Genomic DNA, 57,671 nt, shown 5'->3' with positions numbered 1-57,671 from the left:
CACGATCGTAAATACGACGCCACCAATCACCATTGCCCAGCCAACGATAATCATTACGTCATAGCGTTTTAATAAATTCACTGGTAGCATCGTCTGTAGTGCGCCAGCTAGCGCTAATAATAGTCCTAATGCTAGGGCATGCCCGCTAATCGCCAGGTGCAACAATTCACCTTTTGTCACCAATAACCAGGTTCCTAACAATGCTAGGGCCACCGCAATCGATTCGTTTTTAGATGGCAAGTGATGGTAGATCACGGCCGTTAAGATCACAATAATGATGGTCCCTAAACTCTGCAAGATCGTCGCAGTTCCTGCATTACTCGCCCCCACCGTTACCAAGTAAAAATATTGCACGGCTGCCAGCCCGAACAATGCATATACGACTAGCAAAGCAGCATCATGTGGCCTTTTCCACACCTGTAAAAGCGGTTGTTTTTTAATTACTCGTCCAAATAGCAAAATTAAGATTCCAGCAATTGACATTTTAATGCCCATTAACCACTCTGGTGAATAGCTAGCATCTTGAAATAAAAATTGTGAAACTGGTCCTTGAATCCCCCAGCAAACGGCCCCGATAATTGCTAGGATGGCACCAATCCCCTCGCGTTTCACTTGCAACAAAATCGCTCCTTAAATGTTAATAATCTTTATTCGAACATCCCACAAAAAAACGGGAAATAAATTCCCGTTTTTTTGGTTTAGTTAGGTTCACCCTAACTCATTCTATCGTTCATTAAAATTGACTCTTTCACAATCCGATTAATATCAGCACTGGTTTCATTCGTAATATCGGTGATCCGTTCAACGGTTCTGGCATCATCAATATTCTTATAGGCCTTTGCTAATAATTCATCAATCGTTTCCTTCGCCGTATCGATAATCACATCATTAATGCCGGTTAATTTAGCTAACGCGTTTTGTGAATTTCCACTCAGCACTTGCTTAGAAGCACTTTGTGAAAGTTGCAATTCACGTGAGCTAACCGTCTTGATCTGTGATTCAAATTTAGCCCTGGAAGAATCTACGACCCGTTGAATTTCAACGGCTGAGTAGGCTTTATTGACCTTATTGTTCAACAGGTCAACTTCATTTTGAATTGCCTTAGTGATCGTTTGCCGCGAAATTGCACTAACTGAACCCAAGGTGTTAATTACCGCCTCGGCGTTGGCACTAATTTGTGACTTCGCATCAGCCCGATTGGTATCCAGTTGACTATAGTTGTTCTCGCTGATCAAGCGGTTCAAATTGCTAATCGTTAAGTCGATCAACTCATTGGCCCGATGCTCATCGTTAGTCCCCTTCAACTCGAACTTAGTTCCGTCAGCAATTTGTGCAATCGACTTGTTCATCGAATAACGCGTTGCTTCATTAAACGCATCGGTCAGCATAAATGCTGAATTAGCGGCTGAATCAACCATTGATTCGGCACTGCTCCGGAGTGAAGAAACGTAAATTCCAGCAGCGGAGTTCGTCGCACTTTGTAGTGCTGCCACTCCAGAACGGGCAATTTCGTTTACTTCATCTTCATCTTCTGCAGCAGCAATCTGCCGATCGGCGATACTAGCGGTCCGACTGACGTATTCATTCACAGCACTAGCTGCACTACTGTCCAGACTAGCGGTGGATGCATATGCAGCATCGGCGGCACTCTTAATTTGGAGCTTGAATGAATCGCGTTCATTTTGGGCAGCCAAATTATTTGCCATTGCCATTGCACTACTAATTACACTCGTAATCGTAGAATCAATGGCTGAACTAATCGCGCTCGTCCCAGTCGTAATCGCAGCGGAAGCTTCTTCTACGTTTCCAGCAATGTTCAATTCAGTATTAGCAGAGTTGGCCAATGAATTGATCACGCTATTAGCAGCTGACTTATCACCAGGGGCCAACGTTGCCGTCCGCCCAGTGGCTGAATTAGCAGCACTTACGATCAACGAGTTTCCACTTGCCTTCACATTGCTTACGGCCACACTCGAAGCTTCATTAATGGAAGCAATTCCAGCGCTGGTCAACATTTGAATTTCAGCTAATTGGTTCGTTTGATCGATATTTGCATTCGCATCACTGGCAGCCATACTAATGGCAGCATTGGTCAACGATTGTGCATTCGAGCTAAGCCCATTCACATCTTGATATGCTGCCGTAGCGGCATTCATGATCTGAGTCTTGTAGCTATCCTTAATGTTGAGCAAGTTAGCAGACAATGCTGAAGTGACCATCTTTTGGATCCGTTCAATCGAATGCTTAGTATCGTTGATAATATCAACCGTGTTCGTAGCGATCGTAATGCGACCACGAATCCCTGACATTAAGGTATCAATGGAGGCAATTACGGCCTGCTTAGCATTTGGTTCCATCGAGTTCAACGCTTGATCGGCATTATTAGCGGCATTCGCTAATTCAGCCCGTGCAGTTTCACGCGCAAAATCAATCGCAACCGTTGCAACGCTACCAATCAACGCATTCGCACTGTGGAAGGTTGAAGCAACATTACTAATCGTGATTGCATCGCTAACGTTGGCACTTGCAGAATTAGCAACTGATCCCGTCAAACTATTGATTTGACCACGATTATTGATACTCAAGACCCGTGCTTGACTGTAAACATCACCGGTCAAGCTTTCCATATCAGCAGCAAATGATTGTTTAGCATCAACTACGGCACTACTATTCTTAGCGGTGTAATTAGCAACTAAGAACTTCATGTTATCAGCAGCACTGTGCACGTTATCGAAGATTGCCCGTGGGTTATCCTCGTTCACAGCAAATGCCTTCTTCGCATTATCAACTTCGAAGGCCACTGCCTTGTTAGCCAATTGCTTGAACTCATCATCCATCACATCAATTTGTGCGTATGCAGAAGCAGCGTAGCTAGTCGTTGCTTCATTGGCAGCTGCGGCTTCGAACATGTTAACGAAGCTGTTCATTGAACTAGCAGCATCGCTGGCTAATTGTGAATCCAGCAACGAGTTGGCCGGATTCATTGCGATCAAGGTATTTGCCTGGGTCGCTGCACTGGAGATCGAAGTGCCTAGCTCAGCAATGTAGCTGGAATTCAAGTTCGCAGCCTTATTATTAGCGGATGAAGCAGCACTGGCAACTACTGAGTGGGCAGATGCAACTGGATCTTTAACAACGTATTCATTAATCAAGCTATCCATTGCACTTGCTGCGGAGTTAACGTCCGATAGGGTCGCCTCAGCTTGACCAAAGTGCAAGTTCACTGCACTATGGGCAGCACTGGCATGCAAGCTGATTCCGTTGACTGCGACTGGTCTTAACGTATCGTTCAAGACGTTCGCAAGCGAAGTCGCAAAGCTAGCTTGTGAATCGATCGATGAGTGGGCATAACTGTTTTCGTTATTCTTCACTAATTGATCGATGGCACTAGAAGCATTATAAGCATCCAACGATACCGTCGCAAAGTTACTACTGTCACTATTGACCGCAGTAATGGCTTCATTGACCACGCTCGCAACTGAACTGTAAATCGTGGCGGATGAGTCATCAAACATTGAGTCTAACAAGTGGGTCGCAGCACTCGCAGCACCATTTACGACCGCCTTGGCAGAGGTAACCACGAATTCACGGGCCACACTCCCCAATTGCGTCATCGTCTGATCAGTAATTGAAGAGATTACATTCGCATCTTCAGCGGCACTGGCGAACTGAACGTTGGCATCAGCAACAACCGAGAGGACTGCAGAACTGAACGCTGCTTGGTCTTCGCGATCCATCCCCGCTAAAGTATCAGCAGTGGATGCAATTTGATCGGAAATCGTGGCGTTCGCAGACGTACTTGGATCGGCTGCAATCGCACTAGCGGTCACGCTGTTGATCGTAGAAGCGGCGTTGTCAGCATCCAAGGAAGCGTATGCAATCTCGTTAGCATCACTAGCGATTGCGGAGCTAGCGGAGTCAACTAACATGTTGATCAATTGGCTAACTTCGTTTCTAGTCGCGGTGTTATCCAACCCTTCGATCTGGATCGCAGCAGAATCCCCCGCACTCACTACGATTGCGTTTGCGGATTCAGCAACGTAACTACTTGCGATCGAATTAAAGGCGTGTTCAGCGGTGCTAGCTTGTGAACGAACGTTGCTCCAGTTGCCCGCAGCGGAATTAATCGCACGGTTAGTTGTATCAACGATGTTCAACAAGCGGTTGTTCAATCTAAACTCTTCATTGGAATCGATCAATGGTCTTAGCTTATTAACAACTTGATCCGCTGCCCGAGCGATTTCTAAGATTGCGTTGGCAACTGGGTCAGATTCGACCGCTTGCTTAGTAATCTCAGCAATTCGCACGGCAGCATTTTGGGCATCCAAGTAGGCAAAGAACGGATTATTCGCATTTTGCTGAATCAACTTCCGTGCATCACTGACCTGCGTCCCAATCGCAGAAATGGTTTGGTTCCGCTTATGAATGTCGTCAATTTCAACCGCACGGTTATTGGCAACGTCCAACGCCTTGTTAACGATTTCAGTCGCGGTCTCAATGATAAAGTGCTTTGCAGCAGCCTTTAAGAGCTTCTTAGCTTCATTGATCGTCGCTCTTGGATCACTTTGGCCAACTAGGTTGTAGCTAGCAGAACTAGCGGTACTAGCGGTGATCGATGCAAATGACGCCTTTGCGTGCCCACTAAATTCTGCATCGCTCATCAATGAATCAGCCAGCTTGTAGATCGTGTTCATTGCAGAAGCATTGTGATCAGCAGCAATTGCAGCATCCACTAGTGAATCGGCCTGTGATTGAAGGTCGGTTACCCGTAATGACACGACTGCTGAATCGTTATTATCAGCAACCAATGCAGCACTCGTAGTTGCGGCCACACTATTGATGGCATTTTCAACTAACGTGTAGTTATCGACCGTTGCGATCTTAAAGTTAGCAGAATCAACGATCGAATTCATTGAACTACGGGCCGATGCTAGAACGTACCCATTGACCAAGCTATTCATCGCACTAGCGGCAATTTCAATTGCGGCTGCCGAATTACCGAACGTATTGGCCTGGTTCTTCGCATTGTTTGCGATCCGACTAACGGCACTACTAAAGTTGGCCGTACTATGGGAGTCCATAACCCCGACCTTATCACTAGCAGAACTAGCCTGACTCGCTAATTTTTGATCAAATGCGAGGCGTTGGTTCGTAGCCACCGCGGCGCTGAATTGACCATCCAATGAATTGATCGCATTAACGGCATCTAAAGTTGCCAACTGGAAGTCGTAAGCGTCAGATTGAATCGTTTGTTTAGCAATCATCTGCAAGTAATCCAGTTGTTGTACAAAGCCTTCATCAAAATTAAACTGTTGTTTAACATCGGCAACCTTTGCTGCCACCATTCCAATTGCAGATTGTGCAACGTAGGTGGAAGCAATGTTTGCAAATATTTCTGAAGCAGAGTCCAATACCCCATCGTTAACGGAACTTAACGACTGGTTCGTAGCCCGAATTGAAGTATTAGCACTGTTGATTGCACTACTAAAGTTAGCAGCTAAGCTCCCAGATAGCATCGTGGCTTGATCAGTCGCGCTACTAAAGGCTTCACCGATAAACTGATCGAACGTAAGGTTCGCATCGCTTTCGGCTGCATTGTTAGTAACTGAATTAATGGCCAAGATGGCGTTATCAATATCTAATGCAACCAGTGAATCATTCCCTGCATCCTTTGCGATCACAGCATTCGCATCGCTGACTTGATTATTGATCCAATTAGTGGCCTGCGAACGTTCAACGTTGTTAGCAACCGCATTGACCAGAGTCATTGCAGAACTAGTTGCCGAATCTAATACCACTTGTGCAGATTCAGCTACGTAGCGATCAGCAACTGAGGCAATCGCACTTTGGGCTTGACTCGCCAATTCTGAAAGTGACTGTGGATTAGAAGCAGCCTTACGGAATGCATCGGTAGCCTGCTTACTTTGCTTAGCAACGGCACTTAAGAAGTTCATGTCAGCCAAGCTGTCGCTCATCAATACCCCGTGGGTAGCTGAGTCAACTAGTTGATTGACCCGATCGATTTCAGTCGCTAATGGTTGGTCTGCAATCAAGCTGTTCGCCAATGAATGCGCAGCGACCTTCCCATCATGGGCATAGAGCGAAGTCGCAAGTGGGTTAGCAGAATTAGCAATTACCGCACTGTTTGCGCTCACGGCAGCATTACTGATCACCGCTTCGGCAGCATCATTATGCAAAATAGCGACCCGATGGGCAGCGCTGCTTACCGCAACGTCTAGATCAGCCAACGCAGTCTTAGCAATGAAGCGGTTGGCAACAGAATGCATCTGTTGATCAGCACTGGCAATAACTTGTTTTTGGTGCCGATCATCAACGACTGAGATCCCAGTAGCGGCACTAACGACGCTGGCCACTGCACTGCTGAACCAAATTTGATCCGCACTGGCAAAGCTCGTAGCAGCCTGATTGATCTTAGCCGCAACGGAATGAACTTGATAGCTGAGTGCTGCTTGTGGAGCGGCATTAACCGCACTCTTTGCAAACTGATCCATTGCAATCGAACCATTATCAGCATCCAGCGAAGCAAACGCACTATTATCGCCATCGCGTTTTACCATTTCAGAATAAGAACTAGCGATCGTAGCGAGTGAATCGGCTAGGCTAAATTGACTGATCAACTGGCTAGCACTGGAATGGGCACTTTGCAATTCCGCATTGGCAGAATCAACCACGTAACGGTGTGCCAAACTCCCTAACTGATCAGATGCAGCAGCTATCTTTTGATTAACTAGGTTTTCATCGTATGGCGTCCGATCAATCTCATCGTTCGCAACGTCTACTGCAGAGGCAACCGCGCTACTAAAGTTAGCAGAAGCACTTGCGTTTTGAATTGCACCGATGCTATCAGTAACCGAGTCAACGGTTTGTTGAACCGCCCACTTAGCATAGGAAACTAAGTCATCGGAAACTACGTCAGCGATAAAGTCGTTCATTTCATCCTTAGCGTTGCGACAATCCAGGCTAACCGTTGGTTGAACCCCTGCATCGCTATCGACCATACTGTTATACTCACGAATGAATTCTTGAAGCGGTTCAACAACTTGTTCTGCCCCCACCCCGTATTGTTGGAAACGTTCGGTCGCAGAGGTAGCAAGCGCGTCTAATGAATCGTAACCATCGTTTGCAATGTACTTTCTGGTCATCTGCGTGAAGGCATCGGCAACTGAATCAGTCAATTGATCTGCAGTCGCGTTATCCAAAACGATCTTTTGGTTCATTGCATTCGCATTGCTAGTCATCGTTGCAACTTCACTATCGAAGTTAGCCCGCACCGAACCGCTAATCGAGGCTACCGCACTCGTGGCTGAAGTAGCAAAACTAGCTACGGCAGCACTCGTGGCGGCTTGTGGATCAGCTGCAACGAGGCTGGCAACGTAAGTCGTCAATTGCTTCTTGCCACGTTGTAACATCAATTGACGAGCATTGTGGTCGGCTGCATAGTAGTCGATCTGATTGTTCATCAACGAAGTGAGTTTGGATACGCCACTAGCAAATGAAGCGTCGTTATGCGTTGCAAACCAACTTAAGGCAGCCTTCGCACTATTGGCAAAGCTAGCCACTTGACTTTGGGCATCATGAACAGTGAATTGCTGTGCAATGCTGTTCATTAAAGAAGCTGTCGAATCAACGGTCACGTTAATTAAGTCGTTATTCATCCCCGCACCAGTGATATCAGCACTGGCCCGACTCGCCGCACTGGACATTTGTAATTGCATCCGTGTTGATTCAACGGCATTTTGCAATCCGTTAGTCGCAGTCAATGAGGCAGCGACCGATTGAACATGGTGGTTGGCAGAAGCATAGATATCACTAGCAATCGTCTTGTTCAATGCATTCGAGACGCTGCGTTGCATATTCCGCACATCCAATGCTAAGAGGTCATCATTAAATGCATCCTCAAGAATCGTTTGGTTGGCAGCGATGCGGAATTGTTCGATCTGGGTCCGCACTTGTTGACGGACATCAACGTTCGCAAATAACTGCAAGGTCTTTTCTGCATCCGCAACGATTTGACTAACCGCGGATTCGGCAGAGGTCGCCATGTAGCTATCCGCAATACTTTCAAAAGTAGCCACGGTCGAACTCGTTGCTGCTGATACTAGGTTCGTATCACTAGCAGCATATGAGACCATCCCGTTGGTCTGTGAATTGATCTTAGCAGCAGCACTACTGAAGTTAGCTTGAACGCTATCACTCAGCGTTGCCAAGCGATTTGCCGCAGCACTAGCCACTGAATCCAATAAGAAGCGTGTCTTAACGGCTGGATCCTTAGCAGCAGCACTGGTAAGCATGCGGTTCAACTCGCTGATTCCATTTTCCAGGTCTAAATCAACGTAGTCGGCACTAGAGGCATCGGCGCTGATTAAGGAACTAAAGTGTTCCCGTACAGAATCCATCCCACTGGCAATGCTAGATTGTAACTGCGCATCACTAAAGTAACTTACCGTCGCATTAGCTGAATCGAATTTGCTACTCAATTTCGATTGGGCCAGTGAATTGCGGTAGTTAGTGGCTAACTTGTTCATCTTGTTGGAAGACGAATGGGCAGCCTTGTTAACTAGGACTAAGTTCTTGCTTACTAAGCTCACGGATAGGCTGGCTTGATTAGCCACACTATCGATGGCACTAGTAAAGTTGGCCTCATCCAGTGGACTTCCTGCTGCCATGCTATTCATTGCGGAACTAGCAGCACTGGCAATTAGGTATTGCCCCGCAGCAGCTGGGCCTTCACGAACCATTGAATCAGCGATGCTATTAATGGTGTTGATTCCATTTTGCACATCAATGTCAACTAATGATTGATCGGCGTTATCGCTGGCCACGTTTTGCTTGATATCGCTAACAACGTTGTCAATTACTCCAGTAAAGTTACTCCGCAGCTTGGCGTCACCAATCTTGCTCAAGTTAATAATCGCAACGCTAGCGGTCGATTCGATCGCAGAGTTAGCGTAACTGGCAACGTAACGGTTAGCAGCAGCGTTAATGAAACTAGCCGTTGAAGCAGCAATCGACGCATTATTAGCGTCCGCCCCAAATGAAGCCTGAGCGGATTGCGCTGCCAGCGTCATGCTGAATTCAACTGAATCGCTCCAGTTCAAGCCAGTCGCAAAACTAGCTGCAGAGGAGTAGATCGATTCAACGCTACGCTTACCAGCGGCAACTGAATCATTAGTGATCGCATTATCTAAGATGGCGTTCGCAGAACTGATCGCATTGTCAGTATCCAATGAGACCGCCCCAAAGTCAGCGTTATCACTTTGAATATTGATCACGGCTTGGCTAGCAATGGCATGGACCGCACTGTAGGCCGAAGATTGGGTTACGAAGTTACTCAATTCTTTGACCTGGGCATCTAACTTCACGGTTGCTTTTTCAACCGATGAAATTGCCTGGCTTGCCACATATGATTGTGCCAAACTATCAATTTGGCTAAAGGCTTGTTCGCTATTGGCCAAAACGTTGTTGGCATCAAATGAACGAACCACCGCATTAACGGCACTACTGAAGTTCAAGTAGTAATCATCAGCGACTTGTTGATAACCATTTTGCACCGCTGCACTCGCCTTATCAGCCACCGCGCTCAATGCCACGGCATCGCTTTGGTCGGCCACTAGTGAATCGGCAAGGCTGGTCAAGTGGTTTTCAATATTGAGCAAGTCGAGTTGAATTAATTCCCCGCTGTGGGCATCCTTGTGCAGAACGTTTTTAGCGCTGGCTTCGTAGTTAGCTAATTCAGTCTGGGCGTTCAAGTACCCATCACTGTTCAAGAAGCGTTTCAATCGCGCATCGGTGGTGCTCAAGAAACTAGCTAGCTTGGCTTCCGCTACGATCGTAACGAAGTTATTAACAACTTTTTCAATTTTATCGGTCGCATCATTTAATACGTTATCGACATCTTCGTCATTAGCAAAACGACTGTTGGTATCGGCAATGATGTCTTTGATCTGCTTGTCCAACTGGGTCGTTTTCCCTAAACCAGCAGTTGCTGAATATGCTGAATCAGCAGTATTGCTGAGGTAGATGTTACCAGAAGCGACTTCATCGGTCGTGGTGATGAATTGGGCTGCAGAATGAATCGAATCAATCGCATTTGCAGCATCTAAGGCCATCAAAGAAGCGTTATTGCGATCCTTAGCAAATTCATTCGCAACGTTGGTCAACGTATCGTTAATCGTCTCATTGGCAGTTGCGGATGCCTCTTCATTATTAAATTGATTGATGACACTGTATGCCGAATTAGTAGCCGCAGTTACCAATTCAGAAGCTGAACTGGCAACGTAACTATTCGCCACGTCGTTGATCGAAGTCACCGTATTGGATTCGATCGTCTTGATCGATTGATCATCAGCACCCAATGCTGCTAAGCTAGCCCGCGCTTCGTTATTAAAGCGGTTCATCGCACTACTTAGGTTCGCAAATGCAAATGAATCGAGACTACCGACGCGTTGCATTGCAGCTTCCGCAGTCGAAGCGATCACTGAATAAGCACTCGCAAATGGTTGGCTAGCAACTACCGAACTAGTGACTGAAGCAATCGCGCTAGTCCCTTCCTTTACGTCGAGGCTGATCAATTGATCGTCAAAGGCGTCGTTACTAATTAATTGGGCAGCTGAGTTCGCACCAGAGTTAAGCAACTTATTGGCATCTGCTCTGACCTGTCCCTTGATTTCTCTCAGTGCTGCATTCGCAGAGCTAGTCGCATTCGCTAATGCAGAATGGGCAGAGGTTACCAGATAGTTGCTAACCGTTGAGTTAACTTCCTTATCGGTTGCGGTAATGATCGTATCTAACGTCCGATAATCAGTTACCCCATGCGCAGCTTGGCTGGCTTGCCGCGCCACACTCTTGATCGCACTACTGAAGTTATCGGCAGCACTCCCGACTAAGTGTTGAGCCCGACTATTGGCAACCGTTACAAAATCATTAATTTGATAGGCGGCACTAGCCGAAACGTTAGCAACAACCGCACTATTCGCAGCGCTGTTCATCAATTGACGAGCGTTATTTAAGTCTAATTGAACAAATGGTTGTGAATGGGCATCCTGCGTTACTAGATTTGCAATACTACCTTGAATGCCGTCCAACGCATTTTTAATCGGAGCGGCAACGGAGGTCGTTTGGACACTTGCGATTCGTTCGTCAATGGCGCTACGAATTGAAGCCAGGTGGTCCATCGCAGAATTAGTAACGTAGCTGTCCAAGAGTGAATCCATTTGCACCGCAGCTGCTTGACGCACCGTCTTGAGCGTTTCGGGTTGGTTCCAAACCGTCTGCATGTTATTAACGGCCTTACTGGTGATGTCAGAAACGGCACTACTTAGGTTTGCACTCGCTAGGGAGTTCAGATTTTGGGCCTGGTCGGTCACGGAACTAGCGTAACTATCTAAGACCGCAACGGCACTGGCCACGTCATCGTCTTGAATGGCTGCACTTGCTAGTCTAGCCATTTCATTTTGACCGTTGATCACGTCTAAATTGATCAACGCTAGGTTATCGGTATCATTTTGAATTCTTAAGCGGTATTCATCGATCGTATTGGCAACTTCGGTAAAGGCCTTACTACGCTTGTAGTTATCGGCCAATCGGTCAATTTGTTTTTCAGCTTCGTTGGCAGCATCGATCACTTGATTGATTGCCCCTTGGGCAGCATGGAAGTTAGAGATGTTACGCATTAATTGAGCTGCATTTTGTAATGCTTGTTGGTTGGTTGTCGCATCATCAGGGGTAAAGCTATCCACCGCCTGTTGTGCCACGCTTGCGATCGCACTGCTAAAGTTAGCGGCATTCCGCCCACTAAGCGACGATGCAATCACGGTCGCACTACTGCGTACGGATGCCAAACTATGCTTTGCAGCAGCCATTGGTGAATTATTGACCGCATCGCTTGCAAGGTGTTCAACGGTGTTAGCAGCATCATAAACTGCATCGGCCACTAACGAAGCAAAATCACTGTGCAGGCTGATTTGTGAGTCAGCAGAACTCAATGCACTATCGATGTAGGTCTTTACGCTCAACGAATCGTTCGCAGCTAAATCAGCTGTCTGAGCGCTCGCCGAAGAAGCTAGGTCCCCGACGGCACTATAGGCGGAACTAATCATGTACGCATTGGCGAGGCTCGCAATTTGGCTGCTGGCCTGGCTAATCACGTTATTCTTATCGGCGAACGGCCCGATCAATGACATGTTCGCATTGCTGGTCAAACTAGCGACCTGCTTATTAAACCGAATTTGTTGGTCAGCAGCGAGTGAACTCATCCCGTCGGTTACTGAACTAACCGCCTTTTGAATCATTACGCTAGCTGAGGCAACGGGGTCTTTTTCAATCGCATCGTTCACCATTGAAGCAATGGCACTAGCCGCATTGTTCGCATCTAACGAAGCAAACTTAGCATTATGGGCATCAATCGACACTGCTAAACTAGCCTGTTGACGGTGTTGGTTAATCGCATGCAACAAACTATTTTGATTATTCGTATCGCTGATCACATTAGCACTGTGGTTAGCACTCGCTAACGTCCTATCCAAGACCGCATTGGCGGAATTTTCAATGAACCGATTGGCAATCGAATCTAACCCGAGGCGATATTCAGCGATATCATTTGGACTTAGTGCTGCGATCTGACTATCAAAGGTTACCACCTGAGTCGCATTCAAGCTGCCGACCTTCACGTGGGCAGAAGATAGCGCCTCACTATTAGCAATTGATTGCATTGCTCCTGAGTCGGTCGCAAATGCAGAGGCTGCGATCGCACTAACGGATTTTACGTTATTGTAGGCATCCAAGCGTGCCAGTTGGTAATCAAAGGCATCGCTCTTGATCATCAAGTCGGCCTTCTTCAACTGGTATGCAATCTGGCTATCAACTTGGCTACGCAAATCAGCATCCGCAATCGTTGCTAACTGATCAGTAACGTTTTTGGCCTGACTGTGAACGTATCCATTAGCAGACTTAGCGATTGCTTCGCTGATCAAGCTTTGGATCGTTTCGCCAGCGTATTTGATTTCTGAATCGATACGCTTGGGACTATTCAATTGGTCGGCTAGGTATGCGTTGGTCCGACTATTGATACTACCAACGGCACTACTGAAGTTAGCACTGGCAAATGAATCTAAATCCCCAACTTGTTGAGCGGCGGATGAGGCCAAGGACTGTAATGCAATTTCAGCACTGGCCGCCCGATTTTCTTTAAAACTTTCTACTAGACCTGCAACCATTGATTGAATCCCATTAACAGCAGCCATTGAGACTGAGACTGGGTAATTGGTATTAGCATCGATATTGTTATCAAGGTGTTCAACGCTTTGCTTAACCGTACTGATCAGATCGGATTGGGTATTCCCCTCTGCCAATTGACCGGCCTTGACCATCAATGAATCAGCGGCACTAGCAACGGCCGTATGGGCAGAACTGGCCACTACTAAATTGGCGATCTCACGCATTGCACCAGAGGCAGAGCTGATCACCATCATTACGGCGTTTAGGTTACTGTAAACAGAACCCAGCTTTTCATTCGCCTGGTTCGCCACACTATCCATTTGCATATCAGCGGTACTATCGGTGTGGCCAGTTAATTCGGTCAACACGGAATTGGCACTACTGATCTGTTCGCTGATCGCTGAATTGGCAAACGCGATCGAATCATTGGCAGCGGCTTCAGAAGCAGTCGAATTAATCGCACTGACTGCATTTTGAGCGTCCAATACGATTAAATCAGCCGTACTGCCGTCCTTTGCAACCTGGCTAGTGAATTGTGCTTGATAGCTGCTAGTGAGCGTTACGGCACTGTTAGCAACCGCGCCATTGTATTGATTAGCAGCACTAAATAGATCAAAAGCCGCCTTACTAACGGCACTGGTAGCCCACGCCCCGTAATAGCTATTGGCAACCGAGGCGATATTGTTTTGAATCGAACTTACGGTCAGGGTCAGATCTTGACTATCTGGATCCCTGAGCTTACTAAGTGGTTCAACCACCTTTGCCATCGCACTTTCGTAGTTATCGCTTTGGCTTTGCGTCATTAAATATGCATTACTAAAAGCATCACTAACCGCACTGTTAATGACGTAATTAGCAGAAGCTAATGGATTGTTCAAAATTGCTTGGGCGTTAATTTGATCGATTTCAAGAACCGCGTTATCAGCATCGAGAGCTGCTAAACTCGCATTGATCGCATCGTTTGCAACCACCTGCTTGAAACTTTCGGCAACGCCACTGAACTGGTCGTTGATCCGCGCTGCATTTGATGAATCGGCAATCGCTTCGGTATTGACCTGCGCACTACTGATCGCACTTTGGATGACTGAATTAGCGGAATTCGCAAAGTAAGATTTACGCAACTCGGTAAATTGTGCATTAGCGGAGGCGGTAAACGCAGATACGGCGTTCGAATCCGCTGAAACGGTCGCGATATTTTGAATTGCGATCCGTGCCACACTGGCGGCTGCACTACTAACGTTACTTTGTTCGATTCCATCCCCATGCGCAATTCCAGTCAACTGTTGAGCGGCCGAATTGATATTAGCATTGATTATCGCAATTTGGTTATCTTGATACTTATCCAAAATCCGATCGAGGGCAATCATTGCGTTGTCGATATCTAAAGCCAAGTAGGCAGGGTTTGTGATATCCGATTCGATCTTACCCATCGCATCAACGATGGTCTCCTTAATCGCTGCTTTTCCAGCGGCCAAATTAGAGCTGTCCTGCAATTGGGTCCGAACAGCATCGGCCTTAGCATTGATTCTTTGACTTGCGGAACGTTCTAGGTAGTGATTAGTAACCGTCCCGATTTCTTCAAACATGCGTTCCTTGGCACGATGGTTACCAACGAACCGATCTACGATTTGTTGAATTTCATTTGCGGCCACTAAGGAATCGTGGGTCGTCATCGACCCCATGCGTTCAAACGCTACGCTCGTTGCGCTGGCGGCGAGACTTCTAGTCGCAGCCACCGAGTCGTTAGCGATTGCAGAATCCAATAGTGAGTTAATGGCTGCAATCCCGTCCTTAGCGTCTAGACTGGTGTATCTAGCGTCAACAACGTCAGCCATGATCTCAGTATTAGCAGAATCGACCGCCTTATTGATGGCAGCAGACGTACTGATCTTAGTAACGTTGCTTAATTGCAACACCGCTTTATGTGCAGTACTAGCAGCAACGCTCACTTCAGCCTTGGCATTGGAAGCGTGATAGGCATTTACAATCCCCGCCATTGCTTCGCTCGCCACTGCTGATTGGCCACTAGCGGCACTTGCAGCACTATTGAGGGCACTGTGCATGTTGGCAATCGCAAAGCTATCCATGCTGCCAGCATAGTCAAAAGCGGATTGTTTCAAGTGATCCAGCGTGTGTTGGTACTTAGCTTCGCCACTTGCGTTCACGATTTGATTAAATTTTTGGTTTAAGGCAGCAATGATGTTATTGGCATCCAAAAGCGCCAAATCAATGTCATGGCTATCGTTTTGGACATTTTCCAGCCCGTTTTCAATGATCGCATTAAACTGCCCTTCTAAGTTATCGATCGGCACGCCTGAATAAGCCCGCGCAGCAGCCAAGAGGTGTTCGCGTGTATTTGCGATCATGTCAGCCGCATAGGCAGTGACATAGTTATTAGTGGTCGTCTGAATGGCAGTCACCGCTTGGTCAGCAACGCTTGATACTGCATCATCAGCGACTTCGGCAAGTTGGTGGGCGTATTGACTATCCGCACTGGCAATTTCACTACTGAGGTTCGCAGCAATGCTCCCCGAGATCGTAGCAGCCGTACTGTTAGCCTGCGTTACTACTGAGCGGAGGGCTTGATCAGCCACCGCATAGGAATTAGCAGCGACTTGGCTGGTCACTAGGTTATCTAATGCAAGCAAGACATTGTTAATATCGGTGTTCAAGGCCTGGGAGTGGTTCAAATCAGCCTTGAGATGCGCATTGATCTGATCGGTGATCGAATCGACTTGGCCTGCCAATGCCGATTGGTCTTGACCCCGTAGGTGTGCCAATTGGTGTTTAGCATCAACGGCCGCTGCACTCACTTGTGCATGCACGGAGGATAACTTAAATTGGTCGGCTAATTGATCTAAATTAGTCGCAAGCGATGCCAGTCGTGGTTCAACGACGACTTCATTATCAGCATCGGCAACGGCTGAGTGGGTCGCAGAAACCAGCTTAGCAACTTGGCTATCAAAGTTTAAAGCCGCACTGCTGTTTTCAAAGCGCCCCCCTGCACTGGCACTCGCGGTCAAGGAGTTGATCTTAGCCACCGTATCGGCAGCCAAATCATCGCTAACCGCAGCACTGGTCATTGAGTCTAACTTGCTCAAGGTGTTTCTTACATCGGTATTAACAACCCTTGGTAGGTAGGAGTCCGCCTTGATTAAAGTGACCCCGTCTTGGGCCATCGAATGAATTTCGTTTTTGGCATCGAGTAATTTCCCAGTGTCTTTGATGTTTGATACCCGCGCATTCGCACTACTAGTGGCGGATTGCACAGTTTCAAGCGCACTGGATGCGATGTGTGAGTTAGCAATCGAATCAACCGTTGCGCTGAGGTCTGCAGCGGCATTGGAAACTTCAAATTCGTTGTCAGCACTATTGACCCGACTGGTAGCCGAACTAGCTGCACGGTATAAATCACGGTCTAGGGCGACTGAATCAGCTAGGTATTGCCCAGCCATCGAGCTGGCGGAGGCCACCTGTGAATCGATCGCGTAGTTTTGGGCAACTTTTGGTTGGTCGCTGAGCGTATCAAAGAAGAATTCCTTCAACGCCTTGATCCCATTTTGGCTATCTAATTCAGCGAATTGAGGCGTTAAAGCGTCCTTTTCGATCAATTGCGTGTATCTAGCAACGATTTGGTCAACGGTCGCACCAGCGGTCAAATTAGCGGCCACTAAGCGATTTCGCACATCATCGGCAACTAGTGTTAATTCATTGGTAGCTGAACCAATGACGTTGTGTTTAAAATTCCGTTCGTTTTCATCATGGGCAACGCTGATCAATTGGTTGACAGTCGTGCCATCTTTGATCTGGCTGATCGTTTCACAATTAGTATCAGCAGCCTTGGCAACCGCACTGCTAAAGTTAGCAAAGTCAAAATCAGCAGCGGAGCGTGCTGAAAGGACCGCCGAAGCATTGCTTTGGACCTTTCTGATCGCAGAAGCCTGTAAATCACCAGTAACGGTGGCATCCACGAACGAATCGATCGTAGCAAAGCCATTTCTTAAGTCAAGCAGCACCATTTCAGAGTACTTGGCATCCTTATTTACGTTAGAATGCGCAATATCAACGTAGTGGTTGATATGCATCGAAGCTTCTGTCCCTAAGAGACCAAACGAGTCCAAGTAGCGACTGGCAGAATCAGCCGCACTGCTTAGCGCCACGTTAGTGTATGACAAAGTATAACGATTTAAGATCGAATTAACGGTCTGGCTAGCTTGTGAAGCGACTTCATTATGGTCATGGGTCGAAGCGAGGTTGCTCAACGCCCGTGAAATTTGCTTGTCGACTTCACTGTCAGCATTGGCGTGATTATAGTCATCGAATTGAGCGGTCGCCTGCGCAGCGGAACTAGCGAGTGCGTTGACGTTGGAATAAGCAGCGGCAACGATGTCGGCTCCGACATAACGCGCGGTGATGCTATCAATGGAAGAATAAGCGGAACTCATGGCAAGCGAGATCGTGGAAAGGCGGTCCGCTGCCCGATTCAAGGTCGCAGTCAACGAATCTTGGATCGAAGTAACTGCACTGGAAGCCTGACCCGCAATTTCAGCATCCCCAATGTGTTCCATGTAATGATTAGCACTACTTGCTAGGCTCCCCATTTCTGATTGGGCGGAATTGACGTTATAGCGGTTGACGATTTCATCAGCAGCTAAGGATGCGCGTTCAACGTCTTTGCCCAGGGCATTGGCGTTTCCGATATCTTCGTTCATTGCCGAACTAGCCGCACTCGTTACCCCTGCAATTTCACTATCTGCATTATCACGACTAAGCGAGTCTAAGTAAACTCCCTTTGAAGCGGTGGAGCTAAGTACGTCTTGCACTGCGTAATAAGCAGAAACGGTCGGATCGTTATCCACTAGCGCTGAAGCAACTGAATTGATCGTGTCAACGCCTGAGTTCGTTGCTAAATAAACGTTCTGTGATTCAGTCACCGCCCGTTTTGCGTCCGTATGCAACTGGCTGACCTGACTGGCAGCAGCCGTTTGATCAGCAACGTTACTGAGTTGTTCGATCATTGAATGAGCAGCATTTGAAGCCGCATCTAGGCGCTCGAATGCAGCTGAGGTCGCATAACTTCTGATAACTTGGGTAATCGTACTATCGATCTTTTCACCGATCTGTGTCAAGTCGATGGCGGCATCCCGATGGGCTAATGCATCGCCATAGGCTTGTTGAGCAGCCACGTTGACAGCACTAGAAGCATTCAATGCCGCATCACCGTGCATCTGGCTCAACTGGTCGTTAGCTAATGCGACTGCACTGGCGATCGAATGAAGCGTCGCAGCATATGGATCACCAGCCACTGCTGAAGAAGCCATCGAGGCAATCTCATGGCCAGCAGAACGGATGGTCGTTTGTAAAGCGTCTGGTTGACTTAATAGTCCGGCTACTTGTTGGTGTACTTGAGCTATATAATTATTGATCGTATTAGTAGCAGCGGCCTTTAGATCAGCCGATAGGTGGTCAATGACTGCAGCGGCAGAAGCGTCCGCAGCACTCAATTGGCGAGTAACGTAGCGATCATTGACGGATTCACCGATCTTCTTGATCGCATCGGAAGCAGCAGGAATCAAGCCGTAGAAACGATCGACCGCATCGGCGGCATTGGAATTGATGGCCTTAGCACTGGCTAAAACAACTGCAGAAGCACTGGCGATCATACTATTGGCATTCGATAAATCATCGCCACTTAAATAAGCAACTGCACTAGCAGCAGCACTGGCGTATTCGGAAGTCCCAGCAGCAACTAGGTCGTTCCCATAACTATTAAAAATAGAGCCCATTGAAGCGATTGCTTCATCAACATTGCTGCTGACACTTTCTGGTTCTGCTACGTTAGATTCAACGAGGTCATAAGTGGGTGCGACCACGTCTTCCATTGCAGCCAGGGCATCTTGGGCCACGGCATCGGAAACCTTTACTAAGTCGCTCTTAAAGCGGTGGTAAGTCGCTTCGATCGCTTCGTTCGCCGATGAAATGACCGCAGAACTTGCGATCGATTCCAAATCTCCAACCCCACTTTGGGCCAGTGATTCAGCTCCATCAATGTCGGCAGCTTGGGTCTTGATGGTATTAATAATCTGATCCACAGCGCTCGCAATGGCGGAATGCGCAGCATCGGCAGAAGGCGTGCCGAGGATTTCCGTCTTGGTCACTAAGGAATCAGCAGCGCTGGTCAAGACCACGTTCGCTGATGAAAAATTAGCATTATTGATTGCACTATTAAGAGCCGCAGTGAATTCATTCACTCCGGAAACGGCTTCTGATGGCGTCGCATAATTAGATGCTTCTCCATAGGCAGAACCCGCAAAATATGAAATGGCGACATTGGCACTACTTTTGGCAGTATCTTCTAAGCCTTGTGCGCGAGCATTGGCATCAGCAAAGGCATTTGAAATTGCTTGGTTCGCATATTCAAAGACCACTTTTTTAGCTGCTGAATTAATTAATGATACCGATTTAGATGTAAGTGATTGGATAATGTCGGTTTGGGCCACATCGGTAGCTTGGATGTCTGAAGCCATTGATTGCACAATGGCGTCAATTGATTCTTTAGCAGCCGCTCCGTACTTACTATCAACACAACTAAATGCTGCCACCGCTGCGCTAGAAGCGTATGATAGTGTGTCGCTAGCTGATGAATTTATTTGATTAGCTTCTGATCCCATCAGTATTGCACCTTCCTGTTAACGTTATTAATAATGAGTTCGATAGTAATAAATATGACTTCTACTTGAATTGTTTTTCAAACTTTTCGTAAAGTTGATCGGCTTCTTGAATGGACTTAACTTTTTCAATTTGCGATTTCATGAGGTTACTCTGCTTGGCTAAATCTGCTTGCATCACTTTACGACTTCTAGCATCTGGAGAAATTCGGTCGATGAGCGCTTGTAACTGAATATCAGAAAGCGACACGAACTTGCGAAGTTCTGCTTGCTTATCAGCCAAAGTCATTGGTTGTGAAGAATCATTTTCAGTAGATTTTTCAGTCATAATTACCACTTCCCTTAATGATATAGATTATTTTTTAGGTAGAAATCCCATTAAACATTTTAATAAATACTCCCTTATATCATAACACTAATGAAAGGGTGTTTGAAAGATTATATTTAGACCAAAATTAAGAAAACACTAATAAAAGGACTCCCCGAATTGAGGAGTCCTTTTGTATAATTTAATCGATTTCAAATAATTTCTGAATCTCAGCAGCCGCTTTATCTGGATCGTCTTGATAAAGATGATTAATCCTTTCAATATCGGCCTTGATCAACTCCAACGAGTTTAAAACATCAGCATTTTTTCCATCATTTGAATTATCCATCGAAGCACCCCCCTTACCCCTTAAATACGCAAAAAAAGTGGCCTCCGTTTTGGAGAACCACTTTTCGTTCGTTTTAATAAATTAAGCTTTGTAATCAGCAGGTGAGTCAGGCCACTTGTCAACATCATCGGGTGCACCAGCTGGGTTGTGCCACTTGAACATGTTGTAAGTCAATGAACGCTTGTCTTGGTCCAACTTATTGATCGTAGCAACATCTTCATCGGAAAGTTCAAAATCAAAGATATCGCTGTTTTGAACGATTCGTTCTTCATGCGATGACTTTGGAATCGTAATGATCCCGCGTTGCCAGTCCCAACGTAAAATGACTTGGGCTGCGGACTTGCCATACTTTTCAGCGAGTTTGTTAATTTCAGGGTTGCTCAATGATTCACCCCCGCCAAGTGGTGACCATGCTTCGACTTGAATGCCGAGGTGGTTATCGTGTTCGATAATTTCCTTATCTTGGCAGACGGGATTAAATTCCATTTGGTTAACGGCGGGCGTCACGTTGGCGTGAGCTAATAGATCATCCATGCGTTCGTTATTGAAATTAGAAACCCCGATTGCACGAACCTTACCATCATGGTAAAGCTTTTCCATCGCCTTCCAAGTATCGATGTACTTGCCGTCAACTGGCCAGTGAATCAATAAGAGATCCACATAGCTCAATTGGAGCCGCTTTAATTGCCCCTTAAAGGCGTGTAAAACGGAGTCATAGCCTTGATCTCCATTAAAAACCTTCGTCGTTACGAATAGGTCCTTACGGTTCATGCCGAGTTCCTTTAAGCCTTCTTTGATTCCTTCACCAGTTCCGGCTTCGTTACCGTATTGCTTGGCAACGTCGATCATCCGATAACCGTGCTTTAGGGCTGCGATCACTGAATTTTTAGCAGTTTCGTTATCACTTTTCCAAACCCCCATGCCGAGCCGAGGCATTTCAACCCCGTTGTTCAACTTGGTGGTGGTCGTTAATCCTTCCATGATGGTACCTCCCTGTAATTATTTATCTACGCCACTATCGTAAAATAATCCGGGCCAAACTGCAATTATCTTGTTTACCGTTTTGCAAATCCATGTGGGTGCTTTTGGGCAAACCGCCATGCGTCTTCGATGATCACTTCGATGTCGTCAAATTGGGGGTGCCAACCTAATTCAGTCCGCGCCCGTGTTGAATCGGCAACTAGTTCATCAGGGTCTCCTGGCCGACGGGGCGCCTTTTCGGTTTCAATCGGATCACCCGTTACCTTACGCGCTGCTTCTAGAATCTGCAGGTTCGAAAAGCCGTGCGACGACCCGATGTTATAAGCAGTCGAATCTCCACCAGCCATCAGGTGCTTCATGGCGAGCACATGGGCATTGGCTAAATCGACAACGTGCACGTAGTCACGAATATTAGTCCCATCGGGGGTGTTGTAATCGGTCCCAAACATCTTAAAGACGTTGCGCTTGCCACTGGCAACTTGAAGGATGATCGGAATCAAGTGCGTCTCTGGGTTATGATCTTCACCGATCGAGCCGTCCTTGCTAGCACCACCGACATTAAAGTAGCGCAACGCAATGAATTTGATGCCATAAGCACGGTCAGCCCACTGCGCCATTTGTTCCATGATCCACTTGCTTTGTCCGTAAGCATTCGTGGGGTGCTTAGGCGTTGATTCTGTGATTGGCATCTTTTCTGGCTGCCCATACACCGCTGCAGTTGACGAAAAGACCAGCCGCTTGACTTCATGGTCCCGCATTGCTTCAAGCAACGAAATCGTCCCGCCATCATTATTATCAAAGTATTTTAAGGGATCCTTCATCGAATCCGCCACGATCGAGTCAGAAGCAAAATGAATCACCGCGTCGATTGATTCGTGGGCGAAAACATAGTCCAAAAATTCACGATCACGAACATCCCCCTCGTAAAATTCTACGTCGGGGTTAACAGCCTCGCGATGCCCATTTGATAAATTGTCAATAACGACTACTTCATAGCCGTCATGCACCAAGTTATCAACGGTGTGTGAACCAATGTATCCCGCACCACCTGTAACCAAAATTGCCATAATCTCCATCTCGCTTTCTTCTGTTTAGTGAATGAATCAATTATCTTATATTCGGTTCGTGCTTGCAATTAGGCTTAAGCAATCCTAAACAAAATAAAGAAAATCTTGACTTTTTAGATTAAAATTGTATGATATTAATGACTAATATATTAAGGAGTTTTTAATAATGCAGACAACAACCGAAATTCAGTTAAATATTAGTTATCGATTTTGGCAATTCGCACGCTTTATTTAGTAACTGTGTGTTGTCAAAATCCTTTTTCAAGTGATTTTAAAACCACCCACGCAGTTACTTTTCCGTAGCGAGCGTGGGGCGGCATAATAGTTAAAGCCACCCATTAATAGTATGGGTGGCTTTTTATTTTTAGGAGGAATTCATAATGAAGATTTTAATGTTAGGTACTAGACCAGATGAACAACCAGCAGCAAAGGAATGGGCTCAGGCAAACGACGTCACGGTCGACACGACCCCAAAGGAACTCTCGTTGGATAACGTCGACATCGTCGATGGCTACGACGGCATCTCAGTTCTCCAATTAGAACCACTGGAAGATCCCAAGGTCTACGCTGCACTGGCCGAACACGGCATTAAGAACTTAGCGGTCCGCAGTACGGGGTTTGAAAGCTACAACCTTAAGGCAGCGCGCGAAAACGGCATCACGGTAACCAACGTGCCAGCCTACTCGCCCCGCTCCGTTGCAGAACATACTTTGACGCTGACGATGGCGATGCTCAGACATATCCACATGATCCAAGTCAACGAACACCATAACGACTTCAGCTGGGGTGGTGTCGAAGCCCCTGAGATCCACAACCTGACCGTTGGGATCATCGGAGCAGGAAAGATCGGTAGCACCGTTGCCCGCATCTTCAAGGCGCTCGGTGCCACGGTGATCGCGACCGATCCGATCCACCGTCCCGAACTCGCCGATACGCTCGACTACGTTGATTACGACACGCTGTTAGAAAACGCAGACATCGTGACCATGCACACCCCATTGACCGACGACATGTTCCACTTCATGGATGCCAAGCGCTTTGCACAAATGAAGAACAGCGCCATTTTCATCAACGCCTCACGGGGAAAGGTCGTCAACACCCCTGATCTGATCAACGCCCTAAAGAATGGTGAAATCCAATCCGCAGGTCTCGATACGGTCGAAAACGAAGACGCCTACTTCTCCCACAAGCTCCCAGGCGATAAGACTGGCAACCCGTTCATCGACGAACTATTGCAAATGAAGAACGTCATTTTAACGCCCCACATCGCCTTTTACACCGATGCGGCCGTTAAGAACATGGTCCAAATCTCACTCAACAACACCAAGCAGATCCTCGATGGCGACCAACCATTCAGTCCCGTTAACTAAGCCTTATTGCTTGACTCTTAAGTAGATAGTGCTACATTAGTGGTATATTGTTTCAAATTTATCTTAAAGGGGTACTTAATATGAGTGATAAACAAAACAAACATGCAGGGACCAAAGAAGTTGAACACCGTTTAAACGACGTTAAGAAGAGCGCAAAGGAAGATACCATCACCCCTACTGATGGTTGGAACACCCTTTTGAACCTTGTTGACACGATCGACCACAGCGATTCCAAAGCTGAAGATTACCGCAAGACATTAGCTGACTTACTATTCAAAAAGGATAGCCGCGGGTTCTTATTATACGGAACTGGCAAGGAAGTTAAAAAAGCGGTCAACGACAGCAAGGACTACAAGGACATTGACGTGGACGGCTTAAACGATGTCGAAGCATACGAATTAGATGCTAAGAAAAATGAATACAAGCCATTGGCGAAGGATTCCGTTGAAGGGGTCGTCGACAAAGTGCTTAAATAATTAATTGCAATTAAAGACCCGTTAATTGTTTGAGAATTAACAATTAACGGGCTTTTTGCACCATTTAGGAGGGAATTACAATGAAATTCAAACCACTATTGAGTGCGACGGTCGCTTCATTAGCACTCTTGACGTTCACTGGGGTCACGAATGTAAACGCCGCTAAGACCAAGTGGCACACTGGACTCCCTAAGATCGTGACGCGGGCTAGCATGTGGGTGACCGATAAGAAAGAACACGGTGGCTACAGCGAAAAGCATGCCTACCGCAGATACTTCATCTACACCCCCGAAAAGAGCATCCATTACGTTTCAATGGGCTTTCATAAAAGCGGGAAAGCTTTTTCGACGAGTGATACGAAGGGAATCATCTTAACGCCACAGTATAAAAAGGTCGCTAAAAACACCTACTTGATCACCCCTAAGAAGGTCGTGCTCGGCGAAAACATTTCCTATCGGGTCACCAAGGAAGGCAAAAAGATCAAGGTAACGATCAAGGACAACTTAGTTTCCAGTCAAAAGAAGGGCCAAAACCTTGGCAAGTTGACCGCTAAAAAGAGTACCAATGCACCAAAACATGATCCATTGAAATAACGTAAAAAGTCTGACGCGCACGAACGCATCAGACTTTTTTTAATTCATTGGAGCTTGTGATTTCATAATTTCTGGGTCCCAGAGGGTCAACAAGTACCCGTACCCCTGCGCATCGAATGTCAAATCTTCGAACTCCCGATTGATGTTAAACGACATGTAATTAACGTCACTCGGTTGCACGGTGCCAGCCGCGAGCTTATCAGCGGGCACGGAGGTGATGATATTGTCAGAAACGATGTATAAGCGGTTATTAAACGCATCGTAGGAGAGGTTCTGGTTACTATAGCCACCCCAGTTAATATTTTGCGGAACGGGGGCAAAATTAGCCGCCCCGCTCGTTTCATCCAACGTCCCCTTGTAGATCTGGTAGGTCGAATAACTCTTTTGGTTATCTTCAACGAATGATTCCTTACGCCCGAAGTAGGCGTTACCAGCCGTATCAAAGGTCAACGTGTTGATACTGTAATTATCGTTGCCGTGCTGGAGTGGAAAATTGAACTGCTTTATTGGCTGCAGCGTCGTCGGACTTAATTCAGTGATTGTGTTCTCACCGCCAGCGGGCAGGTTCTGCAACGTATCGTCTTGGACGAGGTATAGATTCTGCGTTACGGGGTTATACGACAACGTCTGCCCGTGGCCAACGTTCAACAATGGACTGACCTGGGCGGCCGATACGATCGATTCGTACTTTTGATACAACGCGTGTTCATCGTTGACGATCTGCGTATTATTAGTCACGTTCTGCTTGGCCGTGGTGACATCTTGTTGGTCTTGATTCACTAAGTCGTTTGCATCACTGACGTTTTGCACGGCGGCGGTGTAGCGTTTGCCGACCCCCGTATTAAAGCGCTGAAGGGCCTTTTGGTTTTCTTTCAACTGTGCAGTCACACCGCGCTGTTTTTTAACCAAGCGTTGCAACTGCGCATTTAGTCGCCCGCGTTCCGCCTTGCCAGCCTTCTTGACCTGCTGGACCAAACGCTTGCGTTGCACATCGATCTGATTAGCCGCCTTGCTGCTCGTCGCAACCACCTGCTTAAAGTAGGTCACGTAGTTACTGGCGGTCAACTGTTTGACGACCTTATCATTGAACTGGCGTTGCTTGACCAACGCTGCTTGTTGCTTAGCCGCAAACTGGTTGGCTTCCTTCGTCGTCTTCGCCAACATCTGGTTGTACTGATCGACTTCTTGCTGGTCGCTTAGCAACTGGGCATTCGCATTGGTCACCGCATTTTGGGAGTCTTGGTCGCTATACTTAGCATCCTGGAGCCGCGATTCATAATTCGCCTCATCCTTTAGGTTCTGCTTGCCATAATTGGTGTATGGCGAAGTATAGGTATAGGCCTTCCAGATCAGGTCGCGCCCGTCGCCATTGCCACCGAGCACCCCTAAATTGGTCAAATCGTTCGTATTGTACTTAGCGATCACACCCTGCTTGACCGAATCGCCCAGGGATTCAACAAAGTAGAAATTATCGCCAACCTTGACCGTACTCTGATAGTTCCCATACTCCCTTGAATCGGCGTGAAAGCCCTTCGGCAGATAGTAATCAGTATTAAAGGTGGTCGTCCCCTGCTGATCAGTATAGCTGTGACTCGGGTTTTGCTGGTCCATTTGATACTGGGTGTGCGTAAACTTCCCATTATAAATAACCGTCGGTGGAATACTGCCAACGGTGGTCAACGATTTCTTATCATAGTTAGCTAAACCATTGCCCGACTGGAGCTGTTGCGGATTACTAAGCGCATTTTGGTTTAAATTCGCATAGTAGGATTCGGCCGCTTGTGCCCGCATCTGATGGGCGCTCAATACTACCAAGCCGAGCGTGGCTGTTGAAAGTGTCATAAAGCGCAGCCATTGCTTCATTTAATTCACCATCATTTCTAATCGGCAACGTAATTACCGATGTATTTTACTCATTGTATTATATGCTTTAACCACTTTAAATGCCACCATCGGCGAATACTCACAATAAAATGATGAACCATTCGTACAAACAAAAAAATAACCCTACCGATCAATGATCAACGGGGTTATCAGAATGAGAGATATGTTTGAAATATGTGAATGATAGAAAAATGTAATTGTGCGTCTTTCTATGTTACAACAGAACGAGTGTCGATCACCATGTGCTGATTTAAAGGTCTTACTAATGGTCAGTTAGCAATTAATTGTTTAAGATATCGATTTAAAAGCAATCATCAGGGGCCCATGGCTAGGCTCTGCTGCTTAATATGTACCCTTATCTTAACCAATTATTTATTTCTTAACAAGTTTTTAAAGATTAGACTTACGTTCTAAATGCTGGCAACAAGTAAAATCAAAAGCCGTTAACTGCCCTGCCCATTATACCCGTGGTCAAAGTTTTGTAACGTTTTTGTAACATAACTGCAATTTTAACGTAAATAAAATGCCGCTTTGAGCGATTCTAGCATCGATTCGACTTGATCAACTCGATTTAAATGAACACCATCGCCGTTAGTGTTTCACTGCCAAAGATTGAAACGCCTTATATTTTGCACCCGAGGTCAAATTAATGTTATAATTTTGTAATATTAATGTTAAACAAATGTAATAAGGATGGGATGATAGTGAACAAAACGAAGCTTAAAATTGCCAACGCCTTCTTAATTCTCCTTGATCAAAATGATGATAGCGAGGAGATCACCAATAACGACATTATTGCGCAGGCGGGGATCTCCAAGGGGACCTTCTATAACAATTTCTGCGGTCAAAAGGCCATCGCCAAATTCATTTTTCATGATATCGATAGTCGGATCATCCATTCCATTACTGACCATGGTGAATACTTACGCCATGCGAATTCACTCGATACGTTACTACGGTGCGTGGCGGACACGACGATTCCTGCGATCTATGCGCAACGCGAAAAGATTCGGATCCTGTATCGCTCGGACCTCAACGGCGCATGGCAAAAATATTTAGAATACAAATACTTACGGACGGTCAGCCGCTTTTCAGATGACGTGAAGGCCAACGACTTTTACCTCCACCTGCTCGTCAAATTTACCCTCGACATAATTGAACTTTGGATCACCAGCCCGATTCCGATCCCACCAGAAGAGTTTAAGGATGAATACTACCAATTGTTTAACGTCAAATTGAATACGTTGTTATAAACACAAATAAGCACACCAGCGCAAAACTGGTGTGCTTATTTTATTAAACCGATTGTGAGTTAGAACCAGTCTGAACTGGCGTTAGGACCCCACTATGATCAGCGCTGTATTCAACGCCGTTAATCACCTTGGTCGCATCCTGCAATAGGTACCCATCGGCTTGGGCGTAGTATTGCTTGCCGCCCTCTTCGAACAAGAAGTTCTTATAGATATTCCCGTGGGCCTCTGCGAACTTGATCCGACCATCCTTAAAGTACAGAAACGAGTTCATTACCAAGACCCCCTTGGGGTTAAAGTATTGATCGATTCCATTGACGGTGTAGCTGCCGCTGACCGCCTTGCCGTTCTTATCAAAGAAGTAGTATTCATCCTTGTCGAACGCCTTTGCGTATTCCAACTTAATCACGGAACCGTATTGGTCGTAAAAGCCCGCCACTTGATTATGGGCATTCAACACAAAGACCCCATTGATTGACTTACCATTCTTCCCGAAATCATACAGGAAGTGGCCGACCCGCTTGATGCCGTGGTAAGCAGAGCCGTTGTGATCCAAGTAGTAAGTACTTAATTGATGCGTAATTGGGTCGCGCACTGTTAACAATTGGTTGCGGTTTAAAATCTGGCCATTGCGATTAATCGTCAACTTGTGCCCGTTAACAGTTCTCGACTTGGTCACCAAAACGCCCTTGGAATCGTAGTAATAGAACTTACCCGACTTACTTTTCACGAATTGATCACGGACCTGAATCCCATTGCCATCAAACAAGTAGTGCTTGTGACCAATGACTTGATGGCCAGTCAGCGCTTGGCCCTTTTGATTGAAGTAGTAATAATAATTGGTATTCGCAGCGGCTTGCACGAACCGATTCTTAACCAGATTACCCGCTCGATCAAAGTAGTAGTACTTGCCATTCTTAAAGTAGAACGTGTTCGTCAGCTGATAGCCCGTCAGCGAATCGTAATAGTGCGTATTCCCCGCTTTGTCGGTCACCATTTTACCACTGACTTGTTTTTGATCAACGAACTGAACGCGATTACCCTTAATGGTCGTCTGATTCTTAAAATCAGCGGGGGCATCGGCCGCCATCGTATTATTGGCGGCCATGATTGCCTGAGTCGCATAGGTTTCAGCAGTCGAGGCGCTATTATACGCCGCACTGGCAAGCGTTAGGTATAGGCTGCCCCGCGCATCATTAGCTAACGCGTTGGCACGTGCGACATAACTATTGGCCACTGATATTGATGACTGGGCGGCGCTGAGCTGAGCAGTCGCCGTCGTCGCCTGTGAATTCGCAAAGTAATAGTCATTGCCCTTAATGTTGGTTTGATAATAACGCTTCATCACACTTTGCAGGTGCTGCAAGGAGTCGTTGTCATCAGCAATGTAGCCATTCAAATGCTGGACCGTCGCATTGAGCTCACCGACCGTCAAAGCGGGATAATTGGCATTAAATTCGTAGTTATCAATCGTCGCGCCAGTATTGCTAGTCAGCTTATACGGGTCATTTTGGTTACTGGTGAAATTGACAACGTTATATAGCATGTTCGATTCGGGCAGGTAAATTTCCAACGTCGAATTATCCAAATACAGGCTCATTTTAGCCGTCGTGGCATTCGGCAGTGGGATTTGGACCTGCTTGGCCAACAGGCTATTAATCACGTTCTTTCTGCTCAATACCAAGCGCCCCTTCCCGACTTTAATCGAGATATCAGACTCACCACGCTTTAAATTGATCGTGTGACTGCTGTTCGGATTATCAAAGGTAAAGTCCAGCTTATTATTTGTCCCAATGATAAAACTCTTCTTCGAGGCGTTCTTAGCGACCTTAATGGTCGATACCAATTGATTGTTCGGTTCGATCGGCGTCGACCACAGCGTGCCGTTCACATTTTGCAACAGGCGCGGTAACGTAAAGCTCCCACTGTGTTTAGAATAAGTGTAGGTATAAAGACTAGAAAGCAATGAGTATTGCCAACTACCCGACCAGTTAATATTGACGAGCGTGTCAGAATCAACATTGGTAAAGTTCCCAGCGTATGTATCGCCCTTATATGCAGATTGATCTAAAGTCGTGATTTTACTGCTGCTGTTGGTCTTAAAGAGGCCGTCGCTGTCGATATAACCATTGATGTAGGCGATCGCCTTGTCGCTAGCAGCATCACCATTGGACCAGCTATAAAACATGAACGCCTGTCCGTTCACCGTCTTAACGATCGGCGTTTCGACCTCCATCGCAGTCCCCTGGTCTAAATTAATGTCATTGGCAGGGTTATAGTCCCAATTGATGCCGTCGGTACTGGTAAACGTATACATTTTTTTGGACCAACCCCCAGAAACGTAGGCGACCAACTTATTATTGACCCGTTCAACGTAGGGATCGCGAAAATCCTGGGCCGTGATGCCGAACTGCTGCCGCGTCATTACGGGCGTCGAGCGGTAAGAATGAAATTGCTGGTCATCGTTACTGTAGGCGAGGAAGGTCTGTTGATCACCCGTACTGGTAAACGAGGTAAAGTAAGCGAGCTTGGCATTTGCATCGATCGGATTGTTCCACTGGTCAGTCTTCAATAGGCCGTCATTATAAAGGACCGAACCGGTCGCAGCGTATTCCCACGGAATTCCATCGGTCGTATTGTTAGCAGCGATTTGGCCTCCCACCTTGCCGTTCGCATCTTGATAGTCAGGATCAGGAATGGCAACGTTATTTAACCCCGTTGGGTCAGCACTGTCGTAGGCCTGAAACGTTTTAAAGTCGGTCGTCGTCGCATGGTACCATTCATCAGCAAATTGAATCTGACTCGGGTATGGATTATAGAGGTAGTAAACGTCATAGTAATTAACGTTCCCGCTCCCATCGGTATGGGGGAGGATCGTCTGGAGATCATTTGAATAACCGCGAGGCGTATTGTAGTGGAAGTTTTGATTCAAAATCGTATTCGTCATCAAGGCTTCTGAATTATTAATCTTAGCAGAAACGGAAGCGCTATTACTCAAGACTGCTCCAGAGGCAGCATTCAACTTGGTACTGTCATAAGCAGCAACGCTCACCGCACTCGAAACAGCACTGCTAGCACTAACAGCCGAAATCGAACTAACGGATGCTGAGCTAGCCACCACCACGGCAGCAGAATCACTAGCAGAACTAGTTTGGGTAACTTGATCAGCATTTGAATCCGCCCTAGCAACTGGAGCAGTAAACAAAGCCGTAGCCCCAAGCGTCGCAAACGTAATTCCACTAATTAACCATAACTTTCCTGATTTATACATTTTATATCTAACTTTATTTGCATTTGATTTTTTGGCCATTCCAATCCCTCTTTTGCAAAACATATTTATATTAATTCATTATACAATTTTTTATCCCAAAATAAAATTTTAGATAAAAAAAAGCCCTGACCGAAGTCAGAGCCTTACAAAAAAGTTTTATTAAACTAATTTAAACGTCGTAATAAGATTAATTCTTATTATTTGTTGTTTGAGTTGTTAAGATCTTTAGAATAGAAGCTTACACCGTATGGGTTAAATACATCGGTAGCAACTGATTCAGCTGAAGTTACGCTAGAAATCTGGTTGTTCAATTGTGAAGAAGCAGATGCAATAGCTGAGTTAGCAACTGAAGTAGGAGCAGCAAAGAAGTCAGTAGCAGCCTTAACCTTAGCAGCTGAAGCTGAACTCATAGCAACCTTAGCATTTGATGCAGCGTTTGATGCAGCAGCTGAAGCAGCTGAGTTGGATGCATTTGCTGCAGCAGATGAACTGTATTTTACGTAGTCGCTAAATGCTGAGTTGTATGCACCATCAGCAACATTAAATGCAACAGTAGCAGAATATTGAGCTGAGTTAATTGCAGATGATAAAGTTGGGGTGTAAACATTAGAATTCGAAGCAGCAGAAGCGATAGCAGATCCAAGTGAGTTAGTAGCACTAGGAGCAGCTTTCAAACCAGCAGCAGTTGAAGTAGAATTAGCTTTATTAACAGGAGATACTGCAGCAAATACACTAGCAGCTGATGCGTATGCTACACTTGCACTACTTGCAGCAACTGAAGCTGATGACTTAGCATAAGCAGTTGATGCACTTGCTGAAGCAGCAAACGTAAATACAAGTGAAGATGCTGAAGAATCGCTAAAGTTACCAAATGATGAAGCAACACTGCCATTAGAACTTACAGACAATGCAGGATTTGATGCAAATAAGGAAGCGTATACACTCTTAACATTGTAAGATTGTGATGAACCCTTTGAATCATTGTATGATGCAGGAGGATTACTTACATAAGAGTTAACTGCACTTACAAATGATGAATAACTACCGTTATTAGCAGATACTGAAGCAGCAATTGAGTAAACAGAAGCTGCAACGCTAGCATATTTATCAGCAGTTACTGAAGCCTGTGATGCACCGCCAAGGCTAGCCAATGAGAATGCAACTGCAGCTGATGAGGCAGCTGAAGAAGCAACACTCTTGTAAACACTAGCATTTGTTGCAGTGACACCATTAGCAAAGTCGTATGGTGTGCTTGAAAATACAGAGTTAATTAATTCCTTATAAATTGAACTACCAGCAAAACTCTTAACAGAAGAAACAGGATCAGTAGCATTTGAAAATTCACTGTAAAGACTACTAAATGCAGATACAGCAGATGAAGCACTGTTATAAACGTCACTACTTGCTCCATTGTAAGCAGCTGAAGTAGATGATGCAATATTTGAAGCATTAGTAAATGCAACTAAAGCAACATATGCATTATTTGAAATACCAGCAGATGCTGGAGTATAATTAGAACCATTTGCTACTAGAGTACCATCAGCAGCTAATGAATAGGTACTATTACCATAAGAAATAACTGCACTACCATTACTATCTAATCCAACATTTGTATTATCAAAACCGATAAATGCGGATCCAGTTAATGATTGTGCAAATGAAACAGCACTTGAAACAGCAGCACTGGAACCAGCAACTACGTTAGAATCATTAGCAACACCACTGTATACATTCCGATCGTAAGTTAAAGTAGCGAAACGGTTGTAAACGTTTGAAGTTGCTGAGTAAACAACAGCAGCACTAGCAGTGTTTGAAACACCAACTGTAGAAGCTAATGAACTACCAGCCTTAACGAATACACTAGCAACAGCTGAACCTAAGTTGTATACACCGTCACCAAAGTTTACAGCTGATGAGTTAGTAGTTGAAGTAGCATCACTAGGAGTAGCTGAGAAGTTACCAAGTTGGTAAGCAAAGATTTGGCTTGCGTATGCAGAAGCACTTGACCAACTAGCAGCACTAACGGCAGCTGAAAGGTTAACAGCAGCAGTAGAGTATAAGTTAGCAGCGTTGCTCAATAAGTTTGGTAGGTATTGAGCATCGTTACCTGAACTAGCACCAAGGTAAACAACTTCTGAAGTACCGTTAACAGTAACAGCAGCAGATGAACCAGTAGCTGAAGCGTAGTTACTGATTGCGTTAGCAACAGATGACTTAGTAGCAGCATCTGATGAGCTTACTAAACCAGCACTAGCAGCATTAGCAATTTCAGCAGCTTGTGAAGCAAATGTTGAAGCAACAACTGAATCAGCGTTTGAACTAGTTGCTGAATCAGTGTTAGCTAATGCATCAAGAAGACGAGCGTACTTAATAGCAGCTGGAGTGTTGTAGTAAACAGCGGAGTCACTAGTTACTTGGCTGTTTTGAGCATTGAAAGTATTACCGTAAAGGTTCTTGTTAACTTCTGAAGCTAATGAATTAGCAGCAGCACTGAAGCTGTAACCACTTTGTGCTAACTTGTATGCGTTAACGAAAGCATTTGATAATGCTTGAGTATCAGTTAATGCAGTGGATGAAGCTGATGAGTTAGCTGAAGCAGCTGATGAAACAACAGCACTTGATGAGCTAGTAGGTACAACTGGCACGTCAAAAGTAACGTTCAAGTCGTATGAACCAGCCTTGTTAAATGCCTTCCGTAACTTATCAACCTTAGCGTAGTTAGCCTTGAAAGTCTTTAAGTTAGCCTTAGCAGCAGCTAAAGCCTTCTTAGCTGACTTCTTAGCAGCAGCAGTCTTAGCGTCTGAAAGCTTAACGTCAGCTTGGGCAACCTTGTAGTTACCAGCAGCTAAGATCCGATTGTAGTTATAAGTTAAAACGTTAGCACCATCGTACTTTTGTGCGTAAAGGTACTTAACGTTATCAACGGCAGCACGAGCCTTTAAGTAAGCAGCCTTGTTTGCCTTAGTAGCGCTAGTAGTGTAAACACTCTTAGCGGAATCGTAGTTAGCACGGAATGCGCTTAACTTAGCATCGTCGTATGCCTTCTTTTGTGCAGGAGAGTCAGATGCAACTGAACTAGCAGCTGATGAACTGGATGCACTTGAACTTGCTGAGCTAGTAGCACTTGCGTCTGAGCTAGCTGAGCTTGAAGTAGCTGAACTACTTGAAGTAGCTGAGCTTGAGCTTGCTGAACTAGTAGCACTTGAATCAGCACTAGTAGCTGAACTAGTAGCACTGGAAGTAGCTGAGCTATTAGCACTACTATCAGTAGAATTTGTAGTAGTTGCAGAAACGTTATCAGCATGTGCTGAAGTAGCTTCTACAGCTGAAAAAGTTAATAAGGAGAACGCAACAGTGGATAATACAACCCATTGTTTGTGTCTCTTATGCATAACCTTTTTATCGTTTGCAACACGATATTGGTTCTTATTGAACTTCATAAAAGATCACCTCATAAATAATTTTTGCAAGGCAGGATTGCCTTACTTTCTAATATGCTAATACAGGACAAAACAAAATGCCGAAATGGCATTATGTAACCGCCATGCAACAATTACATAACAACTGGTATTATAGCATAAAAATACGTGATTTGTACAATATCGAACATACTTTAATATTGCTGTAATTTTCGTAACCAGCGTGTAAGAAAATAAAATATAATAACGGTTACTGCAATGTTTATCCTTAAACATTGTGATTGTATTATAACACAATCATTCTTCAATTTAGAGTGAAAAGTTAAAAAAATCACATGTTTTTGAAATTAAAAAGCCAAATTGGCTGGTCAGCACAACTTAGCTTTTTAATTATTTTACTAATTAGCGCGCTTAAATGCAAGCACTGCGTTATGACCACCAAAGCCTAACGAGTTACTCAATGCAAAATTAAGCGGTGCGTTTTTGTTTTCATCAGTCACAATGGTCGTCTTGACTTCTGGATCCAAGTCAAACATCCCCACGTTCACCGGTAAGACACCCCGTTGCATTGCTCCGATCATAATGACCGCTTCCAATGCGCCGGCCGCCCCGAGTGCGTGTCCAGTTTGACCCTTGGTACTACTTACCATCACGTGATCGTTGACCCCATCAAAGAGTTTGGCGATTCCTTCTGATTCAGCAGAGTCGTTCGCAGGCGTTGCCGTCCCATGTGCATTGATATAATCAACATCGGATGCGGTCATGTCACTTTCCTTGATGGCTTCTTGCATTGCCTTGATGGCGCCGCTCCCGTCAGGACGAGGGGCCGTCAAGTGGTAGGCATCCCCAGTTGACCCATAACCAGTGATCTCAGCTAGGATGTTGGCACCCCGTGCTACCGCATGGTCGTAATCTTCAAGGACCAATGTCCCAGCTCCTTCACCCATTACGAAACCAGAACGGTTCTTATCGAATGGCATTGAAGCGCGCAGTGGGTCGGTCGAATCAGAGAGGGCTGTCAATGCGGCGAATCCTGAAATTCCCAGTTCATTGATCGAAGCTTCAGAACCTCCGGTAATCATATAGGTAGCTTTTCCGGATTTAATCCGTTCGAAGGCATCCCCGATTGCATTGGTACCAGAAGCACAGGCGGTAACAACGGCTTCATTAATGTTTCTAGTATCCAAGTTGATTGAGATGTTCCCAGCGGCCATGTTAATGATCGAGTTTGGCACGAAGAATGGTGAAACCCGCTTTGGTCCCTTGTCGTGCATCTTGATGGCTTGTTCTTGGATCGTCGTCAATCCCCCGATTCCAGAACCATAAATCACCCCGATGTCATCTGGGTCGTAGCTGCCCTTTTCTAGGCCAGCCATTTCCATGGCTTCAAAAGCTGAATAAACGGCGTAGCGAGAAAAGTCGTCCATCCGCTTGGAGATCTTCTTTGGAATCCGCTTTAATGGATCGAAGTCCTTTACTTCGGCTGCGACCGTAATCCCAGTATCACTAGCATCGAAATGCGTGATGGGTGCGACCCCAGTCTTGTTTGCAAAGATATTGTCTAAGAAGGTCTTGGAGTCGTTACCTAGTGGCGTAACGGCACCAATCCCGACTACAGCGACACGATGTTCCATAATGGTCCCTCCTATTCTGCTTCTGGGCGCTTCTTATCAGGCACGATGAATGATAATTCGGCTTGACAAGCCTTCTTATCACCAACGAATGCGATACAATCAACGGTTCCCATGTTACTGTGTTGCTTCTTCATCGTGATTTCAAATCTGATCACGTCGCCTGGGCGGACCATCTTTCTGAACTTCGCGTTCTTGATCGAACCCATGTAAGCGGTCTTGTCCTTGTATTTTTCACTCTTTAAGATCAAGATCGATGCAGCTTGAGCCATTGATTCGATGATCAAGACCCCAGGCATTACGGGGTTACCAGGGAAGTGTCCTTGGAAGTAGTTTTCGTTGATCGTAACGTTTTTTGTTGCCACGATTTTTTCATCTGGAACTAATTCGTCCACCCGATCGATGTATAAGATGGGGTAACGATTCGGAATTAAATCCATAATTTCAGTAATATCTAAAACAGCCATTATTATCCTCCTAAAAAGCTTTATTCTTCAAATTGTGCGATGGTGCCGACGTAATCAAAGCCCACGTACAAGGGTGTTAGCCGAATGGACTGGCCATAGCGATCAGCATGGGCAAAGGTCGTTAGGTCAATTTGCATACTCTTGATGCCGCCGGGAATTCCCATCCCGACTAGCTTCAAGACCGCCTCTTTGATCGTCCAGATTTTAAAGGTCGCCCACAGCAGGTCATCACCAGTCAATTGCGCAAGGTAATCTAATTCATCCTGCCGAAATGCACGGTGGATGCGGTGATAATCATAGGGCCTGAGCTTTTCTAGATCGACGCCAATCGGCTGGTCTGAAACTGCTAAGACCACTTTATCATAAGAGTTTGCAATATTGTACTCAAACGCCCCACTCTTTAGCCTTGGTTTCCCGTGCGGGCCGTGGTCAAAAAGCGTCCCGCTGGCAACTACCTGCGGGCTAACTTGGAGCCAGTCGGCTAACAAATATTTCCCGACAATTGATTGACGGGGATTATACATTTTGCCAAGATTGTCACTTTTAAACCGTGCTTGGTAGCGTGGGTTTTGAATCGAATCGATTCTTAATTGCAGCATCTTAGACGATCAAGTGGACCCCGTTATCAACGTAGATAACGTCACCAGTCACTCCAGAAGCAAGGTCGCTCATCAAGAATGCAGCTGATTTACCAACGTCCATTGGGGTCACGCTCTTACCGTTGACGGTAAAGCCTTCTGACATCTTCAAGAGGTCACCGTGGTGCTTGATGCCAGTCACGGCAAGCGTCTTGATTGCCCCTGCTGAAATGGCGTTGACCCGCACGTTCTTTTCTTTTCCTAATTCGGCAGCTAAGTAACGCATTTCAGCTTCCAAAGCAGCCTTAGCGACCCCCATCATGTTGTAGTTCGGAATTGCCCGAACGGCCCCGATGTAAGTAAGCGTAGCAATGCTACCGCCTTCGTTCATGATGGCACTGGCATAACGAGAAACTGAAATAAATGAGTAGGCACTAACGTCTTGGGCGAGGTTAAAGCCATCCTTTTTGACGTTCTTAACGCCGCCTTCAAGGGTTTCCTTATCAGCAAAGGCGATCGCATGGATGACCCCGTCGATATTACCGACTTCTTCGTGGATCGCATTAAAGGTCTTTTCCACGTTTGCGTCTTCTGCAACGTCACATTCGAACATCTTAACGTCGACGTCGGCTAAGAGCTTGTCCAATGAACGCTTCATCCGATCGTTTTGGTAGGTCAAGATGACTTCAGCCCCTTGATCCAACAATGCTTGGGCACAACCCCACGCGATACTCTTTTTATTTGCAACACCCATTATGACAATCTTTTTACCATCTAAAATTCCAGCCATGAGTTTATTTCCTCCATTCATTAGTTAAACTTCCGATAGCGAGCGTGGCGATCAGCCAGGAGCTGATCGACCGGTTTAATTTCTAATTCTTTGATTTTTGCATCTAATGCGGTTTTAAAGGCGGCTAGATCAGCAGCACTTTTCACCTCTGGAACCACCCGATCGATAATGTGATTAGCGAGCAGTTCCTCTGCGGTCAAGCCCATTTGATCGGCAGCTTCCTTGGCGCGACTTGAATCCTTCCAAAGGATCGTCGCAAAGCCCTCTGGAGATAGCACTGAATAAGCACTGTCTTCAAAGGCCCAGACTTCATCGCCGACCGCTAAGGCCAGCGCACCGCCGCTTCCCCCTTCACCAACGATCACGCTGATGTATGGGACGGTCAGGTTCAATCCCTGCATGATCGATTGGGCGATCATGTACCCCTGGCCGTGGTATTCGGCTTCCACCCCTGGATATGCTCCGGGCGTGTTGATCAGGGTAATGACGGGACGGTTAAATTTTTCAGCCGCCTTCATCAGCCGCAGGGCCTTGCGGTAGCCATCTGGTTCGGCAGAACCAAAATGACGGGCGAGGTTTTCTTCATTATTACTCCCCTTTTGGATACCCACGATCGTTACTGGTTTGCCGTTCAAAATCCCAATCCCGGCGTAAACCGCAGGATCGTCACCGTAAGCACGGTCGCCATGCAGCTCTACAAAGTCTTCTGTAATCCCAGCGACTAATTTTTGGATACTAATTTTATCACTACTCCGAGCCGCCAAGACCCGATCGTAAGCGCGTTTTTCTGTCATCATCAGTCCTCCTTGATTAGTGCCAAGCTAACAACTTAGCTAAGAACGCCTTTAAAGCTGGCCTTGGCACGATTTGATCCAAGAAACCATTTTTAAGCAGCGTTTCGGCTCTTTGAAAGTCCTTTGGTGGGACTTGTTGAATCGTTTTTTCAATGACCCGTCGTCCAGCGAAGCCGATCAACGTGTGCGGTTCACTGACGATAATGTCACCTTCCATTGCGAAACTGGCGGTTACCCCACCGGTAGTCGGATCAGTCAAAACGCTTATGTATAATAAGCCCTTAGCACTGTGATCAGCTACTGCGGCTGAAACCTTTGCCATTTGCATCAATGAATTGATTCCTTCTTGCATCCGCGCCCCACCCGAGGCGGTGAAGAGGATCACTGGTAAGCCCTCTTGGGTACACTTTTCAAAGAGGCGCGTAATCTTTTCACCAGTGGCAGTCCCGAGGCTGCCCATGATGAAGCGCGAATCCATGACCCCGATGCCGACTGGTTGATCATCGATTTTACCGATCCCAGTCATTACGCTTTCGTCCATGTTGGTAACCTTGCGTGATTTCGCTAGCTTGCCCATGTATTTGGCGTCATCTTTGAAGCGTTCGGGAGCCTTGACGTGGGCATCAATTTCTTTGAATGAGCCCTCATCACAGATCATTTTGATCCGTTGTTGCGCCCCAATCCGAAAACCGTAGTGACAATTAGGACAGTCTTTGAACTGACCGAGCTTCTTGGAATAGAAACTTTCGCCACAGATCGGACACTTCACGAAGAGGTGGTCTGGGATTTGATCCATTAACGCTTGGTAATGATTGGCGGGTTCGTTATTTGGTTGTGTCATTTTTATTCAACCACGCTTTCAAGAATGAATTCTCAATGTACATATTATTAAAGTCACTTGCCTTGAAGTGCTCATCATCCAGGAGGTCATAAAGAAAGGCTTGGTTGGTAACCACGCCTTCGATTTTGAATTCCTTGATGACGCGCCGCATCTTATTGACAGCCTGCGCCTTCGTTGGCATGTGCACAATGATTTTGGCGATCATAGAATCGTAAAATGGCGAAATCGTATCGCCCGCTTCGACCCCAGCATCGATCCGCACGCCCTTCGTCCCGAATGGGAAGCGCAGCGCTTTGATCTTACCCGGTGAAGGGGTAAACCCAGTTGCTGGATTTTCGGCGTTGATCCGACATTCGATCGCAAAGCCCTTGGGTGCACAGTCAGCTTGCTTGTAGGGCAGGTCCGCCCCCGCTGCGACCATGACCTGGGACTTGATGAGTTCGACTCCCGCGACTTCTTCGGTCACGGTGTGTTCAACCTGCAATCTGGTATTCATTTCCATGAAGTAGAATTGCATGTTGTGTTCATCGAGCAAGAATTCGATCGTGCCAGTATTTTCATAGCCGATTTCTTGCATCGCCTTTACCACTAGCGAACCTAAGTAATCACGTTGGTCTTGGCTCACCAGCATACAGGGACTTTCTTCGATGATCTTTTGATGCCCCCGTTGGAGAGAACAGTCCCGTTCGGGGAAATATACGATGTGACCCGCTTGATCTGCAATCGCTTGCATTTCAATGTGCTTAGCATCGCTTAGGTCCTTTTCTAAGTAGAGGGTATCGTCATCAAATGATAGTTTGATTTCCCTTTGGGTGGTCGGGTAAATTTCGCGCATTGCATCGTCATCGACGATCTTACGAATCCCCTTACCACCCCCACCAGCAGCGGCCTTCAGCATGACTGGGTAGCCGATCTGATGGGCAGCTGTGATGGCTTGTTCAACGGTCTTAACGGCGCCGTCACTCCCGGGAATCGTGGGCACGCCGGCTTTTTTCATCGTCGCCTTGGCATGCGCCTTGTTCCCCATTAAATCAATTACTTCTGAACTCGGGCCAATGAACTTGATATGACACTGTTCACAAATTTCCGCAAATTCAGCGTTTTCAGATAGAAAACCGTAACCGGGGTGAATCGCATCACTACCCGTTAGGATCGCAGTATCAATGATTGCTTCCATATTAAGGTAGGATTCGCCTGGTTGAGGTCCACCGATACAAACGGCTTCATCAGCGAGCTTGGTAAACAGGCTATTACGATCAGCAGTCGAATATACCGCCACTGATTGAATCCCCATTTCTCGTAACGCCCGAATGATTTGGACCGCGATTTCACCACGGTTTGCGATCAACACTTTCTTAAACATCCAACCATCCTTTACTTATTCAATCGCAAAGACCAGATCAGCGGTACAGATGACTTCGCCATCGCGAACCACCGTACCGTGACCAACACCGATTTGGTGCTTTAACTTTGTCATCTCAACGGATAATGATAGCTTGTCGCCAGGTCTAAAGTCGTCTTGATACTCTGCTTGTTTGATGCCACCGAAAAAGACGTTACGTCCCTTGTATTCAGGCATAGATAACAGCGATACCACGCCCGTTTGCGCTAGGCATTCTAGCACAATTGGCCGTGGCATGACGGGATTATTTTGACCTTGAAAAAACCATTCATTGATCGTTAAGTACTTAGTTGCTTTTGAACCCTCGCCGGGCCGCACTTCATCGATTTGATCGATCATTTGAAATGGGTAGCGTTGGGGGATAAATTTATCAACTTCGAAACTCACGACTTAGTCCTCCTCGATTGCAAAGATGGGTTGGTCGTATTCAACCATGTCCCCATCGGATACTAATTGCTTAGTAATGGTTCCAGAAACGGGGCTCTTAACGTCATTGATGACCTTCATTGCTTCGATCACACAGACGGTTTCGCCCTTCTTAACGTGGTCGCCAACTTCTTTGAAGACTGGCTTTTCTGGACTGGGTGCAAAGTAGACGATCCCCACTAGCGGAGCCTTGATCTTAGCCCCGTCGTTATTAACAGCAGCTGGTTGTTTTACAGCGGCTGGTTCAGAAGAACTAGCAGCCACTGGTCCTGCAACTACTTGTTGGGGGTGGTCTAACTTACTAAAGTATAATTGACCTTCAATCCGTAATTCAGTCAGATTGGATTGGTCAAATTTATCGATTAACTTCTCGACATCTTGTTCATCCATTTTAATAAAAACTCCTACTATCCTTAAATTGTCAATCCACCATCAAGGGTGATTACTTGACCGGTAATATAACTATTGTTCATCAAGAATTTGATTGCATCGGCAATGTCTGCGGTGCTCCCGAAGCGGCCGAGTGGGATTTGTTTTTCCCACTTTTCGATATTGCGGTCGCTTAACTTATCAGTCATGTCGGACTTGATCATCCCAGGAGCAACGGCATTACAACGAATCCCGCGGAGTGCCCCTTCTTGAGCAGTCGTCTTGGTCAAACCAACTAACCCGGCCTTACTTGCAGAGTAGTTGGCTTGGCCGATGTTACCATGCAGGCCTGCAATACTGGAAAGGTTCACAATCGAACCCGTCCGCTTCTTTTGCATAATCTTCATGGCAAACTTAGTCATGTTAAAGGCCCCGACTAAATTAGTGCGTAACACTGCTTCAAAGGAGTCGGTCCCCATTCTAGTCAATAGCTTATCTTGAGTAATTCCCGCATTGTTGATCAAACCATCAATGGTACCATGCTTTTCAACGACTTGATCGACCATACGTTTCGCGTCTTCTTCACTCGCAACGTCACCGATTACAACGTCGATGTCATTTGCAAATTGCTTTTTTAATTCAGCGGTCTTGTCAGCGCCCAACGCACGGTGTGCATTCACGACAACAAAGTTAGCGGGGTCGGTAGCTAGTAGCTGAGCTGTTGCTAAACCGATTCCCTTGGTCCCACCGGTCACTAAAATCACGCGCTTGTCTGTCATATTAGAAATCCTCCAATTTGGCTCTAAAATCATTCAATGTATCAACACTTTCGATATTATAAATCGCTTGATTAGCAGTCTTCTTAGCTAGCTTGCTCAGGGTATTACCTGGTCCAATTTCCACAAAGGCATCGATGCCCATTTGGTCGACTGCTTCGACGTCACCCATGAAATGAGTAGGGTTGACCAACTGATCTACTAGGGTGGACTTTAAATTATCCTTAGTAAATGGGGCAACCAAAGTATTACTCATCACGGTGGTGGCAGGTTCGGCAAAGTCAACCGATTCAAGGCGAACGGCTAATTGTTCACTAGCTGGTTGCATTAATGGGGTGTGCGAAGCGACTGCGACCTTGATCGGAACGACACGCTTGGCACCCTTTTCCTTCATAATTACACTTGCCTTTGCGACCGCATCGGCTGTCCCACCGATAACGGTTTGCTTCACAGTATTGAAGTTTGCTGGATAGACCCCGTCGATGCCGTCGCAGACTTCTGCAACGACCTGCGGATCCAAATTAAGGACCGCAGCCATTGCTCCGGGGTTTGCTTGACCAGCTTCATCCATGTATCTAGCCCGATCGCGAACTAATTTTAGTCCAGATTGAAAAGAAAGTGCTTTAGCAGATACCAAAGCACTATACTCTCCCAGACTGAGTCCAAACATTGCCTTTGGCATTGGTAACTGGGTGTCTAAAATACGAGCAATCCCAGTACTCATTGTCAACAATGCGATTTGAACATTTGCTGGATCATCAAAATTTTTAGGATCGGCTAGGTCTAAATTCAATACATCTGATGCTTCATCCACCGTTTGTTTATATAACGGTTCGGCCTGGTACAAGTCTTGACCCATGTTTGCAAACTGACTTCCCTGGCCACTAAATAAATAACAGAGATTCAAAATCAAACCCTCCTAATTGAAGAAAGCTAATTAGTTAGCGTCAACTTGGCTAGCAACGTAATCAACTAATTGTTGAACAGTTGACATGTCGTTGTCACTATCGATTTCGATATCGTATTCATCTTCTAATTCGTCGATGATTTCAAAGATATCTAAACTATCTAAGTCAAGGTCTTCCTTGAAGTTAGTGTCTAACTTGATGTCGTCAGCCTTTACATCATCAGTTTGGTCTTCTACGATTGATTTGATCTTGTCGAAAATTGCGTTCTTGTCTGCCATTTTTAATTCACTCTCCATAAAATTTAAATTCTAATATTTAATTACAACAGTTCCGGTCGTTAAACCGCCACCAAAGCCGGTCATCACTAGGATGTCCCCACGGTTAATTTTACCATCTTCCACCAATTCAGCGAGTAAAATTGCCTCGCTGGCAGCGGAAGTATTTCCGTATTCATCGATATTGATCGGGAAGCGGTCGTTAAATGGTAATTTCAGCTTACGGGCAACGCTTTTAACAATGCGTTGGTTCGCTTGGTGTAAAATAAAAAAGTCCACATCGGATAACTTAAGGTGTGCCTTAGCTACCGCCTCACGAATGGATTCTGGGACCCGCCGAATCGCGAAGTCAAATACGCGATGGCCATCCATGCGCAATGGCAGGTCAGATTGAACGGCTCCACTCGCAAATGGCGAATGGTTCGCAATCTTCCCCATTGTCAGGGCATCCCCATCAGCGCCATAGGTATTGAGCTGACTGCTGAGGAATTGGCCAGGCGTCTCAGTCGCACGGTTAGTAACTAACAAGCCCCCCGCACCATCACCGAACAATACGGCGGTCGTGCGATCGTGCCAGTCGATGAGCTTGCTTAATGCTTCACTCCCAATCAAGATCCCAGTGGAATCAGGATGGGTCGCAAGCAGCGCATTCATCACATCTAACCCGTATGAGAAGCCAGAACAAGCAGCGCTAATGTCAAAGGCTAAGGCATTATTAGCCTGAATTTGGCCCTGCACGGCTGCTGCAGTCGATGGCATTAATCGATCACCAGACATGGTGGCGACCACGATAAAGTCAACGTCCTCTGGGCTAACGTGGGTCTTCGCTAATAATTGCTTAGCTACGTTTGTCGCAAGCGAGGTGTTGGTCTCATCTGTCACCACATGGCGTCTTTTGATGCCAGTCCGTCGACTGATCCATTCATCGGAAGTATCCATTATTTGAGCCAGATCATCATTAGTTACCACTTTATCTGGAACAGCCTTAGCGGTAGCCATAATTGAAAAAGTACTCATAATATCTCCTTAATATCCATTTGTCATAGTGACCCAATCGTCACCATGGATGTCTGATGTTTCAATATCTATGATATCTCAATCAGAAAAATTGAGCCAACTAAAATTTGCTAATTTAATTGACAACGATACATTATAACATGAAAATACCTATTTTATACAATCTTTCCGATGAATCCATTAATCTTAATAATGTGATACATAATAAATTATGTAACATCTAGATTATAAATCACTTAAGTTCCCGTATATTTTCTTAATTCGCCACCGCTAGAATTGACTTAAATTCTGGATTTGAATTATAATTTTAAGTGTTAAATCAGCAAACAGTTACATACCGCTAAAGCCTACTAAAGAGAGGAATCAAACACATGGATGAGAAGATTAAATCAATTTACGATCAATGGCACGCTGAAGCAGACATGCCGGTGAATTTAAAACGTGAATTAGATGCAATGCAAAATGATGAAGCAAAAATTGAAGATGCGTTCGGTGCGACCCTATCATTCGGGACCGCCGGAATGCGTGGAATCATCGGGGCCGGGTTGAACCGAATGAACATCTATACCGTCCGCCAAGCAGCCGAAGGATTGGCAATGCTGATGGATCAATTAGATCCTGCTGACAAGGCGCGCGGGGTCGCAATTAGTTTTGACCCCCGTTATGGATCGCGCGACTTTGCGTACACTTCGGCCCAAGTATTAGGAGCACACGGCATCAAGTCATTTATCGTTGACGATATCCGCCCCGTCCCAGAACTATCATTTGCCGTCCGTCATCTCCACACCTACGCTGGAATCATGATCACCGCTTCGCACAACCCTAAGCAATACAACGGCTTTAAGATCTATGGTGAAGACGGCGGCCAGATGCCACCTAAGGAATCGGCCATCATTACTGAATCCGCCCACAAGGCTAGCGACCTCTTCGCAATTCAAACTGCTGACATTCATGACCTGCGTGAACGAGACCTCCTAAGCGTCGTTGGGGAAGATATCGACTTAGCATATTTAAATGAAGCCAAAAAGGTCAATATTAATGAAGAATTAATTCAAAACGTCGGCAAGGATTTGAAGTTCGTATACTCACCACTACACGGTGCGGGCAAGAACATTGGACGGCGGGCGCTTTCGACTGCTGGGTTCAAGAACTTCGAAATGGTGACCGAACAAACGATTGCTGATCCAGAATTTCCAACGACCCCCCATCCTAATCCAGAATACCGTGAAGCATTCGACCTCGCCATCAAGCAGGGGAAGCAAGTCGGCGCTGACATTTTGATCGAAACCGACCCCGATGCCGATCGATTAGGTGCAGCGGTCCGTCAACCAGATGGCGAATACAAGTTAATGACCGGAAACCAAATCGCGAGTGTGATGTTGAACTACATCTTGCAAGCTAAGCAACAGCTTGGCACGCTGCCTGAGAACGGGATCATCGTGAAGTCGATTGTTTCGACTGAACTAGCAACTAAGATTGCTGAACATTACAATGTTGATACTAAAAACGTGTTGACCGGCTTCAAGTACATCGCAGAACAGATCAAGTTGTTCGAGGAAAACCAACAACACAGCTTCTTGTTTGGGTTCGAAGAAAGCTACGGCTACCTCATCCGCCCATTCGTTCGTGATAAGGATGCGATTCAATCCACGATGATGCTCGCCGAAGTCGCCGCCTACTACAAGGACCGTGACATGACGCTATACGATGGGCTCCAAGAAATGTATCAAAAATATGGTTACTTCGAAGAAAAAACGATTTCTAAATTATTCGAAGGCCTGGACGGGCAAAAGCAGATGGCTGCGATCATGGAACAACTCCGTGATGACCCAATGACTGCATTTGCTGGTGAACACGTGGCTGCGATCGAAGACTTCGCGACCGCCATGAGAACCTTTGATAATGGCAAGCAAGAAGAAATCGACATGCCTTCCTCAAACGTTTTAAAATACTGGCTTGCTGATGGTTCTTGGATCACGATTCGCCCTTCTGGGACCGAACCAAAGGTGAAGTTCTACGTAGGGGTCGAAGATGAATCAAAAGACCAAGCAATGGCGCGGCTCGATAAGTACGTCAAAGCGATCCATGAATTAATCGCACAGTTAACTAAATAATCATTTTCAGGCCACCAGTGCAGCGACACGGGTGGCCTTTTAATTTGTCAATCACAATTATGAATGATATATTAATTAATGAATAAAAATTAGGAGATGTACATATATGAAAATTAAAAAAATGTTATTAGCGGGGATCTTGTCAGTTAGTTTAATCGCTCCCACCGTATTAAGTGCAATCGAACCCACTACCACTGTCAATGCTGCTAAGAAGCATAAAAAGGTAGTTAAAAAGCACCATAAGAAAGCAAAGAAGGTCAATAAAAAGAAGGTTAATAAGAAGAAGCATAAGGCTACCCCTGCTGTTAACACTAACTCAAATGACACCAACAGTGATAATTCGAATACTACTAATAACACTAGCAGTGATAATTCGAATACTGCTAATAACACCGATAGTAATAATTCGAATACTACTAATTCAGCAGATCAGTTTGCTAATGATTACAATAATTACAATGAGATTACTGAAGACCATCCAGAGGCCTTTGGTAACTATAGAACTAGTAACCCTGACCCATACGCTACGGAAACCACTGATAACCCTAATTATAATCATGGCAAATACAGTGATATTTCGGCTTCACTCAATGACATTGTTAGTGATATGAATAATAATAATCAATATTCAACCCTTGATACCGTTAATGCGCAAATGGCAGCCCAATCATTATACGTTGCCTTTCGAAATCGCTTTTCAGCTGATGAAAACACCAAGTTATCGAACATGCGTGATGCATTAACGAATAGTGCGATCGACGTAGGCAGCAGCGATTCACAAAGCACCGCCCAATGGGATAATTTAAAGGTCTTCTTCTCTGAAATGGCTAATGCAATTGGCACCCTGCAAAATTAATTGAATCATGAACACAAAAGCTGGCAGCCGCCAGCTTTTTTTATTCAAAAACATATGCGATTAATAACATTCCCTTGCTAGACTCAATGCCGACCCCAATCTTAGTGTAGTGCGAAGTTAAAATATTATTCCGATGGCCCCACTGTGATGGCCCACTATCTTCATACAGCATTGCATTCAGGTTTTGGATTACCCCCTGTTGAACGGATCTGCCGACGTAATCTGGCGTTTTGGCCACGTTCTCGCCGAGGTGATTAACTAAGTTGGGATAGCCCAGTTGACTGGCCACTTGATAACGATACGGATACCCCTGCTCATTATTATGATTAGCGGTCGTAAATAACTGATTTGCACGCACGTTAGCGATTCGATTCAAGGCGTAATCCCACTTCAACTTACTAATCCCATGACTTAAGCGGACGTAGTTAATGTAGTTAAACGCTGCCTTAGCGACCTGAGAGTATGATTGTGGTTTCCTGTTCACAAGATGCTTTAAAAAACCGACTGGGTGTAGGTCTTGATTTTGGACCCAGCCCCGCTCGCGATTAGCAAATTGAACGTAGTAGTACTTCACCCCCCACGACGCTAATTTTTGGCGCAGTAATTTGACCTTGAAATCAGATAAGTTCGCAATCACATTGTTATCAAGTGCATTCGTGGTATCAGTTTCGTTTTGGGGAAAATTAGTCAGGACGTAGCGATTATTATCACTATTGTATTGATAGGTTTTCCCGTTTTTTAGGTTCGGTAGATACTGACTAGCCATTGAGGGATAAAAAACGGTGGTTGTTTTAGCCCGTGCAGTGTCTTGGTAGCTTGCGATTTCAAATAATGAAGTAATAATGACGATTGATAGCAGCATTGAGGTAAATTTTTTCATGAATAGCATCCTTAATTTATGATTTAAGTTTATTTTACAATAGCTTGGCAAATTGAACAAAAAAGAAGCGGCTGGCAACCCAGTCGCTTCTAGAAACAAAATATAGTTTAGTAGGAATTATTTAGCTTTTTTTGCAGAAGTTTTCTTAGCCTTTTTATTAGTTGTTTTGGCTTTCTTAGTGGTCTTTTTAGCTTTCTTGGTGGTCTTTTTGTGATCCTTAGCGTAAGCTTTTTCGACCTTGTTGTACTTCTTTTCGGCAGCCTTGAATTTCTTTTCAGCAGCAGCCTTAGCCTTCTTAGTCTTAGCCTTAGCGACTTCCTTCTTAGCCTTATCTACAGCCTTCTTAGCTGCATCGACTTCTGCCTTAGTAGTCTTTTTGGTCTTCTTTTCAGTAGTGTCTGTGGTCGTCTTAGCCTTTTTAGCTTTCTTGGCCTTGTGGCTAGTAGTAGCTGATGAGCTTGTGGCGGTTGATGATGCACTAGATGCTGTAGTTGAACTTGCAGAAGAAGCGGTCGAACCATCACCAGAGAGCTTGCTGACACTATTAGCATAACTTACGTAACCGCTAGTAGAAGCGGATGATGTTGATACTACAGTGTTACCAGAATTATTGTCTGACCCTGTTTTAGTCGAACTATCATTTACTGAACTTGAAGGATTATTATTAGCTGATGATTGAGTGGAAGCGCTAGATGATGGATTGGAAGTAGTAGATGATGCAGATGAAGCACCTGATGCTGCAGATGATGTAGTTGAATCTGCACTACTACCATTTGAACCATCAGTAAGAGAAACAGTATGAGCAGCATCAGGAGCAGCCGATGCCGTAAATGGAGTTGCCACAAATGCAGTAGCGAATGCAGCAGTCATTACCAATGCAGCAACCCACTTTTTACCAGATTTATAAAGACGATAATGTTCTTTGTTAGTATTCTTCATAGAATTACCTCCTCGATATTTACGCATCTAAATTATGTAACTAAACTATATTTTGTACCTATATACTAACACTAAGAATTTACAATGTATAGTTTAAAGTTTACAAATATATTGATAATCAGGATAAAAAAAAGAGCTAATCATGAAAACATGATCAGCTCAATCAAAAATTAGATTATTTTAATTTACTTAGATTAAATAAAAGATTAACCCTTGTATGACTTGTAAGCCTTGTTGTAAGCCTTTTCAGCAGAAGCTAACTTCTTTTCTGCAGTCTTCTTAGCCTTTGAAGTCTTAGCAGCCTTAACAGCCTTCTTGGCAGCGTTAACAGCCTTCTTAGCCTTGTTTACTTCAGCCTTAGTAGCCTTCTTTTCAGATTCAGCCTTGAATACTGGCTTGTCTGAAACCTTGTCTGGCTTGATTGGTGCTTCATATTGTGGGAAATCAGTTGATGGCACAAATGAAGTAGCTGATGATGAAGTAGCACTTGATGCAGCACTGCTAGTTGCAGAACTTGCTGAAGAAGTTTCACCAGATAACTTGTTGTTGTTTGCGTTAGCGTAGTTAACGTATCCAGCAGTCTTAGCGTAAACAGATGCAGCTGAGCTAAATGCTGAACTTGCTGAACTTGCAACAGAAGTAGCAGATGTTAAAGTATTTGCTGCTGCTTGTGAAGCGGTATTTAAAGTAGAAAGAGAACTACCTGATAATACTGGAGCAGCTACATTATAAACAGAGTTTGCAGATGCTGATACTGAATTAGCAGAAGAAACAGCTGCTGATGCAGCAGAAGCAGCTGCTGATGCTGATGCAACTTCTGAAAGAGTAGCACTGCTACCTTCACTTGCTACTGATGCAACAACGGAATTAGCAGAACTTGCTACAGATGATGCAGAAGTTGCGGCATTTGCAGCATCTGCTAAAGCGTTTGTTGCAGCATTTGATGCTGATGTAGCAAAGGCTGATGATACAGCTGATGATGCTGATGATACAGTTGATGATGCTAATGATACAGCTGATGCATCTGATGATGCCGATGAATCTGTTGATGATGATGCTGCTACAACTGATGCTGCTGATGATACAGCTGATGCTGCTGATGATACAGCTGATGATGCTAATGATAAAGCAGCACTTGTTGAATTAGAATTAACATTTGTAGCAGCTGTAGTAGCATCTGAAGCTGCAGAATTTGCAGCCTTAACAGCATCTGAAGCTGAAGTATCCGCATGTGCAGTCACCGCAAATGGTGCGTTAACGTTAGCATTAGTTGCCACGTAACCGAATGATACTAAAGCTGCAGTAGTGACCATTGCTGCAACCCACTTTTTACCGGACTTGTAAAGACGGTAGTGTTCTTTGTTAGTGTTTTTCATAAGAAAAAACCTCCTAAAATTTCTATATAGAATTATATAATCTAGGTTTATGTAACCAAACTATATCATGTCTATATGATATCACTATCTGAAAAAAATGTATATAATTGTATTTGTAAAATTATTGTTAAAAAACCGCTGTATAGCACATTATCCAATAAAAAATCCGTTTCCAAAAATAAAATTGGAAACGGATTTTCTGTACGAAAATAATGTATCTGATCGAACTATTTTTGCCGCTTGTATAATCCAAACAAGGCAGCTGAAACCACGAGCATTGATAAACCGATCAATGCGGTTCGTTTAGCAACATTGCTTTCACCAGTTTGTGGTAATTGCTTAGCATTTGACTGCGTCCGATTAACCTGTTGGTGATTAGTAACACTCGTTGTTTTAACATTCCGCAGGTGCTTTACATTCCCGTTGGTCCCCTTTGTTGTTTTAACTGACTTAGGTTTGGTTTTATCAGTATCAGTAGTCGTTTGAGTTTGCTTTTGATCATCATGAGGCTTCTGGGTGGAAGTATCACTAATAACTGGCTTTTCTGAAAGTGAATCGGGTTGGAGCGGTGCTTCCGAGTCTGGAAAATCAGTCGATGGTACATAACTAGTTGCAGATGAAGCAGGCGTCGATGATGGAGATGCACTAGTCGATGAAGGCGTTGATGATGCTGAACTAGGTGTCGCAGCCCCCGATAGCAAGTTCCCAGTTGATTTGACATATTCTACGTAACCTGATGAGTTATTATCAGTGGTCGTCGTAGTGGTAGTCGCTGGACTAGCCGTCGGTGCTGGAAATGCTGAATTATAGCTAGAAACCATTACATTATATAGATCCGATAAACTGCTATCATTGCTACTAATATCATTTGATGATAACGATGATAATAAAGAACTTGCGTTTGCTTTATCGGCCCCTGAAGGCGCTTTGGCAATGGCGGCAGAAGCAGCGGCAGTTGCACTAGCAATCGTACTAGTAGCAATACTCTCTTCTGCTTTTAACGAGTTATACACACTAGTCACTTGTGACTTCGCTGCAGAAGCTGTCGATTTATCCGTTGCGGTCGCATTGTTACCTAGTAGAGCGACACTTGCCACAACTGAATTGGCACTACTAATAACACTGAATGTTGATATTTGATCATTTTCGAATGAATTGATCAAGTTAGCTACTGAGGAAGCCTGTGCGGTGGCTGAGAATAACGATGCAAATTCGCTTTGAACGGCACTGTTTGAACTAACAACGGATTGCACAGGTTTACTTAAAGTATTAAATACACTTGATAGTGAATTAAAGGTTGCTTGCGCAGAAGACTTTTCACTTGAATCGGCATTGGAAACTGCTACACTGGCATCGCTTTCAGCCTGAGCAGCGGAACTTAACGCTGCACTAGCTGCATTGGCTGCACTAGCTGCCGTGCTAGTTAAACTATATGCATTTGAAACGTCACCACTAGAAAGATCGTCCAATGAATTCTTGGCACTCGTCACAACGGACTGGGCAGTGCTGACCGCTGTGGCAGCGCTACTAATGGTGCTACTAGCAGAGTCAACTACTGAGGCAGCACTATTGGCAGTACTAGTTGCTGAATATGGCAGGCTTTGGAGACTTGCTAACACCGCTTCCAAAGAAGCAAATTCAGATGATTTAGAATTTGCATCACTTGTTAAAGTAGCAACCGCACCGGAAGTTTTAACATTTGTACTTGAAGCACTGGTGTAGCTTGAAGCACTCTTTTCATCAGAAGTAGCTGATGAAGCATATGTACTTTCGACACTGGAAGCGCTATTGTATGAATCCTTTGCTGAGTTAGCTGCATTGTAATAGCTAGCTACTACTGGTTGAGCACTCGATTGATAACTTTCGGCATCAGACAATTGAGAACTGGCAGAGTAGCGACCACTGTTACTAACGGCAGTCGAGGCATTTGCAACATAGCTACTAAATGAACTTACCGCATCGGAAGCGGCACTGCTTGAACCAGCAGCATCGGAAGCGGCAGTGGAAGCGTTATCAGCAGTGGATGTAACGTCTGAAACTGTTACGTCTGCTTTAGCCACCGCAGTAGCAAATGGCTTAGCTGAGGTATTATCGTTAGCTACATAGCCGACGGACACGACCGCAGCAGTCATGATCATTGCGGCAACCCATTTCTTACCAGCCTTATATAAACGATAGTGTTCTTTATTGGAATTTTGATTCATATTAACACCCTCCTTAACATTTTATAATTTAATAATATCACTAGTATTATTAAAACAAAATTAATTCATATCATTATTTTGTAAAAAATATGTAATTTAGATAATAAAAAAACCAGTCTCTAAAAGACTGGTTTTTAAATGGATCGATTATTGATCCTTATATGCCTTGTTAAGGGCTTTATATTTCTTTTCTGCGGTCTTCACTCTTTGCTCAGCCGTCTTTTTAGCCTTAGTGGTTTTAGCCTTAGCTAACTTTTGCTTAGCCTTTGTAACAGCATCCTTAGCCTTCTTAACCGCTGTTTTAGTCACCTTGGCATGCTTATTGGACTTTTTAAAGACTGGCGAATCTGAAACTTTATCAGGCTTAACCGTTTCTTCATATTGTGGGAACGTTGTTGATGGGACAACGCTAGCAGCTGATGAAGATGCGCTCGTGGATGATTGCGTTGCTGAGCTAGCCGAGTCATTCCCAGTTGATGAGGCAACGCTTAATCCTCCTGACAATTGGTAACCGTTAGAATGAACGTAATTGACATAGCCACTATCAGCTGATGAAGAAGCCGTTGAGGTCGTTGATGAAGAAGCCACTGCATCAGAATGAGCTAGGATCGAGCTTAATTCGCTTTGGGCCGCACTATTGGCAGTCGATAGTGATGAAGCAACGCTAGCTGCTGAAGATAATGCAGTCGCAGCCGATGCGAGGATCGATTTAGCACTGGCTTGATCTGACTTTGCGCTAGTCTTAGCAGCAAAATCACTGGCAGCGGAATATGCACTATTGGCAGCACTGAAGGCAGCACTAGCTGAAGCGGCGGCATTAGCGGCATCGCTACCGGCAGCTACGGCGACCGCAACGTTAGAGCTTTCCGCACTCTTGCCGTTCTTATCGACCAATGACCCGACACTAGCGATCACTGAACTGGCACTGCTTACTGCTGAAGATGAGCCTGGAACGGCTGCACTCGCTGAACTCACCACGTTAGAAGCACTCGTGGCAGAACTAGTTGCAGATGAAGTGTCTTCAGTATTTTGAATCGAATTCCAAGTCGATTGCAGTGAATCATTCACACTCGATAGTTGAGCGGCCGTACTGGAAGCGGATGCCACTGCCGATGATGCTGATGCTAGGATCCCCTCAGCAGAACTCTTGTCGGGGTTGCCAGCCGTTTGTGAAGCAGCAAATGCACTGGCTGCAGAATATGCACTCTCGGCTGAAGCTAACGAACTAACTGCTGATTGGTAGGCACTCGTAACGCTGTTCGCTGAACTAGCAGCACTAGCGGCCGCATCGACTGCTGCACTGTTCGAACGCTTCCCACTGTTGTTCACAAGGGTAGCGACGCTATCGACCAGGCTGGCTGCACTGCTGACACTGCTTAGTGCATTGCTAGGGGCATTCACGACTGCATTGCTGGCCAATGCGGATGCACTATTGGCAGAGCTCGTGGCAGGATATGCTGGGGCAGTATTAAATGCGCCCAGGCTATTGTTGAAACCATTCCGATCGCCAATCGCACTATCGCGAGCAGAAGCAGCTGGGGAATATTGATTACTGAAGAGTGACCCTAAAATGCTTTCGGCCGTAGATCGATCGGCGCCCGATGCATTGGCACTAGCGTATGAGAATGCTGATGCATATGAATTATAAATGTTTGATACTAGTGAATCGGATTCGTTATTGACGCTATCAACGCTCGCTAGTAATGCAAACGCACTGTTAACGTTATCATTTTCATATGCTTTTCCCTCTACGGAAGTTGCTGCTCTAACACTAGCAACGTATGAACTAGCACTGCTGGCAACCTTTGCGTTAGCAGAAACCGTAGCACTAGCCGAAGAAGCGTAGCTAGCGACACTATTGGCGGAATCAGTGGCTGGGGTGTCAGAAACTTCTGCGATCCGATATGATAATAAATCGTTATCAGCGGCTACGTTGGCAGTCGTATCGGAACTACTGCTTTGCGTAGTAACGGCATCGCTGCCAGTAGACTGACTAGCACTAGTTGATTGGCTAGTGGTGGCAGCACTACTTGCGGATTGATCGTCAGCACTGCTTTGGCTTTGAGTCGAATCAGCCCTGGCCACTGTCGTTCCAAAAGTATCTGAAACGTGATCGTGCCCTGCGACATAGTCGACAGACACAACGGCAGTCGTCATGATCATCGCTGCAATCCATTTTTTCCCGGATTTGTATAATTTGTAATGTTCCTTATTTGAATTCTTTTTCATAGATAAGGACCTCCTTAATATCTTATACTATTATATGACATATTTAGTATAATTTTAAATATATTGTAGCCAAATCTTTTATACAGGAGGGATTATTTATGACTAATTCAACCGTTGATAAGCTCCTTGCTGATCACCATCACCTCACTGCCGAACAGCAGGCAATGATCAATGGCATCAAGCAATTTACAATTGACCATATTAATGATCAAACCCACGCCGTTTACGTCATTTATGGCGATGCTGGGACCGGCAAAAGCGTCATCTTAAGTCAATTATTCTATGATTTTCAACAATTAGCAGCTGCTAAACAGGGGCCGCTCTCCAATACCCACAATTATTTTTTGGTGAACCATCCCGAGATCCTAAAGGTCTACAAACAAATCGCTGGCAAGGAAGCCCACGTTTTAAAAAAGCACTTCAATCGCCCGACCTCGTTTATTAACCAGATGGCTAAGCGAGATGGGCATGCTGACATCACGATCATTGATGAGGCGCACCTGCTGCTTTCTAGGCGCGACGCATACAATAATTTCTACCAAGATAACCAGTTGAGCGAAATTATCAAGCGTTCTCAAGTTACGATCTTAGTCTTTGACCACCGCCAAGTGTTGCGGACCAAGAGTTTTTGGACCGATGCGCGGCTGAAGAAGCTGATTGCTCCCTACACCGTGGGCGAATACCACCTGACCCACCAGTTTAGAATGAACGCTAGCGATGGGTTGGTAAAATGGATCAATACGTTCACTGATGGGACTTTGACCGAGTTGCCACGCGACTTAGGTGCTGACTATGACTTTCGGATCTTTGACGATGCCGAAGCAATGCGCAAACTAGTGGTCAAACAAAACGAGCGCGTCGGCCTATCGCGGATCGTTTCGACCTCTGGTTATCCATCGACGCTTGACGGTGGTAAACACTACGTCGTTGAAGGCGATTTTAAAATGCCCTGGGACCAATATAATTATACCCAGACCCCGTGGGCAGAAATTCCCGCGACCATTAATGAAGTCGGTTCGATGTTTACTTGTCAGGGATTTGACCTTAACTACGTGGGCGTTATCCTGGGGCCGCCGATCAAGATCGATGAAAAAGACCACCTCTATGTTGACCTCAGTAAGTTTACTGACGTCGAATCACTGAAGAAGCGTAGTGACATCACCGATCCGAAGGTATTTGCTAAGGTCAAGCAGACGTTAGTGCTCAATTCGGTGAACGTATTGATGAAACGCGGGGTCAAGGGGCTGTATGTCTTCGCCCATGACCAGCAATTAAGGCAGCGCTTAGCACAGATTTGGCACGCCCACCAAGTTGATTAATCATGTATAATAAAGACAAGATATTAACTAGGCAGGTGAATGCATTGGGTAAGCTCAACTTTTTACGAATCGCGTTGGTCGTGGTGGCCGTGATCTTGTTAATCCACTACGTCTTCTTGACGCATTATTTTTCTGACAGCTTCAATACGATCTTAGAAATCATTCTTTCAGCCGTCGAAATCATCTTGATTTATGCCTATGTAAAGGTGCTAAGAAATAAGCGATGACAAAAATAAGATTGCTACATAATATGTAGCAATCTTATTTTTTAGCATCCAGTAACTTTGATTCTAGTAACTCTTTGAAGCGTTTTTGGAATTCTTTCTCATCCATTGGAATTAAGCTAGAAATCCATAGTGAAATAATTAAATTAACATATTTAATGAATAGCCGCACGTGAAAAAGATCATCCTCTGGGAATAGCTTTTTCATAATGCGCAGGTAATGAATTTCTAGGTAATGCTGCCAAATTTCGTTTACATCAGTACCATTGAGAACTCGAATCTGATCACGGTTCTTATAGATGATCGGAATCGCAGTCTTGCTAAAGATTTCCACGAATAGCTCTGGTGTCAGTTCCTTATTCTTCTCATGCCGATATTTGTCCAC

At 45.4% G+C, this 57,671-nt stretch carries 36 protein-coding genes (2 of these 36 cut by a window edge); 8 read left to right on the top strand and 28 right to left on the bottom strand.

Translation table 11 applies throughout. The features are described from left to right. From ACSYTJ_RS01455 to galE, 6 genes are all read right to left on the bottom strand, one after another. Positions 1–612: the 5' portion of a DMT family transporter gene (locus ACSYTJ_RS01455; RefSeq protein ID WP_491720122.1), read on the bottom strand. It extends 291 nt beyond the left edge of the window; the window shows 612 of its 903 coding nt (coding positions 1–612); the start codon lies at positions 610–612; its stop codon lies beyond the left edge, outside the window. Between the two features lie 101 nt (positions 613–713). Then, positions 714–19,907: a hypothetical protein gene (locus tag ACSYTJ_RS01450; RefSeq protein ID WP_491719983.1), complete on the bottom strand. Its 19,194-nt coding sequence runs from the start codon at positions 19,905–19,907 to the stop codon at positions 714–716. A gap of 61 nt (positions 19,908–19,968) precedes the next feature. Then, the gene (locus tag ACSYTJ_RS01445; RefSeq protein ID WP_491717096.1) at positions 19,969–20,232 is read right to left on the bottom strand and encodes a hypothetical protein; all 264 of its coding nucleotides are present in this window, start codon (positions 20,230–20,232) and stop codon (positions 19,969–19,971) included. Positions 20,233–20,413: 181 nt separating this feature from the next. After that, a complete protein-coding gene (locus ACSYTJ_RS01440; protein ID WP_491717095.1) occupies positions 20,414–20,560 on the bottom strand; it encodes a hypothetical protein in 147 nt (48 codons plus the stop codon). Positions 20,561–20,641: 81 nt separating this feature from the next. Further along, positions 20,642–21,541 (bottom strand): aldo/keto reductase, encoded by a 900-nt coding sequence (locus tag ACSYTJ_RS01435; protein ID WP_491719982.1) that lies wholly within the window; start codon positions 21,539–21,541, stop codon positions 20,642–20,644. 74 nt (positions 21,542–21,615) lie between these two features. Continuing rightward, entirely contained in the window at positions 21,616–22,608 is a 993-nt protein-coding gene (gene galE / locus ACSYTJ_RS01430) for a UDP-glucose 4-epimerase GalE (RefSeq protein WP_491719981.1), read from the bottom strand. 377 nt (positions 22,609–22,985) lie between these two features. On the opposite strand from galE, the gene ACSYTJ_RS01425 reads away from it, so the two are divergent. The 3 genes from ACSYTJ_RS01425 (at position 22,986) to ACSYTJ_RS01415 (ending at position 25,047) form a co-directional block, all read left to right on the top strand. Next, the gene (locus ACSYTJ_RS01425) at positions 22,986–23,978 is read left to right on the top strand and encodes a D-2-hydroxyacid dehydrogenase (RefSeq protein WP_491720121.1); all 993 of its coding nucleotides are present in this window, start codon (positions 22,986–22,988) and stop codon (positions 23,976–23,978) included. A gap of 80 nt (positions 23,979–24,058) precedes the next feature. After that, positions 24,059–24,454, top strand: a complete 396-nt coding sequence (locus tag ACSYTJ_RS01420; RefSeq protein ID WP_491717093.1) for a hypothetical protein — start codon at positions 24,059–24,061, stop codon at positions 24,452–24,454. An 80-nt stretch (positions 24,455–24,534) separates the two neighbouring features. Then, the gene (locus tag ACSYTJ_RS01415) at positions 24,535–25,047 is read left to right on the top strand and encodes a hypothetical protein (RefSeq protein WP_491719980.1); all 513 of its coding nucleotides are present in this window, start codon (positions 24,535–24,537) and stop codon (positions 25,045–25,047) included. 39 nt (positions 25,048–25,086) lie between these two features. On the opposite strand, the gene ACSYTJ_RS01410 is transcribed toward ACSYTJ_RS01415, so the two are convergent. Beyond that, positions 25,087–26,910, bottom strand: a complete 1,824-nt coding sequence (locus ACSYTJ_RS01410; RefSeq protein WP_491719979.1) for a hypothetical protein — start codon at positions 26,908–26,910, stop codon at positions 25,087–25,089. A 725-nt stretch (positions 26,911–27,635) separates the two neighbouring features. Here ACSYTJ_RS01410 and ACSYTJ_RS01405 point away from each other — a divergent pair. After that, positions 27,636–28,184: a TetR/AcrR family transcriptional regulator gene (locus ACSYTJ_RS01405; RefSeq protein ID WP_491719978.1), complete on the top strand. Its 549-nt coding sequence runs from the start codon at positions 27,636–27,638 to the stop codon at positions 28,182–28,184. Between the two features lie 43 nt (positions 28,185–28,227). Here ACSYTJ_RS01405 and ACSYTJ_RS01400 read toward each other — a convergent pair whose 3' ends face one another. The 15 genes from ACSYTJ_RS01400 to ACSYTJ_RS01330 form a co-directional block, all read right to left on the bottom strand. Beyond that, positions 28,228–31,491 carry a KxYKxGKxW signal peptide domain-containing protein gene (locus tag ACSYTJ_RS01400; protein ID WP_491719977.1) on the bottom strand — a complete coding sequence of 1,088 codons (3,264 nt, stop codon included), beginning with the start codon at positions 31,489–31,491 and terminating at the stop codon, positions 28,228–28,230. A 158-nt stretch (positions 31,492–31,649) separates the two neighbouring features. Continuing rightward, complete coding sequence (locus tag ACSYTJ_RS01395) at positions 31,650–34,892, bottom strand: hypothetical protein (RefSeq protein ID WP_491719976.1); 3,243 nt, start codon at positions 34,890–34,892, stop codon at positions 31,650–31,652. Positions 34,893–35,269: 377 nt separating this feature from the next. Continuing rightward, a complete protein-coding gene (gene fabF, locus ACSYTJ_RS01390) occupies positions 35,270–36,505 on the bottom strand; it encodes a beta-ketoacyl-ACP synthase II (protein ID WP_491717087.1) in 1,236 nt (411 codons plus the stop codon). A gap of 11 nt (positions 36,506–36,516) precedes the next feature. Beyond that, the gene (gene fabZ / locus ACSYTJ_RS01385) at positions 36,517–36,969 is read right to left on the bottom strand and encodes a 3-hydroxyacyl-ACP dehydratase FabZ (protein ID WP_491717086.1); all 453 of its coding nucleotides are present in this window, start codon (positions 36,967–36,969) and stop codon (positions 36,517–36,519) included. Positions 36,970–36,989: 20 nt separating this feature from the next. Continuing rightward, positions 36,990–37,568: a 4'-phosphopantetheinyl transferase family protein gene (locus ACSYTJ_RS01380; protein WP_491717085.1), complete on the bottom strand. Its 579-nt coding sequence runs from the start codon at positions 37,566–37,568 to the stop codon at positions 36,990–36,992. A gap of 1 nt (position 37,569) precedes the next feature. Then, positions 37,570–38,337, bottom strand: a complete 768-nt coding sequence (gene fabI / locus ACSYTJ_RS01375; protein WP_491717084.1) for an enoyl-ACP reductase FabI — start codon at positions 38,335–38,337, stop codon at positions 37,570–37,572. A gap of 20 nt (positions 38,338–38,357) precedes the next feature. Further along, positions 38,358–39,131, bottom strand: coding sequence for a carboxyltransferase subunit alpha (gene accA / locus ACSYTJ_RS01370; protein ID WP_491717083.1), 774 nt, complete (start codon positions 39,129–39,131; stop codon positions 38,358–38,360). Between the two features lie 16 nt (positions 39,132–39,147). Next, positions 39,148–39,972, bottom strand: a complete 825-nt coding sequence (gene accD, locus ACSYTJ_RS01365; RefSeq protein WP_491719975.1) for an acetyl-CoA carboxylase, carboxyltransferase subunit beta — start codon at positions 39,970–39,972, stop codon at positions 39,148–39,150. Then, on the bottom strand, positions 39,956–41,335 hold the full coding sequence (locus tag ACSYTJ_RS01360) for an acetyl-CoA carboxylase biotin carboxylase subunit (protein WP_491719974.1): 1,380 nt from the start codon (positions 41,333–41,335) through the stop codon (positions 39,956–39,958). Before ACSYTJ_RS01360 ends, accD begins: the two co-directional genes overlap by 17 nt. Before the next feature lie 15 nt (positions 41,336–41,350). After that, positions 41,351–41,761, bottom strand: a complete 411-nt coding sequence (locus tag ACSYTJ_RS01355; protein ID WP_491717080.1) for a 3-hydroxyacyl-ACP dehydratase FabZ family protein — start codon at positions 41,759–41,761, stop codon at positions 41,351–41,353. A gap of 3 nt (positions 41,762–41,764) precedes the next feature. After that, a complete protein-coding gene (locus ACSYTJ_RS01350) occupies positions 41,765–42,190 on the bottom strand; it encodes an acetyl-CoA carboxylase biotin carboxyl carrier protein (RefSeq protein ID WP_491717079.1) in 426 nt (141 codons plus the stop codon). Positions 42,191–42,213: 23 nt separating this feature from the next. Continuing rightward, positions 42,214–42,948 (bottom strand): 3-oxoacyl-ACP reductase FabG, encoded by a 735-nt coding sequence (fabG, locus tag ACSYTJ_RS01345; RefSeq protein WP_491717078.1) that lies wholly within the window; start codon positions 42,946–42,948, stop codon positions 42,214–42,216. 1 nt (position 42,949) lies between these two features. Then, entirely contained in the window at positions 42,950–43,852 is a 903-nt protein-coding gene (locus ACSYTJ_RS01340) for an ACP S-malonyltransferase (protein ID WP_491719973.1), read from the bottom strand. 30 nt (positions 43,853–43,882) lie between these two features. Continuing rightward, entirely contained in the window at positions 43,883–44,131 is a 249-nt protein-coding gene (locus ACSYTJ_RS01335; protein ID WP_219054050.1) for an acyl carrier protein, read from the bottom strand. Between the two features lie 30 nt (positions 44,132–44,161). After that, complete coding sequence (locus ACSYTJ_RS01330; RefSeq protein ID WP_491719972.1) at positions 44,162–45,145, bottom strand: beta-ketoacyl-ACP synthase III; 984 nt, start codon at positions 45,143–45,145, stop codon at positions 44,162–44,164. A gap of 371 nt (positions 45,146–45,516) precedes the next feature. Between ACSYTJ_RS01330 and ACSYTJ_RS01325 the strand changes: the two genes are divergently transcribed. Together ACSYTJ_RS01325 and ACSYTJ_RS01320 are read left to right on the top strand one after the other, a co-directional pair. Next, positions 45,517–47,259, top strand: a complete 1,743-nt coding sequence (locus tag ACSYTJ_RS01325) for a phospho-sugar mutase (RefSeq protein ID WP_491719971.1) — start codon at positions 45,517–45,519, stop codon at positions 47,257–47,259. 106 nt (positions 47,260–47,365) lie between these two features. Next, positions 47,366–48,115 (top strand): hypothetical protein, encoded by a 750-nt coding sequence (locus ACSYTJ_RS01320; RefSeq protein WP_491719970.1) that lies wholly within the window; start codon positions 47,366–47,368, stop codon positions 48,113–48,115. A gap of 40 nt (positions 48,116–48,155) precedes the next feature. Here ACSYTJ_RS01320 and ACSYTJ_RS01315 read toward each other — a convergent pair whose 3' ends face one another. From ACSYTJ_RS01315 to ACSYTJ_RS01295, 5 genes are all read right to left on the bottom strand, one after another. Next, positions 48,156–48,995, bottom strand: a complete 840-nt coding sequence (locus ACSYTJ_RS01315; RefSeq protein WP_491719969.1) for a CAP domain-containing protein — start codon at positions 48,993–48,995, stop codon at positions 48,156–48,158. A 117-nt stretch (positions 48,996–49,112) separates the two neighbouring features. Further along, positions 49,113–49,934 (bottom strand): KxYKxGKxW signal peptide domain-containing protein, encoded by an 822-nt coding sequence (locus ACSYTJ_RS01310; RefSeq protein ID WP_491719968.1) that lies wholly within the window; start codon positions 49,932–49,934, stop codon positions 49,113–49,115. Positions 49,935–50,140: 206 nt separating this feature from the next. Further along, positions 50,141–51,310, bottom strand: coding sequence for a KxYKxGKxW signal peptide domain-containing protein (locus ACSYTJ_RS01305; RefSeq protein WP_491719967.1), 1,170 nt, complete (start codon positions 51,308–51,310; stop codon positions 50,141–50,143). Positions 51,311–51,537: 227 nt separating this feature from the next. Next, positions 51,538–53,514 carry a KxYKxGKxW signal peptide domain-containing protein gene (locus tag ACSYTJ_RS01300; RefSeq protein WP_491719966.1) on the bottom strand — a complete coding sequence of 659 codons (1,977 nt, stop codon included), beginning with the start codon at positions 53,512–53,514 and terminating at the stop codon, positions 51,538–51,540. Between the two features lie 147 nt (positions 53,515–53,661). Further along, positions 53,662–55,743 (bottom strand): KxYKxGKxW signal peptide domain-containing protein, encoded by a 2,082-nt coding sequence (locus tag ACSYTJ_RS01295; protein ID WP_491719965.1) that lies wholly within the window; start codon positions 55,741–55,743, stop codon positions 53,662–53,664. Between the two features lie 98 nt (positions 55,744–55,841). Between ACSYTJ_RS01295 and ACSYTJ_RS01290 the strand changes: the two genes are divergently transcribed. Together ACSYTJ_RS01290 and ACSYTJ_RS01285 are read left to right on the top strand one after the other, a co-directional pair. Then, positions 55,842–57,062, top strand: coding sequence for a DUF2075 domain-containing protein (locus ACSYTJ_RS01290; protein ID WP_491719964.1), 1,221 nt, complete (start codon positions 55,842–55,844; stop codon positions 57,060–57,062). 2 nt (positions 57,063–57,064) lie between these two features. Further along, complete coding sequence (locus tag ACSYTJ_RS01285) at positions 57,065–57,289, top strand: hypothetical protein (RefSeq protein ID WP_491717067.1); 225 nt, start codon at positions 57,065–57,067, stop codon at positions 57,287–57,289. A gap of 34 nt (positions 57,290–57,323) precedes the next feature. Here ACSYTJ_RS01285 and ACSYTJ_RS01280 read toward each other — a convergent pair whose 3' ends face one another. Further along, positions 57,324–57,671, bottom strand: partial view of a TetR/AcrR family transcriptional regulator gene (locus tag ACSYTJ_RS01280; protein ID WP_491717066.1) — the 3' portion only. Its footprint extends 198 nt past the window's final position; 348 of the gene's 546 nt are visible here — the last part of the coding sequence; its start codon lies off the right edge, out of view; its stop codon occupies positions 57,324–57,326.

Source organism: Nicoliella sp. ESL1113 (genome assembly GCF_058509245.1).
This window is presented reverse-complemented; position numbering and strand designations above follow the sequence as displayed.

Bases quoted from the DNA above. Each gene is read 5' to 3' on its own strand.
- ACSYTJ_RS01450 (WP_491719983.1), bottom strand. From the start codon at position 19,907: ATGGGATCAGAAGCTAATCAAATAAATTCATCAGCTAGCGACACACTA.
- ACSYTJ_RS01445 (WP_491717096.1), bottom strand. From the start codon at position 20,232: ATGACTGAAAAATCTACTGAAAATGATTCTTCACAACCAATGACTTTG.
- ACSYTJ_RS01440 (WP_491717095.1), bottom strand. From the start codon at position 20,560: ATGGATAATTCAAATGATGGAAAAAATGCTGATGTTTTAAACTCGTTG.
- ACSYTJ_RS01435 (WP_491719982.1), bottom strand. From the start codon at position 21,541: ATGGAAGGATTAACGACCACCACCAAGTTGAACAACGGGGTTGAAATG.
- galE (WP_491719981.1), bottom strand. From the start codon at position 22,608: ATGGCAATTTTGGTTACAGGTGGTGCGGGATACATTGGTTCACACACC.
- ACSYTJ_RS01420 (WP_491717093.1), top strand. From the start codon at position 24,059: ATGAGTGATAAACAAAACAAACATGCAGGGACCAAAGAAGTTGAACAC.
- ACSYTJ_RS01415 (WP_491719980.1), top strand. From the start codon at position 24,535: ATGAAATTCAAACCACTATTGAGTGCGACGGTCGCTTCATTAGCACTC.
- ACSYTJ_RS01410 (WP_491719979.1), bottom strand. From the start codon at position 26,910: ATGAAGCAATGGCTGCGCTTTATGACACTTTCAACAGCCACGCTCGGC.
- ACSYTJ_RS01400 (WP_491719977.1), bottom strand. From the start codon at position 31,491: ATGGCCAAAAAATCAAATGCAAATAAAGTTAGATATAAAATGTATAAA.
- ACSYTJ_RS01395 (WP_491719976.1), bottom strand. From the start codon at position 34,892: ATGAAGTTCAATAAGAACCAATATCGTGTTGCAAACGATAAAAAGGTT.
- fabF (WP_491717087.1), bottom strand. From the start codon at position 36,505: ATGGAACATCGTGTCGCTGTAGTCGGGATTGGTGCCGTTACGCCACTA.
- fabZ (WP_491717086.1), bottom strand. From the start codon at position 36,969: ATGGCTGTTTTAGATATTACTGAAATTATGGATTTAATTCCGAATCGT.
- ACSYTJ_RS01380 (WP_491717085.1), bottom strand. From the start codon at position 37,568: ATGCTGCAATTAAGAATCGATTCGATTCAAAACCCACGCTACCAAGCA.
- fabI (WP_491717084.1), bottom strand. From the start codon at position 38,337: ATGGCTGGAATTTTAGATGGTAAAAAGATTGTCATAATGGGTGTTGCA.
- accA (WP_491717083.1), bottom strand. From the start codon at position 39,131: ATGACAGAAAAACGCGCTTACGATCGGGTCTTGGCGGCTCGGAGTAGT.
- accD (WP_491719975.1), bottom strand. From the start codon at position 39,972: ATGACACAACCAAATAACGAACCCGCCAATCATTACCAAGCGTTAATG.
- ACSYTJ_RS01360 (WP_491719974.1), bottom strand. From the start codon at position 41,335: ATGTTTAAGAAAGTGTTGATCGCAAACCGTGGTGAAATCGCGGTCCAA.
- ACSYTJ_RS01350 (WP_491717079.1), bottom strand. From the start codon at position 42,190: ATGGATGAACAAGATGTCGAGAAGTTAATCGATAAATTTGACCAATCC.
- fabG (WP_491717078.1), bottom strand. From the start codon at position 42,948: ATGACAGACAAGCGCGTGATTTTAGTGACCGGTGGGACCAAGGGAATC.
- ACSYTJ_RS01335 (WP_219054050.1), bottom strand. From the start codon at position 44,131: ATGGCAGACAAGAACGCAATTTTCGACAAGATCAAATCAATCGTAGAA.
- ACSYTJ_RS01330 (WP_491719972.1), bottom strand. From the start codon at position 45,145: ATGAGTACTTTTTCAATTATGGCTACCGCTAAGGCTGTTCCAGATAAA.
- ACSYTJ_RS01325 (WP_491719971.1), top strand. From the start codon at position 45,517: ATGGATGAGAAGATTAAATCAATTTACGATCAATGGCACGCTGAAGCA.
- ACSYTJ_RS01320 (WP_491719970.1), top strand. From the start codon at position 47,366: ATGAAAATTAAAAAAATGTTATTAGCGGGGATCTTGTCAGTTAGTTTA.
- ACSYTJ_RS01315 (WP_491719969.1), bottom strand. From the start codon at position 48,995: ATGAAAAAATTTACCTCAATGCTGCTATCAATCGTCATTATTACTTCA.
- ACSYTJ_RS01310 (WP_491719968.1), bottom strand. From the start codon at position 49,934: ATGAAGAATACTAACAAAGAACATTATCGTCTTTATAAATCTGGTAAA.
- ACSYTJ_RS01305 (WP_491719967.1), bottom strand. From the start codon at position 51,310: ATGAAAAACACTAACAAAGAACACTACCGTCTTTACAAGTCCGGTAAA.
- ACSYTJ_RS01300 (WP_491719966.1), bottom strand. From the start codon at position 53,514: ATGAATCAAAATTCCAATAAAGAACACTATCGTTTATATAAGGCTGGT.
- ACSYTJ_RS01295 (WP_491719965.1), bottom strand. From the start codon at position 55,743: ATGAAAAAGAATTCAAATAAGGAACATTACAAATTATACAAATCCGGG.
- ACSYTJ_RS01290 (WP_491719964.1), top strand. From the start codon at position 55,842: ATGACTAATTCAACCGTTGATAAGCTCCTTGCTGATCACCATCACCTC.
- ACSYTJ_RS01285 (WP_491717067.1), top strand. From the start codon at position 57,065: ATGTATAATAAAGACAAGATATTAACTAGGCAGGTGAATGCATTGGGT.